Genomic DNA, 57,671 nt, shown 5'->3' on the forward strand with positions numbered 1-57,671 from the left:
GTGAGGCGTTGAGCTAACTGATACTAATGACTCGAGAGGCTTAACCATACAACCCAAAAGGGTTTCTACTGAAAATGTTCCTGACATTTTCTAGTATTTCCTCCATCCATGGAGGTCACTTACTGGTTATAACCTTGAATAGAATTTCAAGACTTGATTGAAGTCGAACTCTGAAGCTTTCCAAATTTAAAGACTTTCTTGACGCAGGATGTTGGGCGGCTGACAAAGCCGTGGCAAACGAAAAGCGGAGCATAGCAGCGCTATGTGAGCATTTGAGTGCAGCAACAATGCCGTCAGACGTTCAAGAGACAAGTCAAAACGAATTTGCTTGGTGACAATAGCGCTGTGGTCCCACCTGATCCCATTCCGAACTCAGAAGTGAAACGCAGCTGCGCCGATGGTAGTGTGGGGCTTCCCCATGTGAGAGTAGGTCATTGCCAAGCGCCCAAATTTGGGAGAAATCCCAAAGGAGCGGTAGTTCAGTTGGTTAGAATACCGGCCTGTCACGCCGGGGGTCGCGGGTTCGAGTCCCGTCCGCTCCGCCAACATTAAGATAAAAGCCTCTGCAGCAATGCAGAGGCTTTTTTCGCTTATACAATATTTTCATTTGGTGTTGTGGCGTCGCGGATAAATCCGCCCCAGCTACGCTAAAGCTTCGTGCTCATAAGCTTGTGGCTGCGCCACACTCGCCCACAAACTTAAGTGAAAAGCCTCATCTTCGGTTGCGTTTTATTTCCCGCGACGGAGCCCTGCGGACTCCAGGTCGCGGCACTGGCCGTGCGCGACTGGGCGTCCCCGATGACTCCCGTCCTGCAAGATCAATACTCCCCCTTACTAACGTGACTAGATGTTGTTTTGCTTGTCGCATTCATACCCCCTCGGATTAACGCAGATTCACTGAATCCTTGTTGCTTACCCGGTAATCTGAATAGCTGTTTATCTCAATACAGCAAGGACTTTACCCATGAGAGTGCTGAACGCGATCTTGGTGGCACCTTTGCTTCTTGCCATCTCAACCCCTGTACTGGCCGAAGGCTTTACCAATGAAGATGCCTGGCAGGCGATGCTGGGTAGCGCAGGACATTGGCAGGGACAGATTAAGTATGCAAATTCCAACCCACAGATAGTGGATCTCAGGCTGAATACTGAGGTGACGCCGGATCAGACGACTTTAATTCGTTATCTGATTTATGCGGATGACGGACAACGTATTTATGCTGTCAGTTTGCTAACCCAGAATCAGGATTCAGGGAGTCTTATTGAATCCTACTTTCGCAATGGAAATGGCTCACTACATAGCTATCAGGTAAGCAATGTGGAGTTTAATGATCCTTTTCACTGGCAGATCAGCTACCAGCGTCGGTCTGATGATGGCAACAACCTGGTAAAGCAGGGTTGGCAACGCCAGGGTAATAAGATGGAGAGTAAAGAGTGGCGCTGTCAGCCAGGCGGTAGTCAATGTCAACTGGTGCGGGAGACCCGACTTAAACATCAGCAGAATGAATAAGGCTGTTATAAAGCTATAGTAGGTAGTTGCAACGGACCGCAGGAGAGCTTGAATGTGGATATAGAGGCTATTAAAGGCGATATTACCAGGCTTAAGGTGGATGCCATTGTTAATGCTGCCAACTCGAGATTACTGGGGGGAGGAGGCGTTGATGGTGCAATTCACAGGGCTGCAGGTCCTGAGCTGTTGGAGGCATGTCGCACTATAGGTGGTTGTCCCACAGGGGAGGTCCGGGTTACCTCAGGGTTTATGCTTCCGGCAAGTTACCTCTTTCATGCTGTTGGACCTGTCTGGCGTGGAGGAGAAAGTGGTGAGCAGGAGTTATTAGCGTCTTGCTATATTCAGGCTTTGGCTGAGGCACAAAGGCTGAATATCAAGAGTATTGCGTTTCCCTGTATCAGTACAGGAGTCTATGGTTTTCCTAAAAAGCTGGCTGCTGAGATTGCAGTGTCGGTTGTACGCAAAAAACTTAGTTCAAACACGTCACTCAAGCAGCTGATATTTGTTTGTTTTGAAGATGAGGACTTGAGGCTTTATCGGGCTTTGTTGCAGTAAAATAAGCCAATTTAGTGGCTTTTTAATCGTTGTGACGGAAAAAGCCGCAGTCGCGCAGTTTCTTATGAAAAAGTGCTTTACCTTTTGAGGGGGTTTTAGCATAATCCATCTCGTCGACAGGGGTGTAGTTCCAATTGGTAGAACAGCGGTCTCCAAAACCGACGGTTGCGGGTTCGAGTCCTGCCACCCCTGCCAGTCTTCAAGAAAAGCCGTTCAGCAATGAACGGCTTTTCGCTATTCTGAATCCGGAAAAATATCACAGCCGCCGGCACATATCCGTAATCCCCATCACGTTGCAGCTTTCCCGTTTCAAAGGAACAATAAAAAAGGCCACATTAGTGACCTTTGAATCTGCTTATCCGCTAACTCAAAGTCAGGAAGAAGGTAACAAATACCGGAACCAATAGGCTTAATATAAAGCCACTGACAATCGCTGTCGGCACCAGGCTATTACCACCACTTTGTTGGATAACCGGCAGAGTAAAGTCCATGGCAGTTGCGCCGGCAAAGCCAACGGAAGTCGCAGGATAACGGGCGATAAGTAATGGGATTAGCATAATAGCGACCATTTCCCGCAACAGCTCGTTAAGGAAGGCGCCCCCACCCAGTACAGGTCCGAGGTAGTCTGTGACCAGAATACCTGTCAGTGAATACCAGCCAAAGCCGGAAGCCATGGCGAGTCCCTGGTTCCAGGGAAGGTCCAGCCACCAGGCCGCCAGCAGTCCCCCGGGCAATGAACTCAATACCACCACCAGTGCCAGCTTCATGCCTTTGGCATTCAGCAGTATCTGCTTAAGCGACATTGCGCTGTTACGAAGGCTGATACCTATGAGTAAAAGCAGTAACAGCAAGATCCACTCACTGGCGTCATCAACCCAGAACAGGGAGCCGGGCCATATGCTGCGAACAATTAACCCAGCTCCCAGGCCCAGCGCTACCGCCAGAATAAGTTTACCTGAGCCGATCAGCATGGCTTTAAAAGGCAGTTTGGCTTTCTGGGTCGCGACCTGAGTATTCCAGTTCTTATCCAGTAATGGCAGTGCCAACAGGTTGCAACCACTGATACAGATAAACAGGATCCCGGCAATTTGCAGCATTTGCGCCAGATTCTGTCCCAGTTGATCCATCTTGGCCAGGCTGAGCCCCATCAGGAACAGAATGACAGACACCAGTTGGCCACAACTGGCGTCGATTCGGGCCAGGTATCGGGTATTTTTCAATTTGACCAAATACCCCAGTACCAGAGGGATGATGACGAATAGCAATCCGCTGAGCACGGTAATTTTCCGTATAGAGATGTTAAGCGGCCACTCTAGCTATTGGCCGTTGAGAAGTAAATTCAGCGCAAAGGAGATTTGCAGATAAGTGAACTCATTCTGCAAGACAATGGATAATTCATGATCTCAATTTGCAAAGTGCGATGCTATTTAGAAATTATCTTTAAAGGCCAAATTGTAACTCTTTGACTTTACGAAACTTAAAAAGTGGCATGCTTCTTGGGTTGTCAGGGTACTTAAGGCAACAGGACGATGACTATGAGCAAACTTACCCTCCCGGCATTAGTGATGGCAGTCTGGTCTGTTCACGCCAATGCGACCCCTTTTGATACCTGCCCCAGCAAGGCCTATCTGTTTCAATCAGCTCCGGTGAAAGTGTACGGCGTTAACCTGGTGACAGGTGCTACCACTTTACTTGAAGATGACACAGGCACTACGGCCAACGTGAATGGTGTCGGCTTTAACTTCACCGATAGATACATTTACGGTTATGACACCACCAACAAAAAGATTGTCCGAATGGGCAAGAATTTTCAGGTGTCGGATGTGAATACCTCAGATCTACCCACTGACCACACCTTCTTTGTAGGTGATGTCTATGACCATACCTATTATCTGTACAGGGCTAATAAAGGCTTGTTCAAAATCGACCTGTCGCCACTCGATAGCGATGCCAATGCAGTCTTGCCAGTGGTAAAAATCTCCAGCAGAGCCGCTGTTAGCCTCACCGACATGGCTTTCCATCCAGGTAATGGCAAGCTTTATGGGATAGATAACAACTCAGGGTTTCTTTACGAGTTTGACCCGACTTCAGGTCAGGAAACTTATATTGCCGATACCGGCCAGAAAGGAACCTTTGGCGCTGGTTATTTCGACGTGAACGGTTACTACTATGTTTCCCGTAACAATGACGTCAGCAGCGGCGGGGTTGTGATTCGTGAAGGCGGTAAAATTTACAGGGTCAACATGAGTCTCGATGAAAGCGGCGACTTTGTTGAGAGTGATTTTACCGCGGTAGAGTTTGCTGATGGTCCTATGTCCAATCAAAACGATGGTGCCCGTTGTGCCAACGCGCCGGTGATAGATGAAGACTCGAATATCGATTTTGGTGATGCCCCTGACAGCTACAAGACGACGTTGGCCAGTAATGGGCCAAGACACCAACTGGATGAGTTGACCTGGCTTGGGCTTAACGGTGTTGATGGCGATGCAGATGGTGCCGTATCGCCTGATTCCGATGACACGACTGGTATAGACGATGAGGATGGTATCGGCTTTGTTACCGCGGTAGAGCCCGGACTGGATACTCTGGTCACCGCTTATGCCTCGACCTCTGGCTATCTGTCTGGGTGGATTGACTGGGATGGTGATGGTGAGTTTGATGAGCCCGGCGACAAGGTGTTTGAAGACCAACTGCTGCAAGCAGGGCAGAATGTGCTGTTTTTCGAGGCTGACCTCAATGCAGTCGCAGGTGATACCTGGAGCCGTTTCCGCTTTAGCCAGCAAACAGGTTTGGACGCTGATGGTGGTTCGACATCAGGTGAGGTAGAAGATCACGGCCTGACCATTACCGCGGCCAACACCCGACAGGAACATTTCCCCTCCAGTACTGGCTTTGTGACTCTGGCTTATGAGGACAATTATCCGTACACCGCAGATTACGACATGAATGATGTGGTGATGTTCCTGCGGGTCACTGAGACACTGAAGGATGATGTGGTCGCTAAAATCAAGGTTACCGGCCAATTGGCTGCACTGGGTGCCAGCTACCACAACGGCTTTGCTATCAGGTTACCCAATGTGGCTCGCACAGACGTTAATACTCAGTTGACCTATCTCAAAGTGAATGGCCAGTTGCAGTCAGACAGTGGCATGGAAACTGACATGCAGGAAGCCAGCTTTGTTATCAGTAACGACTTGAATGAGGCCGCTGATTTCAGCTGTCAGTACTTCAGGACATTGGAGAACTGCCGTGAAGATATCTCCTATGAGTTTGAGCTGACTATCAGCTTTAACCCTGACGCAGATGTCTCTGGCCTGCCTGATATGCCTTACGACCCATTTATCTTTGCAACGCCTGATAAGTATCACGGTGAGGGCATGCCTGAGCATCCCGGCCGCAGCTGGGAGGTACACCTGGCAGATCAGGCACCTACCGAAAAGTTCGACAAGGTGAACATTATGGGCCTGGGTGTGGATGACTCCAACGATGCCACAGGCAAGTACTTCAAGACCAGCAATAACCTGCCATGGGCACTGATGTTGCCGGAGCCGTGGGAGTGGCCTAAAGAGAGAGTCGACCTGCTCAAGGCTTACCCCGATTTTGAAGGCTACGCTACTGAGGGGGATGGTACCAATGCCCTTTGGTACAAATCCGATAACGCCGTTTCGGCTCAGACTTACTGATAGGCGGAGGTCAATATGAACAAGTCAATTATGATACTGACACTATGTGGATTTCTCACCGCCTGTGGTGGCGGAGGTGGAGACGAAGGGGAAGCAAGTCCGGCGCCAGCACCTGCTCCAGCCCCAGCGCCGGATACGTCTACAGACAATACCAGTAATACTGTGACCTCTACGGGTGACCTGGTTGCACCTGCGGGATTTGACTATAACCCGACAGCGACTCAGACAGTGCAGGTTGATATCAGTGGTTACAGTACTGACAGGGCATACCTCTCTGTCTACAGCCAGTATCACCAGCTGTCTGATGGGGATTACCTGCCGGTGTACGACAGCCGTATTTTGTCGTCACCTCTGGCAGGGGGGGAGTTGACCCTGGATTTTACTCTGGTGACTGATGAAGGTCCGGTACTGGCGGAAATCTGGTTTTATGATGGCAGCGCTCCCCTGGTGCAGGTGTTCGAACGTGGAGAGTCAGTCTGGTATTGGTAATCAGCTTGCCACTGTAAAAGCCCGGAGCATTGCTTCGGGCTTTTTTATAACAACGACATTTGCGGCACAGGTTGGGCCGATGCCAGAGTGACCGAGGCCAGCTGGGGCTGATGTTGCTGCAATTGGCTGAGCAGTCGTATGGCCAACTCAGGTGCCAGTGCGTTGTCCGGAGTGTGGACAAACAGGAAGGGGCGACGACCCTCCTCAATCCAGTCGCTCAGTTTGGTCAGCCAGGGGGTAAAGAAAGCGTCATTGGCTTCCAGCTCCGGGTGACCGATAAAGCGGACAACTGGCGAGTCTGAGGTGGCAATAGCGTGTACAGGTACTCTGGGCTTTTTCTGGTGGGCGTCGATAACGGCTTCAGAATCCGGTGGAGCTGCAAATACCGGACGGGTATCTATGATGATACGGTCGGCGTTCTTCTCCATCAGCAGGCGATTCAAGGCTCGCTCGGCGTCTCCTTTGGCAAAGAAAGCAGGGTGTCTGACCTCCACCCCAGAGTGAAAGCCAGCAGGCATTGCATCCAGCAATTGCTCGAGCAAATACAGCGAATCCGGACCAAATGCCGCGGGCAATTGTATCTTCCACACCCCTGTCTTTTCTGCCAGCGGCGACATTATGTGCAGGAACTCATTGAGCTCCTTGCTGCAGTTTTGCAGTTGCATCTGATGAGTAATGGTCTGAGGCAGTTTAAAGGTGAAGCGAAAGTCGTCGGTTACCGCATCTCGCCAGTTAAGCACGCTTTGACTGGAAGGTGTGGCGTAAAACGTGGTATTGCCCTCTACTGTGTTAAATACACGCCCATAGGCTGCCAGTTTGTCGGTTTCTCCGGCAAAGATACTTTGCTGCCAGTTCTTGTGAGACCACATGGCCATGCCCAGATACAGGGGCGTGGGGTTGGTTGATGACATAGATGCTCCTTCACTGCCTGTCCACATTGTGACCGTGTGATTTTGCCTGTCAATCGCTTAATCCTGTTATAGTGTGCGGTAATAATAGGGTTAAACAGAGGATTCACAGTATGGAACTGTTGTTCTCATACGGGACTTTGCAGCAGGATGGGGTTCAACTCAGCACCTTTGGGCGTTTGCTGACAGGAAAGTCAGACAGCTTACCCGGTTATAAAGTAGGGGAGGTAAGGATCACCGACCCCCATGTTCTGGCGGTCAGTGGTAAAGAGATGCATCCGGCATTAATCCCAAGCGGTAATCCCATGGATGCTGTCGCTGGCATGGTGTTCGAGGTGACACCACAAGAGCTGGCCCGGGCCGATGAATATGAAGTCGATGACTATGTGCGGGTGAAACTGGAGTTCGAATCCGGCATACAAGCCTGGGCTTATATCGCGGCAGAGTTTGCCCCATAAACAGACCCTAAGACTCTTTATCAAACAAGCCATGGCCACTGGTCAGCAGCAGAGACACCAGCTTGTCATTGTCCAGTGGCTCGCCGGACAGCACGCTGGCCAGGATCTCGCTGCCAAACAACTGTGGTGATAACACTACATCTGCTTTCACCTGCTTCACCTTGTTCATATTCTTGGCGTCATTTACCGATAGCACGGTTTTGGTCTCCGGGCTGAAGTCCTTTACCGACAGCACGATAAATGCATTGGCGGCATCGTCTTCAGTCAATGCCAGTACGGCCTTACATTGCTCCACTCCCGCCTCTTTCAGCAGGCCGTTATCCGTTGAGTCGCCGGACAGCAGGTCCAGTTTGCAGCCTGCCCTTTGCTCTATCGCAGCAAATTCCTCCTCCGGTGCTGAGGTGAGTACAGTGACCTGCATATCCCTTTGCTTTAACTGATAAATAGTGCTGAGAGCCAGCACAGAAGTACCGCAGACAATAAAGTGATTCTTTCGGTTCATGGGCTTTGGGTTCCCTTTAACAAGCTTATCAAGGCCGCCTTTGATGATGGGGCCAAACACAGTTGTGAGCGAGGTCGCGAACACGGTAATACCGGCAACGATTACCGAGATGGTGAATAGCCGGGCAGGCTCTGACACAGGAATGATGTCGCCATAGCCCACAGTGGTCATGGTCACCATGGAGAAGTAGAAGGCATCCATCAGATTGCCGATAGCCGGATGAAAGCCGCTGCCGAAATACAGGGCACCATAGGTGGAATAAAACAGCAAAACCGCAAAGCTGATAAAGGCCACAATGCCGCCGGCGGCCGCACTTGAACGGTTAAAGTCCGCGCTGAACAGGAACAGCAACAGGAGTGTGCCGCCACACAGACTTAAATGGATTTTCAGCTCGGGATAAAAATGCCAGGTAAAAGCCACAATAATGGCCAGTAACACAATGCTGACAGCCCACGCAATTCTGGCGCGGTACAGGAGTCCTATCGCATTCAGCATTAAAAACAGGCCCAGCAAAAACCAGGGGCCGTTGGCAACCGTGCTCCAGTCAATGGTGGTGAAGCTTTTGATATGAAACAGCTCAATCAGACTTTCTGCTTTGCCTCTGGCGGACAGAAATATCATCAGGCCATTGAGAAAAACCAGTGCGGCAAGCAGAACATGGCGCAGTGACACCCAGGCGTTAAGCCCTGCATGCCAATAGTGGGAAAGGGGTTTCACATCAGGCTCCGCCGGTGAAAACAGACCCCCAGTATAACCAAATAACGCCGGGATAGGACGCTGGAACAGGGGGATGTCCGTGTGGTGAAAGCAAATTAATGTTTCATTACGGGCGTTAACCGAGGACTGAGGCCCTTGTGACCCACCTCATGCTTTGGTCTGTGTCTTGCTGCTCTGCCCGTACCAAGTGTGATCTGTGTCCAGAAGAAAGTTTTTTACTTCAGCAAAAAATCATAATTGAAATCTCAAAATCACCGCTTTTATAAATATCAAATAACTGATTTATAAGCTTTTTATTTTTTCAGGTTTTCATCTGCTTGAAACGCTGGGCGAATGGGGGCAAGTGCCCGTTTTTGTGCTGGCAGATGTGAAGAATAGGCCCTGCTCAAGTGTCGATGTCGTTCAGTGAACTGTCGGGTTTAGTGAATAAAAACGAAGAAAAAATTTAGGAGTGAATGATGAATCAACGGATAAACAAAACAGCGCTGGGCGTGTTGTTTTGTCTTGGCACAGTAGCCAGCGGCGCTGCTTACGCGGCCCCTAAAGCAGGCGACCCAGGTTACGGTACCCACGAAATGGGCAAAACTGCCCAGGGTGTTATTGCCAATCCAGATCTGACTGAAGCAAGCAAGGGTGTAAAAACTCTGCAGGACTACATTGTTCAGGAAAAAGAGCTGTTTGACTTCCTGTTCCAGAACCACCCTGTTTTCAAGTATGAAGAAGAAGGCCGTCTGAAGGGTGTCTACATGGTTTCTGACCGTGGTGGCGAATACCTGGAAGAAGGTAACTCTCAGATGTACTCCAAGCACAAAGGCCGCCCAATGGCGCTGCAGTATCGCTTGGGTGAAAAGTCTATCCTGGATTTCCCTAACAAGTTCGTTGGTCCTGAGAAGTGTGGTGAGTGTCACGCTGCTCAGTACGAAAAGTGGAGCCGCTCCCGTCACGCCAAAACTGTTCGTTTCCCTGGTGAACACCCAGAGGTAAATAACGACATCGAACAGACTATGTACGACACCAAGGATACCTCTATCCTGCCAGACGGTATCACTCCGGACGCTATCTACGCCACCATCGGTACTCCACGTACCAAGTATGGCTACATGGACAGCTGGCTGGTTCGTGGTACTTACCACGTTAAAGACGGTCTGCTGGTAGATGGCACTGGTACTCTGACTGCGGGTGCAAACCAGTTCTCCCGTGGTTGGGCTGAGTGGCTGACCCCTGAGAAAGCAAAAGAGATCCAGAAAGTTATCCCTACTTTCCCAACAACTCTGGAAGAGATTGGTCTGACTGGTTCTCACCAGTGGGGTATGAGCTCTTACGGTTCCAAGTATGAGAAAGAGTTCCTGTTCCAGCCTGCGTCTTCTTACTGCGAAATCTGTCACACCTTCAAGTTTGACTTCCAGAGCAAAGATGAGTTCTTCGCTGCACTGGGTAACCCGGAAGAGCTGCGCAAGCACACTATCTCCAAGGGTATTACCTGTGAAGAGTGTCATGGCGCCGGTGGTCACCTGGACGGCGGTATCGGTGGCGGCATGCCATCCAACTGTGAACGTTGTCACCAGCGTTTCAACTTCGTAGAAGAGTTGGCTGAAACCGATGAAGCCAGCGAGAAGCTGGACTACGCATTCGGCGTGAAGATGAAGTCTTCTTGCCCATCATGCGGTACTGAAGGTTCTCAGATGTACTCTTCCATGCACTACGACAAGGGTATGCGTTGTGCGACCTGTCACGATCCACACGAAGTGACCGGTAACGATTGGAAGTCTAACTTCACCAAACCTGCCATGAAGAAAGACTGTCAGGACTGTCACGAAGCTCAGAAGATCATTGCTGACAATGCCAAGACTCACACCGACCAGACCTGTCAGGCGTGTCACATGCCTAACACTGGTTCCTGTGAAAACTTCACCGGTATGCAGTTCCCTGACATGGCTGGTTTCGACGCAGTACGTCGTAGCCACGTTTGGAAGATTGACGTTCACCCAGAGCGTAAGCACCTGAACCCACCAGCTGGTAAGCCACGTGATGCCGCTGTTAAGGGCTGGGCTGTTGCCAAGGATGAAGCCGGTCACCACTACCTCGACCTGATGTGGTCTTGTGCCCGTACCTCTCCATCTGACGTAGACGTTGTTGAGAACAAAGGCTGTCACAGCCCATTCCAGTCTGAACTGGAAGTTGGCATGCACTTCGAAGACCAGATGGAAATCTACGGTGAAGTTCAGAAGTGGCAGAAGCCTATCAAGGACACCTACGCCCAGGTTGTTGCCTCTATCGAGCGTATCGACCAGCTGATGGAAGTGACCAAGCTGTCTACTCAGCAGAAGTCTGACGTTTACCTGCTGATTGAAAAAGCACAGGAAACTGTAGACCTGCTGGAAGCTGACGGTTCCTGGGGTGTCCACGGCCCACGTTACACCCAGAAGCGTATCGACGCAGCTCTGGCTTACGTAACTCAGGCCCAGGCCATCATCGACGGCAACCTGACTGCCAGCAAGATGTAAGACCGCCCAGTGCTTGCCGGCTCAGTCCGGCAAGCCTGAGCAAAATCAGTCCCGGTCAGCAGGCCGGGACAACAGGGAAACACAATGAAAAAGTTAATCACCCAATTCCTGATGTCTCTGGCAATGCTGCTGAGCGCAGCCACCTGTTTCGCCGGTGGTGGTGAGGAGATGACTCCGGTTATCCACCATGACATCAACCCCAAATATGTCAGCCTGACAGAAGCTGAAATGCTCTTTAACCGCGGCGATGTTTATTTTTTCGACGTAAATACGCTCGAGATCTGGGCTGAAGGTTTCATCCCCGGAGCGGTTTTTTTCAACGTAAGAACGTGGAGAGAGTTACTTCCAAAGAATAAAGACGCTGAGATGGTGTTCTACTGCGCCAACCGTCTGTGTACCGCCAGTGTTGTAGCGGCACGGGAAGTAATGAAGCTGGGCTACACCAATGTGATGCAGATGCCGGACGGCATCTACGGCTGGCGTATGTCCGGTCGACCACACGAGAAGCCTTAACCGACCTGACTGACGAACCGTTTTTCGGCCGGCTCCATCCCCATCCTGTGGAGTCGGCCACCCGAACAAAACATCTTAAAGAATTGGATTGAGAACTGATTATGAAAACCTTCAAACGCACTCTGCTGGCCACTGTCACTACTCTGGTAATGAGCACTACTGCCCTGGCCACCGAATTGAAAACCGACCTGGACCGTGAGTCTTATGCTCTGGGTTCCTCCGTGGGCAAATATATGTCCAACCAGGTGTACAACCAGGTTGAACTGGGCGCCGATGTGAATATGGACGCTGTAGTTGCCGGTTTTGTGGATGCGCTGAAAGATCAGTCCAAAATCTCTGAGGGTGATGTAGTGACCTTGCTGAACCAGCGACTGGAGTTCCTGAACGCCAAGCGCGAAGCACAAACGGCCAAAATTAAAGAACAAAACAAGGCCAACAGCGAAGCATTCCTGATTGAAAACAAATTGAAAGAAGGCGTGACTGTGACCGAATCCGGTCTGCAGTACGAAGTACTGACCATGGGTAATGGCAACAAGCCAAAGCCGGAAGACGTAGTGACTGTGAACTACGCAGGTAAGCTGATGGACGGTACCGAGTTTGAGTCCACCTACGCTCAGAACAAGCCTGCCCGTATGGCGCTGATGACCCTGATCCCGGGTTGGAGTGAAGGCCTGCAGTTGATGCCTGAGGGTTCAACCTTCCGTTTCACCGTACCGGCTGAACTGGCTTACGGCAGCGAGGGCGCGGGTATGATCCCACCTGAATCTGCACTGGTGTTCGAAATCGAACTGGTGAAAGTAGAGGTGCAGAAAGACAAGCCAGCCGGTATGGGCGGAATGGGCATGGGCGGTATGGGTGGAATGGGCGGCATGATGTCCGGCCACGAATAATACTGCATAGCTGGACGTATACGCGTTGAGATAAAGGCGTGGGGAGAAGGGGATGAACCGATTTCCTTAGCCCGGCCTTAATCAACGAGAAATCAAAAGAGTTGAGATAAAAGGGGATCCTGGGATGAACAGTTTGGTAGTGGCAATGGCCGGAGTATTTGTCTGCGTGGGTGGCGCTATGGCGGTGCACCACGCGGGATACCTGCGCAGTGCTCGCCAGACTGCGGATTGCGCCGACACGCAGTCTGCATCCCTGACTCCCGGTTATCAAGGCAAAGGCTGGAGCCTCACCCCTGCTGTAATGAGTCTGTTTGTACTCGTACTCAGCCTGGGGATCTACAGCCAGACCGGTCGCTTCGGCGACTGGGACAAGGGGCAAATCGACGAGAACATCGACTACCTGGTGGCCGCAGAGATCACCAAGGGACGTCAGGCTGTCGATAAAGCCCCGCAAAGCGAGATTGCATTACTGAATCTGGCCCAATCCTATGCCGCCGGTGGCATGTACAAGGATGCGGTAGAGACCTTCGACCAACTGCTGGCCCTGACCGGGGAAGATGCTGAGTTGCTGGGCATGAAAGCCACATCCATGTACTACCGCGATGAGCGCGTTATCGCGCCGGAAACCGGCATAGTGATTGCCCGGGCACTGGCATTGCACCGTGAGGAACTGCAAACCCGATTGCTGCTGGCAACCGATGCTTACCTCAAGGGGCAGTATGCCAAGGCCATTGAACACTGGGAGATTCTGCTCGAGAACCAAACCCAGGGATTCAACCGGGACGCCATCAATAATGCGATCTTGAAAGCGCAGAGCAAACTGAACCCGCAGGGCTGACGAGGACCTGTTGACCGGCATGCTCAGCCGGTCACCTGAGCGCGTTAACCGACGACACACTGAAGCGACTTGAACAAAATTAAAGGTCGGCCCAGGCCGACAGATGGAGGATGTTTGTGAGTGAGATTCTAGAGAGACGGAGGTTTCTGAAAGGAGTCGGAGCTTGTTCTTTACTGATGGCACCCCTGGGCTGCACATCTGTAAAAGAGGAAAGCGACGGCGCCTACAAGCCTCATTACGTCATGGTGTTCGATCAGAACAAATGCGTGGGCTGTGGCGACTGTAAAGGCGCCTGTAACAAAGCCAATGACCTGCCTGAAGGTGTGTCCAAGGTGCTTCTGGAACAGCAGTCCGGTCGTGTGGAAGGTGAGCCTTGCCCACATTGCGGCAAGATGGAGTGTGGCTGTGAGCGTAAGTTTGTACGTGTATCTTGCCAACAGTGCAAGAACGCGCCTTGCGTAGCCGTATGCCCAACCGGTGCTGCCTACAAGGATCCTAAGACTGGCGTGGTCACTATGGATGACTCCAAGTGTGCCGGTTGTAAGTACTGTATCGGTGCCTGTCCATACAATGCCCGCTTTATCAACGCCAACACTGATGTGGCTGATAACTGCGACTTCTGTCTGGAAAACAAGTTGTCCAAGGGTGAGTTGCCGGCCTGTGTGCAGGCATGTCGCTACGACGCTCTGGTATTCGGTGATGCAAACGACCCGAACTCTTTCGTCAGCCGCCTGCTGGCGGTGAAAGATTCCGTACGCATCAAGGCCCATATGGGTACCGAGCCAAGCCTGCGTTATATCCCAATCGTGAAACTGGGGGTTTAAACCATGGACGGAAACATTGAATTCACCATGGGCCTGACCGAAGGCTATGCATGGCCCTGGCCGATTGCGGTTTACCTGTTCTTTGCGGGTATTTCCGGTGGTGCACTGACTATTGCCCTGTGTCTGCGTTTCTTCAAAGGCCAGACCGAGAACACGCCGTTTTTGAAGGCAGCTTCACTGGTATCTCTGGTGACCATCTCTCTGGGGATGATCTGTCTGGTGTTCGACTTAACCAACCCGCTGTTCTTCTGGAAGATGTTGGTGTTCTACAACCTGAACTCCGTGATGAGCATTGGTGTTATTGCACTGTCGGCCTATATCCCGCTGGTGGCTCTGGTTGCATTGTTTGCACTGGAAGAAGAAGTTCGCGCTATCAAGCAACTGCAGTTCCTGATCCCTGTGCTGGATATGCTGCGTAAGTTCCGCAGCCCGGCTGAAAAGGCGACTTTGGTGCTGGCACTGTCTGTATGTGCTTACACTGGCTTCCTGATCTCTGCGCTGATCCGCTTCCCGCTGATCAATACCTCTGTACTGCCTGCGCTGTTCGTCGCGTCTGGTCTGTCAGCCGGTGCGGCTGCGGCCAAAATGCTGGCTGTGGGTATGTTCAAGGAAGATCTGCACAGCGCTGAAATGAGGCTGCTGCACGGCGCTGAATGGCCAATTATGTTCTTCGAAGTCCTGTTCATCTTTATGATCGCTGTATCTCTGATGACAGGTAACGCTGGCGCTCAATATGCGTTTGGCGCCTTCGTTGAAGGTACCTGGGCCACGCTGTTCTGGGTAGGTGTTGTAGGTATCGGCTTTGGCGGCCCACTGCTGCTGAACTTCGCCACTGGCAAGACCTTCAGCCACTCTGCACAGGCCTTCTACATGTCAGGTGTATGCGCGTTGAGCGGTATGATGTGTCTGCGTATGTTCATCCTGTATGCAGGTCAGCACTACGCCATTTAAGTAAGGCAATCCAGGCAAGACCCGAGTCAGCCCGGGTTAAATCCGGACTGACTCAGATTTAAAGGTAGCAGGCCCATTTTCATCATCGGTTGGGCCTGCTTACCGACCGAATTCAGGCAAGAGGGGAGATTGCATGTCATGCCTGTGCAGCCTTCCCGCCACCCCTCCGATTTTTCCCTGTTATCGGCTGGGGTGGTGCTTGCCATTTACATTGTCTCTGTGAGTCGGCAGGAAACCCCATTCACCAGTCCGGCCGGCAGAGCCAATCACTTGATAACCTACTGACGAAAAGGTCCTTTCAAGCCTATGAAAAAGCTGTTTCCTCTGGCAATGTTCCCGCTGTTGTTTGCCTGTAATGAGGGGGATGCCGCCAACGCAGCCGCAGCTCCTGTGGCCATTGATGACCACGACAGGTGCCATATCTGCGGCATGATGATCACCAAGTATCCCGGTCCTAAAGGCCAATTGTTCCTGAAAGGTACCGAATCTGTACCCAAGTTCTGCTCCAGTCGGGATATGTTCAACTTTGCCCTGCAGACAGAGAATCAGCGTCAGATCACCGCCATGTATGTGCATGACGCCGCTGCGACTGATTGGGAATCGCCATCGGACAGTCACTTTATTGATGCTAAAACAGCTTATTATGTTTATGGCACCAGCAAGAAAGCTGTCATGGGCCCGGCGGTTGCACCATTCAGCTCACTGGAAGCGGCCGAGAAGTTCGCCAATGAATACGGCGGTCGGGTGCTGGATTTTGAAGAGATCACCCTGGAGCTGTTGGCTGGCTCCCAATAATGCTGGATTCCACATGCTCCAACAAAGGCCGCGAAAGACGGCCTTTGTGTCATCTGTAATCTCGGGATTGCGGGGTAATCAAGGCACTCCTTATTCATATTCTGCCAAATATCAAATTTTGAGAATGTGATTCCCCGGATTGCTTTGAAACCCTGATGGCAGAGGGTAAACTGCTGCAAAATCAAGCTTGTGGTTTCTGCCGACCCCTTTCACCTTGTTAACCCTGGACAGGTAGTATCTTGAAAGTCACCTCTTATCTTGTTCTGGATGAAGCCGAACATCTGCTGACGGATCTCCGTACTCAGGAACAGGTTGTACTGACCTTTTCCGAAACTGCTGTATTGGCGGCCCTGCTGAAACACCATGAGCAGGTGCTGGATAAAGACACTTTGCTGGCTGCGGGCTGGCCTGACCGCGTTGTCGCTCCCACGTCGCTGACCCAGTGCATCTCCACCCTGCGTAAAAAGCTGTCTGCTTACCCTGAAATCAAACTGCATACCCTGGCGCGTATGGGCTATCAGTTGCAGATTGAGGAGGATGAGCCTGCCACTCAGTCAGATGTCGAGACGGTTGCCCAACCGAAAACCCGGGCCAGACTTTATGTGCTGCTGGCGACGGTGTTGTTGGCGACTATCTGTGTGGGCTACTGGCTGACCCAGAATAAAGGGCTGGAGTGGAAGCACGAAGATGAGATCCCCTTGAATATTGGTGGCGTAGAGGGGGAAGCTGAGCTGTTTTACCCGAAAGGTACCATCCGACCTGCACCCTGGCGCTGGCAGAAGCATATCGCCCCTGAGAGTAATCAGATCCCCAATATGTCTGAATTCAGTGCCTTTGCCCTGGCCGATGACAATGCTTACTCAATGGCTATCTGTCCCACCGGTGATTATCGCAACTGTGATGGCAGTCGACTGATGAATATTGTGGCTGTGGATGATCAGCCCGCCGGTTTGCATATGACTGAGTTTCTCCCTCTGATGCAGAAAATGGAGAAGCGGGTTCGTTATAACCGCATCACTATCCCTGAGGGTATGTGTAAAAAGTCAGACTTTAATGAGCACAACTATCAGGCGGATGTGTACTTCCCTGTGGCCAACAAGCTGTTGGAGCGCTATGACCTGAATATGTCGCTGGTGTACGACGACGATAACTCAGGCAGCTTCTACTTCTCCTCCTGCCTGACGGATCAGGACTGTTTGACAGCACCTATCAAGTACACTTTCCGCGGTGATTTTGTGCAGCACAAGGCTGAAATTGGCCACTGGAATGTGGATGTGTTCAATATCAAGGTGAAGTGTAAAAACCTGTATAACCCTGAGAAGATCAACACCTCTGCGGCCTACTTCTTCCGCAATATCCGCAAAGACGATATTCAGGACGATGAGCTGACCTTCTATCGCCTGTATCAGAACAACGCCAGTGCGATATGGATTGTGCCCCGGATGGGCAACATAGTGGTGTGGAGCCGCTACAAGAAAGTGGGTTTGTAGGCTTTAGCCTGACGCAGATATAAGAAAGGCGGTGATTGTTATCACCGCCTTTGTTGTCTTGGCTATCAGAGGCTGTAGTTAACCGACAGCATCCATTCGCGACCGGCTCTTGGCAGGCCTTCTGATTGGGCGTAGTTTTCATCCAGCAGATTATTGAACTTCAGCTGCCAGGACAGGCCATCAATCGGGAGTTTCTGAGTCAGGCCCAGGTTGACTACCGTGTAATTATCCAGCTCAATGCGTTTCTCCTGCTTACCCTGATACTGAACGCTGTCGCGAGCATGCTCTGCATCGACAAACAGCATAATATCCATTGGCAGGTCGATGCGGACATCAGCCTTATAAGTGTGCTTTGGACGGCCCTGCAGCTGCTCACGCTCGCTGTCGGCACCCAGGTTCTCTGCATCCAGATAGCTATAGGCTACGCCCATTTCCAACCACTCTGTGACCGGGTAACGAACACTGGTATCAATACCGCTGAAACGGTATTTATCAAAGTTCAGGTGCTTATCTACCTCTTCCCCATTAATCTCTACCGCAACTTTCTCAATGTAGTTATCGATATCGCTGGTGTAGGCGGTGAGGTTCAGCTCCAACAGATCTATGTACTGCACCAGGCCAATTTCATAGTGCCAGGAGGTTTCAGGCTGTAGATCTGCATTACCAGAGCCCGCTTCATAGAGCTGGCGCAGGTCAGGATAGCGAACACGCTTGGCTGCGGATGCAAACACCCGGCTGTTGTCGCTGAGCTGCCAGTAGGCGGAGGCCAGTGCTGCTTCATGCAGCTCTGAATCGATATCACTGTAATATAATGCGCCACTCAGCGTCGCACCGTAACCACGGTCGCTCTGATATTGGTATTCAAGAACCAGATCTTGCTGGTTAATGGTTTCATCCAGATAAACCGGACCGGTTTGGTTGCCACCAGTACCACCACCTGAGCCGCCAGTACCACCACCTGAACCACCACCATTACCGCCGGCCTTTGGCTTGGCAAAGCTGATATCCTCGGATTCCCAGCTGTTGCTGCGAGCACCCAGAGAGGTGGTCAGCATATGATTATCGTTGGACAGTACCCATTGCAGATTCGCACCCAGGCCGTCCGTAATAGCGTGCTGCTGGCTGTCGAGAGAGTCGAAGTTTTCATCCTCATAGCTGTTCCACATCCGTTCGTCACGGGTGTAGTACACAAAACCACGCAAGGCGTTATGCTCGTTAAGCTGGTGCGCGGCAGTCCCCTGGACGCTGTAGTTATCCATGTCATCGAGTCGGTCAAACTTGGGGTTACTTGCAGTGGTTCTGTCCGGAACACCCCATTCAGCCTGTCGATAGTTCAGGTTAAGCCCCAGGCGGGTCTCTTCATTGACTTGCCAGCCCAGAGAGCCCAGTACTGAGTGGTCGCGGGCGTCACTGTTGGTGCGTTGTCCGCGCTGCTGGTGACCTTCAGCCATAAAGTCGCTGCTCAGGGCGAAATCATCACGCTGGTTAAAGACATAGTTACCAAAGAAATCAATGTTACCGCTGGCCCCACCGGCAGAAACCGATGCTTTATAGCTGTCATCGTTGCCAAAACCAGCCTGCACAGCTGCGCCTTCCAAGTCCGCGCCCTGCTTGGTAATCACGTTAATCACACCACCATTGGCACCGCTGCCATAGAGCAGAGATGCGCTGCCACCTACAGTGATCTGCACTTCCTGGATCTGTTCTACCGGTACCAGTTGAGGATCAAACTGGCTCTCGTATGGATCATTCATCGGAACGCCATTGAGCAGGAAGGTGACATGGCGGGACTTGTAGCCGCGGATGTCAATTTGCGGAACGCCTTTGCCACCAAAGCGAACATTGATACCAGGAACTTCTTCAAGGGCGTGGGCAAGGTTGTTGAAGCCTTTACGTTCCAGTTCGTCACCGCTCAGGGAGATCATGGAGGCTGAAAGCTGTTGTGCAGTGGGTTTGGTGCCGTGAACCACAATCACTTCCTGAACATCCAGCATGCCGGGCTGGGCTGCCATAACAGGAAAAGTGCTTGCGATTAGGGTACCCAGAAGTGTTTTGCGAAACATTTGGTTCTATCTCTGGCTATGTAAATTCGCGTGAGTGTATAGAGATGAAAAGCGGGATATCGTTGTAAATTTGAGCTTTCCCAGGTTGATCACAGTCAAACCGCTGTAAAATCCAGAAAACTTATAAAGTAACAACGGGGTACGGACAAATTGTCCGTGGTTTTGGTTGCTTTGTCCCTGATTGGACAGAGTGGCCGGATGGTTGCGGTCGGGTGGGGAAGATTGGAAAAAACTGTGATGCTGCGCAGAATTGGCCGCAGCAGCACAGTTCGGCAGAGGTTACCTCAGAGACAGGGGAGAGTCGCTCAGACTGAGTCTGGCCATCTGGCCCTGATCCTTGAGCTCAATCGCTCTGAGTCGGTATGGCGGCTTAAGTCCACTTTTGCGTACCAGGTCTGCATCCAAAGGTAACTCAAGTACCGGCGCGCTGGCAGATACCCAGCCTGCTACTTCAGTTTTCAGGATCTGATATTCGCGACCATTACTGCCAATACCGGTCAGCACAGCTCCCAGCTGGAACCGGCCCTCATCGGCGACTTCGATGGGAAAACTGACCATTTCGGGCAGTTTTTTGTGCCACTGAGTTTTACCCATTGCGCCCAGTCTGGCTGAGTTGACGTAGGACTTAAAGGCGGATTTAACACTGCGTGTTACCGGTTTGCCATCGACCTGTGTCTCGACCTGAATATGCAGCTCGCTCAGGCCTGGTGTCACTTCATCGGATTGCTGAATATTTTTGGCTTGCCAGAAACCTTTTGCCGATGACAGCGCTACCCTGGTTTCCGTGCCATCCCCGTGGCGGATAAACGCAGTTGGTTTCAGTGCTTTTGAAGCCTTGTTCAATTTTAGGGAGAAGTTCATCTGAGAGCCGGTCGCCAGGGAGGTTGGGGTGGTCAGACTCAGAGTATAGGGGGAGCCTTTCTCTTTGACGTTAACCAGATACTGAGCATTGGGATTCAGTCCTGACTTTACCTTGAGTTTATACTGCCCCGGCGGTGCAGAGCGTGACATCAGCAGGGCGCTGGAGTTGTCTGCCAGTCCTGCGGTGGCCAGCGCCTGGCTGTCTGCCTGACTGCGGATCAATCTCTGGGGCTGCAGCTTACTGCCAGGTAACTCCAACTGAATATCTGCCGGGGCAATACTGTCAGCCTGCATTGGTGCACCGTTGCTGTTATCAACTCTGGCCGCAAGCCGGATAAGGCTGCCACTTTGGCTGACGTTTAAATCAATTCCCCGATTGAGCTCTTTACCTGTTACCCGACGCCAATATTCATCACTGACACTGGTGTGCTCAGATGCAATCACAGGGGCTTGATACTGGCCGCTTAACGGGGTCACAAAGCTGACGGTTTCACGGCGTTGGTTAACTCCTTCGCCCGATGGCGCGGTCAGTTCTGCCGGTTTGCTGACGGGCAGCGGTTTCAGGGCGACGGGATCAGCCGTCAGCCTGGCTTCTATGGGATCAAGTGAAATCAGGTTATCGGCGGCCGCAGCAGACAGACTCAGGGTCAGTACCGGCAGCGCCAGAAGTTTTAAGTTTTTCATTGGGCGGCTCCTATAGACGGTCACGGATGAAACGGTCGAGATAGAAGCAATCCCGGCGACTTTGCTGGTGGCTTAAAGGCTCACTGCCACGGGTTTTTTGCTTGTCTACAAACCACACAGAGCCTGCCGCACTTTGAGAGGAGCAGTTGAGGAAACCATCGGAGCAGCTGTCCAGCCAGTTCTGTGTGGTTTCAAGGGCGACCTGATTGGTGTAGCCACCACAATAGCTGTCACCGTCCCAGATTGCTGAGTCCACATCTGAGCCAACAACGGTTTCAAAGTTAACAGCCAGAGCCGGGCGACCTGAGGTACCGTGTAGCCAGGTGCTGTTGTAGTAGCTCATCCAGCTGACCTGCTGCTGCTTTACTGCGTCGCTGGCATAACCAAGCAGCCACCCCAGAATTTGTTCAAATACATTGCCATTGACTACCGCATCGGCCAGCGGTGTGCCGCCACTGGATGGTGCCAGTGCGATAATATTGTCTGTGGTGTTGATGATATTCGGATATCTGGCATCCCAGGTGGGGTTGGACATAATCCAGCGCACCACATTGCCGCCGTTGGAATGGGTCACCAGAGTTAATGAGTCGATGGATTCGTTGGCGATAAACTGCTGCAGCTGACCGGCAAGGCAACCAGCGGCTTGGTCGGTCCACATGTATTGGTCAAAGTCACAGTTGATGACTGTGTACTTACTGGCGTTGGGCAGGCCTTGTCTGACTGAGTTTACAAAGTCTGTGGTCCAGTAATCATGGAGTGCATCCGTCTGATTGCCTGTCCCGTGGACAAAGGCAACGCCGGTTGCTGCTTGGGTCAGGGGAGCGACTGCTAACACTCCCAGAAGCAGGTATTTCTTCATGGTGTGTTCCCTGTTTTTGGTATGGGGTTGTTCCTGACAACGGGCTCTAAGCTAGTGGCGAAAATAACGTGTTACAAGTCCCCGCCTGTGGTTACTGCCTTGATATACCTGAATTCATGCTTACGTTTGTTTTAAACTAAGTTTGAATTTTTCTATCCGTATGAATAGTAGGTTTTTCTTATTTGAATTTCGTGGCTAATACGTTTGTCTAGAAGTTACATTAAATTTGTGCGGCAGGGAGATGACTGACAAGTCTGTGCCGGTCTGGTAGCGTGAGGACAGTTTGCACAAGGAGAAGCAAGATGACAGAGGCGCACCACCCACTGAATGACTTTATCGAATACCCTCAGGATGAGATGTTAAAACGGGCACAGGCAAATTATGCCGAGGTGAAACGCCGCCACTCAATCCGCAAGTTTTCTGACAAGCCGGTCCCAAAAGAGATCATTGAGCAGTGTATTCTGGCTGCCGGGACCGCGCCCAATGGAGCCAACCATCAGCCCTGGCACTTTGTCGCGATTGAAAGTGCCGACATTAAGGCGCAAATCCGTAAAGAAGCTGAAGCCCTGGAACAGGCGTTCTATTCAGGCAGAGCCGGCGAAGAGTGGTTGGATGCGCTTAAGCCTTTAGGCACCAATGCCAATAAGCCTTACCTGGAACATGCTCCCTGGTTGATCGCTATTTTCAGCCAAAAGAGGGGCGGTCAGGAGGAGGATGGTCAGACGACCAACTACTATGTGCATGAGTCTGTAGGCATTGCCACCGGGTTTCTTATTCAGGCACTGCACCATGCCGGCCTGGCGACCCTGACTCATACGCCAAAACCCATGAGTTTTCTTACCGATATTTGTGGTCGTGATAAAGAAACAGAGCGTCCCTTTATGCTGTTGATTGCCGGCTATCCTGCCGATGATGCCACCATCCCTGAGCACGCGGTCAACAAAAAGTCCCTCGAACAGATACTGACGATTCTGTAAAAAAAGCGGCACGCTCCTGCTGCCGGAGTGTGCCGCACATTCAATAGCCTGCTGCAAAATTCCATAAAGGCAAGGGGTACGTCAGACCGGTCCACACTGTGTCTGGGCAGGTGAAGTCAGCCTTCCTCCATGAATGTAAATGATGAACAGATAATCAGACCCGCACAGTGGGGAAAATAGTTCAAAAAAGTTTGATGCTGGCGCCATTTTCTTTGCTGAGAGACAATATCCCAGTGTTTATCAAAGTAAAACAATTATGACCTCCTCGATATTTCCTGACTGGCTTACCTCTCAGCGGCTTAAAGATCATGTCTCTCATCCCAATATTGAAGTGGGAGACTACAGCTATTACTCAGGTTTCTACCATGAGAACTCCTTTGAAGAGCAGTGTGTCCGCTATCTGCTGGGCGACAGGGTGATCGCTGATGTATGGGAGGCCGGGATTTATGGCGAAGTGGATAAGCTGATCATAGGTAAGTTCTGCTCCATCGCATCCGGCGCTACCTTTATGCTGGCTGGTAATCAGGGCCACAGGTTGGATTGGATCTCCACCTTTCCTTTCAATCCGACTGAGTTTGGTGACAAGGTGAAGTCAGGCTTCCAGCGCGCAGGCGATACCGTTATTGGCAATGATGTCTGGATTGGTTCAGAGGCGATGATTATGCCGGGAGTGACTATAGGCGACGGTGCTGTTATCGGCTCGCGGGCAGTGATCAGCAAAGATGTGGAACCCTATTCTATCGTCGTAGCCAATAACAGAGTATTGAGAAAGCGTTTTACAGATGAGCAGATTGCGGCTTTGTTGGCGCTGCGCTGGTGGGATTGGTCCCAGGAAAAACTGGCCAGTCATATGGATATTCTGTGTAGTGGGGATATCGACGCTTTGTGCCGGGTAGCAGAGTAATCGACAGTGTCCGCTGAGAAAAGCCATTGACCGGGTGGCGTCCATGGGGGCAAACAATCTCTGCCGTTGTTTTACCTGATCGAATCGCAAGGTCACGCTATGGAAAAGAGGTCGGTAAAAGCGACTTTGACGGGCTTTGGACGCGCTGCGGGATGCCAAATCTGAGGATTGGGTATAGGCTTTAGATAGTACAGAGGTTTGAGGTATACATGTCCAGCTTGGATACGGGCAGCCAGGGGCTGCGAATTGCCACCATTAACTTGCTGAATTTCATCGAGCCGCCATTGGCTTGCTATGAGTCAGACAACATCTATTCCCATGCTCAGTGGCAGGCGAAATGTGCCTGGTTGGCCTGTTATATCAAGCGTCTCAAGCCCGATGTTATTGCGTTTCAGGAGGTGTTCAGCCCCGGTGCGCTGACTTTGCTGCTTGAGCCTCTGGGTTTTAAATGGGTGAAAGTGGTCGAGGAGCCCGGACTGCTGCAGGATTACATCTATAACCGTCCGGTGAATGCTATCGCCAGCCGTTTTCCCGTGATTGATTGTGGCCCGGCTGCTGCCTCTGGCGATGTGAGCCGGGCGTTGGGTATTGATGCGGGTTTTCAGTTCAGTCGCAGCCCTGTGTGGTGCCGAATCGATATGCCCTTGATGGGACCCTGTGATTTCTACTGTGTGCATCTGAAATCGAAACGTCCGTCTCTGGACACAGACCTGCTGGAATCTGAACTTGATGATGCCACTTTGCACACCCTCTCCAGACAACTGGGACGCGCTTCCTCAGCCTTGATGAGGGGAGCCGAGGCTGCGGTACTTATGCATGAGATTATTGCCCGCCGCAGTCGCGATGGCTTTCCTGTGGCGTTGCTTGGTGACTTTAATGACCTGTTAAGCGCGGCGGTGCTCGATGTGTTGCATGTGGATGATGATATCGATGCCTGGCTGACTCAGGCGGCCGATCGGCGGGATCCCGGCCTGGACAGGTTTGGCCTGCGGGACAGTTTTAATTTGCACCGACTTCATGCCGGAGAGATAGAGCGAACTCCTACTCATTACTGGGGCGGAAGGGGCAGTGTGCTCGACTATATTTTGTTGTCTTCCGAGTTTGACCCCAGGAGCGCTTCCAGCACCATGGATGTGACTGAGTTTCGGGTCTGTGACCGCCATATGTTCGGACCGGAAAGCGTGATGGAGAAAGAGTCCAGCGACCATGCGCCGGTTCAGGTCACACTTATCCCCAGACCCTAATCATTGCTGGACCCAAATGAAGAAGCCCGCGATTGCGGGCTTCTTTCTGTAAACTGGCAGGATTACTCCTGAGGTTTCTTCTGCTCACTGTTTTGAGCTGAGCGACGTGGGCGGCGCTGACCTTGTTTGGCTCCGTCATGTTGACGGCGTGGCTGCCTGGCTTGAGGGTTCTTATCAGCCTGTTGCTTTTGCTGATTGCCCGGCTTGCCCTGAGTACGGCGGTTACCTGAAGTATCGCTGCCATTACCCTGGTTGGCCTTGTTGCCACCGCGTTTGTGCTTGTTTTCACCTGACTTCTGGTTGTTTTCAGTGCGCTTTGGTTGATGGCCTTGACTCGCCCCAGTGCCTTGTGGTGATTTGCCATGGGGCTTTTTATGACCCTTTGGCCGGGCCTGTTCATTGCCCTGACGAGGCTTTTGCGATCTGGGCTTGGAGGACTTGTTTTCGTCCTGCAATTGACTCAGTACTCTGTCGTCGGCCTTTTTATCCTGAGCACGACGATTACGGTTAGCTGGCTTACCCGTATTGGCCTGTCTGTTGCCCTGATTGGACTTCGCATTTTGCGTCAGTTGAGTTTGTGGCAAAGCCTGAGCCGGGACGAAACCATCCACCTCTTTACGGTCGATATGTCGACCAATCAGTTTCTCGATGTCTCTGAGCTGCTTTACTTCCTCGCCACATACCAGTGACACAGCCTGGCCTGAAGCTCCGGCACGACCGGTACGACCAATACGGTGTACATAATCTTCCGGGACATTGGGAAGGTCGAAGTTCACAACCTGTGGCAGCTGGTCAATATCCAGTCCGCGGGCGGCGATGTCAGTGGCGACCATCACTTTAACTGTCCCGGACTTAAAGTTGGCCAGGGCGGCGGTACGGGCGTTCTGACTCTTGTTGCCGTGAATGGCAACAGAGGAGATATCTTTGCTGTCCAGATACTTGGCCAGACGGTTGGCACCATGCTTGGTGCGGGAAAACACCAGCACCTGACGCCAGTCGTTGGACTTAATCAGTTCTGTCAGCAGGGCAGGTTTCTGACTCTTCTCTACCGGGTAGATCCACTGCTCAACGGTTTGTGCTGTGGTGTTCCTCGGGGTGACTGAGATCTCGACCGGATCCTGAATCAGCCCCTTGGCCAGCGCACGGATCTCTTCACTGAAGGTGGCTGAGAACATCAGGTTCTGGCGCTTGGCCGGCAGCACCTTAAGAATGCGGCGAATATCGTGGATAAAGCCCATATCCAGCATACGGTCGGCTTCATCCAGTACCAGCACTTCCAGCGAGTCGAAGGAGACAGCTTTCTGGGCGTGCAGATCCAGCAGGCGTCCCGGTGTCGCCACTAGAATATCGACGCCACGTTTCAGTGCTGTGATCTGTGGGTTGATGGAAACACCACCAAACACCACAGTGTTACGCAGCTTCAGGTATTTGCGATAGGCGGTGACATTGTCATCGATCTGAGCCGCCAGCTCCCGGGTTGGCGTGATAATCAGCGCACGGATCTGACCTGCAGCCGGACGTTTGCCACCACTGAGTTTTTCCAGCAATGGCAGAGTGAAACCTGCGGTTTTACCTGTACCCGTTTGGGCTGCAGCCATCACATCGCGGCCGGTAAGGACGGCGGGAATAGCCTGCGCCTGAATGGGAGACGGGGTTTCATAGCCCTGTTCGGCTACAGCTTTCAGGATTGGAGCCGACAGCCCCAGAGAAGAAAAACTCATGGTGTTCCAATATCGTCGTTGGCGGCGGCCCTGACAGGTTGCTGAATCAACAGCAAAGGGTGCCTGAGGGGGCGCAGCTTACCTTATCCCCGGCGTTTTGGCTAATCAATATCCGTTAACCCGGGGCAGTAACATGGTCGTGGCAGATAATCAGGGTTACACTGAATTCGGGTAAAGAGGGAGCGCAGATGACAGGACTTGAATATATTCATAAGCTTGCTTTGAGCGCCAGGGATGATGCCATGCATGTGATCAACAACATTGCATTAATGTCGTCACTCCCTGCTGCGGCTGTTCGGCAGGCGCAGGATAATCTGATCTCCCGGGGACGTATCGCTCTGCATTTCCATCCTGACCGCCTGGTGCGGGGCAATATCACTGTCATTGATAGCATGCTGAGTGATGGGTGCTACCGCAATCAATTTGAAACCCATATCTCCAATGGCCTGTTGTCGCCGGAAATCGGCGGTCAGAGGGACCACTGGGAGATGGCCTATTTTCATCAGCCCAGCCTTGCCCTTAAGCAGAGGCCAAAATACGGCGCGCTGGATTTGGGCTTGCATGCCAATGGTCCTGCTCCCAGATTTGGTGCGGCTTATCTGCTCAGTAAGTCTGAACTGCTTGAACGCTGCAGCTTTTGTTATTTGGATTCCTACCGTCAACCCAAAGAAAGAGCGACATCCAGCTGCTTTGAGCCGGTATTTGCCGCGCTGATGAGTGAGTGCTTCGAGCGGGACTATGGTCTCGGGTGTGAGGATTTCAGGCCTCCTGCTCTGGTTAACTGGTTATGTAATGAACTTAAACCCCTGGCGGAGCCACAGAGCAAGCCGGTTTCCGCGAATCTGGACCACTATATTGAGGCACAGGTACACGGTGAGGTGTCACTGCTTAAGGATATCGACCTGCTGGTATTGGATGCCAGCTATCGGGGCACAGAGACCGGCGCAGCAGCCAGCTTACTTTGTGAAAAGTATCATTTGAGCCTTAGCTGGTCCCCATCTCTGACACTTAATATTGAAGAGGTTCCCGCTGATTATCGAGGCAAGAGTATGCCGCAATTGGCTCGCCGCGTAGCACCTGGCGGAGTACTGAATGTCAGGTTAATCGGAGCGGCCGCCCGGTCAGTTGCCTGTGGTGATCCTGAGTGGACTCAACTGGGCTCACCCAGCGAGCTGACTCAACAATTGAAATTGCTGTGGCATGTGCTGCTGAGATTTGGCAAAAAAAATCAGCCGGTGCAGAGCACCGACTGATAATTTCTTCATGTTTGTCTCGCTAGGATTGAATTAATTACTGTTGGTAAAGTCGTCCAGCAGAATCACTCCCAGTGGTGTTCCGCCACCGGTATTGTCCACTGCAATAGCGCCATAGATACCTGCACCGGCAAGGCTCAAATCCAGTGGGCCAATGGCCACTGTTTTGGTGTTGGCTGCGGTAACCTGGAGTACATAGTCCCCTGGCATTACTTTCAGTACTGAGGTTGTGGCACCAAATGGTACGTCTTCCAACAGTGGACTTGCTTCGCTGATGTCATTGCTGGCGGTGACATAAATATCCACCATGCCAGCACTGGCCGAAGCATGGGTAATACGAACCTTGGCTTCCGTTGCGACTCTGCGTCTGTCCTCTTCAACATCCAGGATCTGAATGGGGACAGAGAAAGGTGAAGTGTCGTCAGCTGCAATCAGGGAGTAACTCATGCCAAGCATGGTAGAGAAGGCTGCGTTATCCAGCACGACCACACTGTTGTCGGCATCGGCGGCGATGGTCGCTGTGTAGTCTCCGGTGGCCACGCTGACATAATCGGTGAATGACTTGAATGCCATTGCATCAACCGCAGGTGTAGTACTGCCGTTAAGGAACACATCCACTGCCGGTGCATCGGCAACAGCGTGAACTACCCTAATGGCGCTCTGGCTGCCAGCATCCCGGATTTTCACCGCAGGAGTGTCTTCATCTGTCACCGCCAACAGAGCTACCGGTGAACTGCCTGTACCTGTATTGGCGATGGCTGTCAGCAGGTAATCCTCACCGGCACTCAGGGCCACAGTGCCCGAGTCATACACAGGGGTCATGCTATCTTTGGCGGTAATACGAACCTGATAATCACCGGCTGTAATTTCAAGAGGGTCACTGTTCTGACCAAAATCTACCGCACTCAGAGTGGGCGAGGAGAGCTCAGCTCCCGGCGCTGTCACATAGATATCCACCATGCCTGCGTCAGGCGCAGCATGCAGAACCTGTACTCTGGTGTAACCATCGGCGATCTGTGCCATCTCATTGGCAATAAGTTTGAGCGAGACGGTATCAGGCTTGGCAAGGCTACCAATCGCCACCGCTTTATAACTGGTATCACGCATCGCATCGAAAGAGGCTGACAGCGCATCAACCTGGGACGTGCTGCCGTCTGGCAAGCGGGCATCCACTGTGACGCTGTATGACTCAGGGGCGATGTCCAGTTCACCGCTGGCTACCGCGTAGCCTACGTCGGACAAAAGTGCTGCACCATTCACATTGACGTTGACCGCAGGGGCATCGCTGATCGCGTGTACTACCTGCAGATCGGTACTAGGGTTGAAGTCATCCAACAACATCACGCCAAAGGGAGTGCCGCCACCAGTGTTATCCACTGCAATGGCACCGTAGATACCTGATGCTTTCAGGTCGAGTTCCAGTGGGCCAAGAGCCACATCTTTGGAGTTGGCAGGCGTGACCTGCAGAACATACTGCCCAGGAGTGACCTTAAGTACGTCTGTAGTGGCACCGAAAGGAATATCTTCGAGCAAAGGGGAGGCTTCGCTGATATCGTTGGTGGCTGTGACATAGATGTCCACGGTTCCCGCAGTGGGTGAGCCATGGGTAATACGGACTTTCGCTTCTGTCGCAACCCTGCGTCTGTCCTCCTCAACGCCCAGGATCTGGATTGGAACGGAAAAAGGTACTGTGTCGTCGACGGCAATCAACGAGTAACTTTTACCCAGCATGGTAGAGAAATCTGCGTCATCCAATACCACCACACTGTTATCAGCATCGGCTGCGACCTTGGCTGAGTAGTCACCTGCGTCAACACTCACGTAGGGTGTAAAGGATTTAAACTCCAGAGCGTTAACCGCAGGGGTTGTGGCATCGTTAAGGAACACATCCACTGCCGGTGCATCGGCAACAGCATGAATGACACGAATATCGCTTTTGCTGCCAGCGTCGGGAATTAGCGTCGCTGGCGTTTCTTCATCAGTCACAGCGAGCAGGCTGACAGGCGAGTCTCCGGTGCCTGTGTTGGTAATCGCCGTCACCAGATAGTCTTCACCCTCAGCCAATGCAAGGCTTCCTGAGTCATACACGGGAGTTTTGCTGTCTTTGGCAGTTATGCGGATCTGGTAGTTGCCGGCTGCGACTTCCAGTTGTTCACTGTTCTGGCTGAAATCAACACCACTGAGTGTCGGTGTCCCCAATTCTGCTGCAGGGGCGGTGACATAAATATCGACCATGCCGACAGCGGGAGCTGCATGCAGTACCTGAACCCGGGTGTTGCCGTCGGCAATATCCTTGTCTGGGTTGCTAATGAGTTTCAGGGAGACAGAATCTGAATCGGCCAGACTTCCTATCGCCACTGCCAAATAATTAGTTTCGTTCGCTGCAGTGAATGAAGCGCTTAAGGCGTCTACTGTGGACGTTGACCCGTCAGGAAGTATTGCTTCAACGCTGATGTCATAGCTGGCAGCGTCAACTTCTGACTCTGCACTTGCCGCTGTGAAGTCTACGTCAGAGAGCAGCAGGCTACCGTTGGCCTTAACGTTAACCGCAGGCGCATCGGCGATGGCATGGACCACCTGTAGCTCAGGTTTGTCTGGCTGAGGTGGGGGAGGAGGAGTGATGACGGTATCGTTATCGTCGCTGCATGCACTCAACACCAGAGCTGCGGCGGCTATCATAGAAAAGCTGAGTTTCTTCATTGTATGCCTCATGTCTTGGTTGGCGGCGATCAGCAAGCTGGTCGCTGGGTCATGAAAGGCTCCATGGAGGGGTTATTGAATCAGCTTCAGGGTCAACTGGAGGCTGACAACATACCCTGAATTGAAACTTGTAATACCATTGAAACCAGCTTGGATTACGTTTAGTTATATTAGCAAGATCAATAAATTATCTATTGCTGAACCCTGTGAGCTGAACCTGCGTATAACATCTAGTCCCTCCTTGGATTCCAGATCCAAAGAGCATGGTGAACTGTGTTTAATGATGTTTGATCCAAATCAATTTTTGTGAATTCCCTAACATTTCCTATGCCCCAGGTTTATTCCATCAACGAGTGCTGCGATACTGCCTGCCGATGTTGAAGATGTGATGCGGATCCCAATGGATAAATCGCTGGAAAAACAATTAACCACCTGGCTGAGAAAACAGAAGTCAGCCTGTGGCATGTTTTTACACCTGTCGGTGTTGATGGGTGTACTCAATGGTGTAGCCCTGGTAGCTCAGGCCTGGCTGGTGGCGAGTGTGCTGCAGGGCGTGATCATGGATAACCTGCCTGCAGGTGAATTCAGTGAGCAGTATATGTTGCTGGCCGGACTGGTTCTGGTACGTGCAGTATTGGCCTGGAGCCGGGAACGTCTGAGCTTTCAGGCTGGGCTGCGGCTGCGTAAAACCATACGCGCGGCGGTACTGGATAAACTTGAGCGCCTGGGGCCCGCATTTATCAAAGGCAAACCCGCTGGCAGCTGGGCCAGTGTTGTGCTGGAACAGGTAGAAGATCTGCAGGACTTTTACGCCAGATATCTGCCTCAGATGAGTCTGGCTGCTTTTATTCCTCTTATTATCCTGGTGATGGTGTTTCCCCTTAACTGGGCCGGTGGCGTGATCCTGCTGGCAACCGCCCCCCTGATCCCACTATTTATGATTCTTGTTGGTTGGGGAGCGGCTGACGCCAACCGCAGAAACTTTGCCGCGCTGTCACGTCTGTCAGGCCACTTTATGGACAGGCTCAAAGGGCTGTCGACTCTTAAGCTTTTCTATCGGGAGCGGCAGGAGCTCAAGCAGATTGAAGCAGCCTCTGAAGAGTTTCGCAGCCGCACCATGTCAGTGCTGCGCATGGCGTTTTTAAGCTCTGCCGTGTTGGAGTTTTTCGCTGCCGTCTCTATTGCTGTACTGGCCGTCTACTTTGGCTTCAGCTATCTGGGGCACCTGGACTTTGGTCATTATGGCGCCCCAATTACCCTGTTTACCGGCATGTTTGTGCTTATTCTGGCGCCCGAGTTTTATCAGCCATTGCGGGATATGGGCACTCACTATCACGCCAAGGCTCAGGCGATAGGCGCAGCTGAAGCCTTGATGGAGCTGCTGGAGCATCCCGAACCTGATACCCAGGGTAAGCAGAGCGTGACAGGGCCGCTGACACTGGTAGCTAAAGAGCTCAAGGTGATGAGTATTGATGGTCAGTGTTTGCTGGGGCCGGTGAGCTTTATGCTGGCACCGGGTAAACATTTGGCGCTGGTGGGACCGAGTGGTGCAGGTAAAACCTCATTGATTAGCGCACTGTTGGGTTTTTTGCCGATAGAAGGCGAACTTACGGTGAACGGCATTGCCTTCGGGGATTTGGATAAGTCCAGTCTGCGAAAGCAACTGGCCTGGCTGGGTCAGGAGCCTCAGCTGTTCCACACCAGTATTCGCAATAACGTTGCTCTGGGTAACCCTGAGCTGACAGATCAACAGGTGATGAGTCTGCTTGAACGGGCCTGTATTGGTGATTTTGTTTTGGGCCAGAGCGCTGGGCTGGATTACCCCGTGGGAGAGCAGGGGCAGGGACTGTCTGTGGGACAGGCGCAGCGTATCGCCCTGGCAAGGGCATTGGCGCAAAATGCCAGCCTGTATCTGTTGGATGAACCTACCGCCAGCCTGGATAGCCTGAGTGAACAGCTGGTGCAAAAGGCATTGGCCGAAGCCATGGCAAGCAACAGCAGCCTGATGATTACCCACAGATTGGAAGAGCTGCAGCGCAGCGATGAGATTCTGGTGATGGATAAAGGACTTATCGTGCAGCGGGGAGACTTCGAAACTCTGGCTGCAACTCAGGGCCTGTTTGCTGAAATGTTGTCCGAGTCACGTGACAAAGGGATTGAGATCCCGGGAGTTGAGTCATGAAATCGCTGCTGCCCTTTATTCGTCTGTTCCGCCGCCAATGGTTGATGATGCTGGTGGGCGTGGTGCTGACCATTACGACTCTGATGGCGGGTATAGGCCTGCTGTCTCTGTCGGGCTGGTTTCTGTCAGCTACGGCAGTAGCGGGTTTGACTGTTGCCACCGCTCAGGCATTTAACTTCTTTACCCCAGCCGGGGGCGTGCGCTTTTTATCGATAATGCGTACCGCCAGTCGCTATGGTGAACGTCTTTCTACCCATGAAGCCACTTTCAGGCTACTGACGGATCTGCGTATCTGGGTATGGCGCAAGCTAATGCCCTTGTCGGAGAAAAACCTGGCCGGTGTTCGTCGGGGCGATCTGCTCAACCGTCTGGTCGCGGACATAGATACTCTGGATCATATCTACCTGAGGCTGCTGACACCTTTGGGTGGCTCACTGCTGATGATAGGCCTGCTGTATCTGTTCCTCAGCATGTTTGATACCTCGCTGGCCGCAGCGCTTTGTGGTGCATTACTGCTGGCCTGGCTGGCATTGCCGCTGGTGTTTTATATGTTGGGGAAAACGCCGGGCCGCAAACTGGTAGCCAGTAAGCGAAGCTATCGTGTGGAGCTGCTGGAGTTCCTGCAGGGGCAGGGAGAACTGACTCTGTTTGGTGCGCGGGATGCTTATCGTACCAGGCTGGACAGTGCCGAGCAGGCTCTGCTCGAAGCGCAAAAGTCCATGGCCGGTGTGACCTCTTTAAGTCAAAGTGCGCTGGTATTGGCCAGTGGTGGCGTTGTGCTGCTGATGTTGGCACTGGCAGCCAATGGTGTGGGAGACAATATTCCACCCGGGCCTTTGTTTGCCACCATGGTGTTTGCCGCTATGGCCTGTGTTGAGCTGTTGATGCCTCTGGCCGGCTCGTTTCAGCATCTGTCTGCCTGTATCATGGCCGCAGAAAGGGTGACGGAAATTACTTCCCAGAAGCCGGATATTCAGTTCCCTGAAGTGTCGGGTGCCAGTCTGGTGTCCGGGGCATTGCAGATTTCAGACCTGGATTTCAGCTATCACAGCGATGGCTCACAACCAGTACTTAACGGGTTCAACCTGACGGTCAGAGCTGGTCGTAAGGTCGCGCTGCTGGGACAAACCGGCTGTGGTAAATCGACCCTGTTGTCATTAATCACCCGCCAATGGCAGCCCGATACAGGTAGCATTTTGTTGGATGGTCATCAGATTACTGATTTTACTCAGGCAGAATTGCGCCGGGGGATCTCTGTGGTCAGCCAGAGGGTATATCTGTTTGCCGGTACTCTGAGAGACAACCTGGCCATTGCTTTAATGCCGGATGAAAATGGCAAGGCTCCCAGAGTTGATGATGAGCAGCTGTTGCAGGTGCTTAACCGTGTGGGACTGCAAACACTGACTCAGGGCGACAAGCCACTGAATACCTGGTTGGGTGAAGGCGGTCGCCAGCTTTCCGGCGGTGAATTGCGGCGTATCGGTATTGCCCGGGTACTGCTGCGGGATGCTCCTTTGCTGCTGTTGGATGAACCGACTGAAGGTCTGGATAAGCGCACAGAGCGCGAGATCCTGGCCTTGCTGTTTGAGTTCGCCAGAGACAAAACGGTACTGATGATCTCTCATCGTCTGACCGCCATGGCGCAGATGGATGAGATCCACCTGTTGGAGCAGGGGCGCATAACCGACTCAGGCACCCATGAGAGTCTGCTGACGAACAACAGTTACTATCAAAGCCTTTATCAGAGACTCTGATTATCTTCTCGACAATTAAACGGCCTGCGGGCCGTTTTTTTTGTCTGTTCCAACTTGCTTACTTATTGATTTTTGGCGTTCGGTCACTGATTTTGATTTAAACAGATAACAGAATGGTTATTGGCGTATGCCAGAAACTCATCTGAAGATCAGGGAGGCCCAATGGCCAGACCCAAGAAATGCCGGCATCTGAGTGCCCATGTTCCCTGCAGTTTGTTTAAACCCAACGGCATACCCGGCTGCGAGCTGGAAAAGCTAATACTGGATGCAGACGAATTTGAAGCCTTGCACCTGGCCGATGTGATGAAGCTGCAACAGCTGCAGGCTGCCGAGCGTATGGGTATTTCCCGGCAGACCTTTGGCAATCTGATAGCAAGTGCCAGGCATAAGGTGGCCAGCGCCATTATTGAGGGCAAAGCTCTGGTTTTGCCACAACCAACACAGGAACAATAAGCATGATTATCGCCGTACCCGTGAGCCGGGGAAAACTGGCCAAACACTTCACCAAGGCCCCTCAAATTGTGTTTTTCAACGCTGAGCATCAGTTGCTGGAAACGGCAGAAAACCCGGCAATGGCTGGTGGCTGTGCTGCCAAAAAAGCTATGCTGAACCTGATTAAATCCAGGGGTAGTACCATGGTGCTGGTGGACCAGATTGGTGAACGTATGCTGGGTAAATTGTTGGCGACTGGGGCGGTAATCAGTAAAGGCGACAGTGGCCAGCCACTGGATCAGGTATTGGCGACCAGCCAGGATAATGCCAGATTTCTTACTGCAGCCGATCAGGGCCGGCCTTCGTTGAACCATGCCAAAAAGGGCGGTTGTGGTGGTGGCTGTGGTTGCGGCGGTCATAAGTCCAAAGAGGAACCCGTCAGCCTGATGACGCCGGTCACTGCCGTTTCTTCGTTGAGCTTCAGTGGTTTTAAGAAAATCTGATGGGTTAAGCTGATATTTCCCTGAGCCCGTCCCGCCAGGATGGGCTTTCAACCTGATTGCTCTGCTGTTGTTTGCTTGCACGATTTGCTTTTCGAACGGGCAAGGTTGCACGCTTCCTCCAAAGTTGCACACAGAGCTTCCCCACAAAAGAAAATCTATCTCGAGAGGCAATTTATTGTGCCTCGTCATCCCTATATTCCCTGCCTAGACTGTGAAACCAGATACCAAGGTTACTAAGTCGGAGAGCGGGACCATGAGCACCAATCAAACCCAAGATACCAAGAAAACTGCCAGTCAGGCCTGGATAGAGCTGAATGCTGATTTCAACAAGGCTGTGATTATCCCAGCTGGAGAACTGGAGTACTCACCAACGCCAATGCTGGGGGTGCGCCGCATGATGTTTGAACGTGTCGGTGATGAAGTGGCCCGCCGGGCAACCTCATGTGTGACCTATGAAGCGGGCAGTAGTTTTAAGGCTCACAAGCATCCGGGGGGCGAGGAGTATCTGGTGCTGTCAGGGACCTTCTCTGACCAGAGAGGAGACTTCAGCGCAGGTTGGTATGTAAGGAATCCTTTGAACTCCAGCCATGCTCCATTCACCCATGAAGGCTGCGAGATATTCGTCAAACTCTCTCAGGTGCCCGATGAGGAGGCCGAGTATCTGGAGCTGGATACCAACACCGCCGAGTGGCAGCAGGTTTCCGCCAATGAAAGTCGGTTGAACTTGTGGCAGTCGGAGTATGAGCACACCAGCTTGCACAGGGTGACAAAAGGGTATCGTCACAAATTCCAGGCTCAGGATGTACTGGAGCTGTTTGTGGTGGAAGGCGCTGTCCGGGTGGACGGCAAGTTGTTGAAAGATCACTCCTGGTTACGTCTGCCACCTGAGTCCATTGTGCTGGTTGAGGCTGAAGAGTCGGCACAGTTTTACCTCAAAATAGGCCGCGGAGCCGTTCGCTTCTAGGCGATCTAACTTAATACAAACTCAACTTTTAATTGTTAATCAAAAATAAGGGGCGTTTCGGCGTCAGGGGGAAGTTATGTCTGAACAAATAATACAGGTTTACGAAACAACAGGTTTTCCAAATCCAGCCAGAGTCAGAGCGGCGCTGGCCTACAAGGGAGTATTGGAACAGGTGGAATTCACTGAGGTGGATGTGATGGCCAAGGCCCACAGAACCCCTGAATTCTACCGAATCAACCCGCTGGGCACAGTGCCTGTACTGAGAACCTCAGAGGGAGAGTATCTGTCGGAAAGTACCGCTATTACCGAGTATCTGGATGCCAGATTTCCGCAGAAAAACCTGACCGGAGAAAGCCCCCTTGAACGGGGACAAATCCACATGATGCAACGTCGCGCGGAAGCCATGGTGATGGATGCTGTAGGCGCCTATTTTCATCACGCTACTGCAGGTTTGGGCCCGGAGTTGGAAACCAATCAGTGCCAGGAGTGGGGACGGATACAAGAGGCTACTGCCTCGAGAGGTTTTGCTTACTTTAATGACGTGCTTGCAAAGCACGACTATGTGGCGGCAGACAGATTCTCCATGGCGGATATCACATTGTATTTTGGTCTGGAATTTGCTGATTTTGCAGGAATAGACATACCTTTGACACTGTCCGCACTGGCGGCATGGCGTGAGCGGGTTAAGGCGATACTCCAATCCAACGGGTGATAGAAGGGGGAAATGAATATGGACGTACAGGCTTTTTATCATGAAACCAGTGGCACCTTCACCTATGTGGTATCGCAGAATGGTGAAGCTATGATTATCGACCCGGTACTGGATATCGATGGTAATGACTTTGACACCCACTTTGCCGATAAGCTGATAGATTATCTGGCAAAAGTAGGCGCCAGGCTCAAGTATCTGCTGGAAACCCATATTCATGCCGACCACTTATCCGCAGCACCTTACCTGAGAAGTAAGCTGGGGGGCCTGATTGGAATAGGGAAAGGGGTAGAGGCTGTGTATTCAAAATGGGAACAGTCACTGGAAGGCAAGCCATTAGCTGGATATGACCTGTTGCTCGACAATCACAGCCAGTTGATGTTGGGAGGTGACAGGATCGGCGTCATTGCTACCCCGGGTCATACCGAGTCATGTGTTTCTTATCTGATCAAGGATGCTCTGTTTGTCGGCGACCTGTTGATGAGTCCGTCCAAAGGAACGGGCAGGGCAGACTTTCCAGGCGGTAGCGTCGATGAGATGTTCGCGTCAGTTAAGTGCCTGTATCAATTGCCGGATCAAACCCGGGTCTATCTTTGTCATGATTATCCCGGGGAGGGCAATGATGCGGTCAGTGATAAGCCTTTGTCTGAGCACAAGCGGTGCAATGTGATGCTCAATGCACAAACAACTGCGGAAGGGTTTAAGGGCGTTAGAACAAAAAGAGATGCAGGATTAGCTGCACCTCGCATGCTGGATTTGGCCGTTCCCTTTAATCTGACTTACTGTGCGCCTCGCAGTATTTAGGGGTCAACTGTGCTTGTTCAATCAGCCACTCCTTTAATAACTCTACTACTCTGGTGATGGGCTTGTTTTCAGGCCACACCAGATAGTAGGCCATCTCTGAGGTCATCCAGAAGCTGTCGGTACCAAAGGGACAAACCAAGTTACCTGACTGGATATCCTCTGACACCAGCACCTCACGTCCCAATGCCACGCCCTGGCCGCGAATGGCGGCATCTATTAAGTCTGCAGAGCTGTTAATTTTAAGGCCGTTGAGCTTTGGCTGAGCAAGCTGCTGGCTTTGGTGCCAGGATTGCCAGCTGGGGTAGGCCGGGTTGTTGGCAACAGACATATCGTAAAGTATCGGATAATCGGCGAGTTGAGCCGGGTCGCTAAGTCCCTGATGTTGCAGCTCGGGAGCACATACTGGGAAAACCCTTTCTTTCATCAGCAGACAGGAGTCCAGAGCTGGCCAATCTCCCTGACCATAACGTATGCCTATATCTATGCCCGCCGCCTGATAGTCCATCAGTTGAATACTGGTGTCGATATTCAGGCTGGTGTCCGGATAGCGTTGCTGGAACTCGGCCAGTTTGGGCATCAACCACTTACTGGCGATAGAGGGACTCAGGGCGAGGGTTACCTGCTCGCTGCCGGGACTCTTCAGCAGATCCAATCCCTGAGTGAGATGCGCCAGTCCCTGCTGGAATTCAGGCAGTGCCGTTTCTGCTTCCGGTGTTAAGGTTAACCGGCTTTGACCAGATTGGCTGCGAACAAACAACTTGATGCCCAACCAATCTTCCAATTGTCTGACTTGCTGGCCGACGGCGGCCGGGGTGACATTTAACTCCTGGGCGGCAAGCGCAAAACTTTTGTGTCTGGCGGCGGCCTCAAAGGCTCTGATGCCGTTGAGGTGGGTCAGTCTGTGCATCCCTGAATTGGCTCCAATTAATGATTTTCCGTGAAAGAGAGGATTGGTATCAGTAATAAAGAAGTTAAGGCAGATAGTGCTGCTAGTCGAGTGATTCCCCGAATGTTTTGTCTGTCAGTCTGGAAATGTAGGTAACAAAAAGGCGCCACATGGGCGCCTTAACATTGATATCGAGGGTTAGTCGTTGTCCTGCTCTACGGAGCAGTTATCCAGCTTGTTGTCAGGAGTGCGATCGCACTCTGCTTCAACCTGTTTACCAATATACTGGGCCAACTGATTGTTGATGACCTGATAACCCAGCAGAGTTGCGGAGAAGCCAACACCATCGACAACTTTGCCTTCCAGCTCTACACGGGAGGTGTCAATTTCGTCACTTTCAACTTCCTGAACCAGGTAGTCGTTACCCTGTTGGTAGCCAGAGAATTCAACCCACTCGTTGGTAAAGCTACGATCTTTATTCAGGCCATCTTCAAACTGAGTGCGGGGTGATACAAAGAATGGAATATCATTCATAGTCATCACGCCGGTATCGGCGTTGTAATCAGCATAGCCCTGAGCTTCAAATTCAGGCAGCTCGATGCTGACATCGTTATCACCATCAAATTCAATTTCATCGGCGTTCAGGCGCATGGCATTCAGATCCCAGCTACCTTCAACTTCAACCATCACACCTGGCTTGAGCATGGCTTTGCTGCCATCTTCAAACTGGGTACTTTGCTGGATGCCCACGGCCAGGTTCTGATTCACTACCATATGGCTTAGATCCTGAGCTACCCAGCTGATGCGGCCTGCCACTTCAACATCACCGTCTACATGGTCGAAATCCGGCGTATCGATTTCTACAGTGGCGCTGTTAATTGTCAAGTTCGTGAGTTCACCAGCAACTTCCTGGCTGCTCATCAGGCCTTCGGCTTCAACCCAGGTGCCGTTTTTAAGGGCTGTATTGGCTTGGCTCAGATTGATGGTCACTTGACCCAGCATAAAGCTGGTTTTGGCGTCATTCAGTTTGGTAACCGCGCCTTCCAGAGAGCTTTCAGTGTCATCATCGGCTGCGATGTAAGTGGCCTGAATACGACTGCTGTCCAGAGCGTACCCACTCACTTCCACCATCTGCTTCAGTTTAAACTGGCTGATATTGTTGACGCCCAGAATTTCAAAGCCAGCCACTTTCAGTGTTTTGCCATCATTGAATGACACAGGGGCGGTCAGCAGATCATCAAACTGAACGGTATCCACTTTACCATCTACACCTGTCTGCACAGTCAGCAGCATACCCACATGCAGTTGTTCCAGCAGGTTGGCACTGCGGCCTAAAGCTGCACCTTTGAAATCCAGCTGGTGGTTGCCAATAGTTGCTGCACCTGTGTCTTTGTTCAGGGCGGTCAACTCACCTGAGATCAGGCCAGGCACTGCTTCCGGTACCGGTGGATTAACCGGACCTTCATCGTGACCGCCACTGCAGGCGCCGAGGGAAGCAACCAAAGGGAGCAACAACAACTTGGATTTCATAGTGGGACTCTCTGTATATGGGGTTAAAAACCCGCGCAGTGTAGTCCTCAATGGGCGTGTTGGCGATACCCCGTCCTGGGGTGATACATATGATACAGAAAGGGTTTTCAGCGGTTTATAGGGTAAGTTATTGAAAATTGCTTTGTGAGTTCTGTTGCTGTTCACAAATTGATGTCTGATTGTGATTTTAATCTCTTTATTAATATTTAATGAAAGTCAGTTTGCAAACGCGACTGTTACATATGTAAAAAAAAGAGCCCGTAAAAGGGCTCTTTAATCAGTGTTAACGGATTAGCCGAGGCGTTTGGAAAACTCCAGATAACGCATAACTTCCGGCTCAGGAAATTTTAGTTCGTCACCGTCCTGCACGCTGCTGAGCAGATTCTCTCTGGCATAGCGTTTAATCGTGGTTGGTGACTGACCCAGAATTTCACAGACTTCGTCAAGAGATAGCAGTTTGTCACTCATACAGGGTGTCCTCGTTGTCCTTATTGCCAATCTGATTAGAGTATAGACAAGGATATTTAGCCTGTTGCGAAACTATCGGCATAAAAAACGGATACTGATTTACCTTGGGTATAAGACCTGCTCCAGAAGCAAGGCAGGGCTGGTAAATATATAGTTGGCTGGATAACTAGAAGCTGAGGTACTGATAGCTGGCATCAGTTTTATCTCGCTTGCCCCGGTATTTATCTTCGAAGCTATCAGCCCAGATGGCGCTGGCGGTGAGATTCTGGTTCCAGTCGAAAACCGTATTGCGATGGATAATTTTCCACTCGCCTTGTCGACGCTCAAAACGGAAGTGGTGACGACCGCCCAGAATCCCCTCTTTATCAACACCGTTTTCTTCATGTACATGGTAAGCCCAGACATAAGCCTCAGCATTTGCTGTATCGCCTTTCACTTCAATCAGAGGGTTACTGATCCTGTGCTGGGTCGCCTTCAAGGCTTTAAATCCTTCCATCGCCGGAGCAACGAAAGCGTGGGCATTGTCATTGTAGAAAAACAGATCAGGGAATATAGGGTCCTGATGTTCCTCAATGGCATCTTCCCAATAGGTAGACTTCATCAGCTCGCCATCGACGCGATCCAGTGCCCGGGCGAATTTATACATGACTTCAGTAATGGCTTGCTTGTCGAGCAAAATTTGCAGTTGTTGTTGCAGAACCATGGTGTGCCTCTTTGGTTGCGAATTGAAACTGAGGCCAGTCTACTCCCGTGAATAAGTAATAGAACCCAGCCCAAATGCATAGCATCTATTCCTGCTGGGAATATAATTCTGGTGTTGAAGTTAAGGTGAAGCAGGACGTTATGGATAAGATTACGGCGATTCGGACCTTTGTACGTGTGGTGCAAAGCCACAGTTTTTCCGCGGTAGCCAGAGAGCTGGGTAGCTCGCAGGGGACGGTCAGTAAACGGGTGGCGGCGTTGGAGGAGCTGTTGGGCATTCGTCTGCTCAGTCGCTCCAGTCGGGAGCTGCAACTTACCCCTGCCGGAGAGGAGTATTACCACCATGCGCTGGCGATGCTGGAAGAGTTGGATGAGTTGGAGTCGAGGTTAAAAGGGGATATCAGCAGGCCAAGAGGTATGCTCAGGGTGGCCGCTCCTGTGGCTATCGGAAGAATATTACTGGCACCTGTCGTTAAAGAGTTTCTGGAGACCCACCCCGACATCCAGCTGAGCCTGTCCCTCAGTGATGCTCATGTCGACCTCTTGAGTGATGGTATTGATGTCGCCATTCGTGCCAGTCAATTGGAAGACTCAAGTTTGGTGGCCAGGCCATTGCTGGCCAATCCAATGGTGGCGGTAGCGTCTCCCGGTTATCTGCAACAGGCCGGTGCCCCGGAGCATCCCTCAGAGCTGACTGCACATGCCTGTATCAGTTACTCCCGATTCAGGTCGAGTCATCTATGGCAATTTCATCGGGGGGAAGAGCAGGTTTCGGTGCAGGTGGGTGGGCGGTTGCAGTGTGACAATGGTGACACTTTGCTGGAGTTGGCGCTTGCCGATAACGGCATTGCACTGTTGCCCGAGTGGATGCTGACGGCGGCGCTGCAAAGTGGACAGCTGGTGAGAGTGCTGTCAGCTTATCAGGCAAGGGAGCTACCTATTAATGCTGTGTATCTGAACCGTCGCTATGTGCCGCTTAAAGTGAAGTGCTTTATCGACTTTGTGAAGCAAAGGCTGGAGATATGATGGATTGCCACGACCCAGGGTTTCAGGGGCGTGGCATCTGCTCATACGGATTGGTATTAGTTATCGAGGTTGATCCCCTGATTTTTAGCCATGACTCTGGCCATTTTGGGCGCGTTCCATAATGAAGGCAGCAGTATCAGTGAGACCGGCACCGCCGTAATCACGATAAAGGATTGCAGCGCCTGAATGCCTCCCGACCCCAGGGAGATCAAAATCAGTGCGGTAGCACCCATCATGATGCCCCAAAAGCTGCGGATAATCGCATTGGGTTCAGTCTCTCCGCTGATCACTACGCTGATGGTATAGGTCATGGAGTCACCTGTGGTGACGATGAAAACCGTGGTCAGTATAAGAAACAGAATAGAGATCAGCATAGGCAAAGGCAGTTGCTGAGTGATCGCCAACAGAGCTGCCGGCAGGTTAAAGCCTTCAAATGCGCTGCTCACTGAACCCGGTGAAGCAATTTCAAATGCCAGACCTGAGCCGCCCACAACAGTGAACCAAAAGCAGGTAATAACAGGGGCGATAAAGCTGATGGCCAGCACCAGTTCCCGTATGGTTCTGCCCCGTGAAATGCGGGCGATAAATATCGCCATCATAGGACCATAACCCATAAACCAACCCCAGAAAAACACAGTCCACCAACTGAGCCAGCCCTCATCGGCACGATAGGTCGCCATAGGCACAAAGTTATCTATCATGCTGCCCATGCCATGCAGGTAGCCGTTGATAATAAAACTTGTTGGGCCAAAAATCAGAATATAGGCGAGCAGGGCAACAGCCAGAATCACGTTATATCGACTGAGTATTTGAATGCCCCGGTTTACGCCACTCAGAGCGGAAATGGTGTAGATCACAATCGCCATCAGGATCACAATAAACTGGGTAGTGAAGCCGTCCGGAATCTCAAACAGAGCGTTAAGAGCATAGCTGATCTGCAGTCCCAAAAAGCCGATGGGGCCAATGGTTCCCGCTGCCACAGCGACAATACAGCAGGCATCAATGGCGGCACCCAGAGGTCCCTTGAGTACACGTTCGCCAAAAACCGGATACAGCAAAGTTCGCGGTTGCAGTGGCAGGCCTTTGTCGTAATGCAAATGCATCAACACAATTGATGTGAGACTGCCCAGAATAGTCCAGGCGAGAAAGCCCCAGTGCATAAAGGCTTGAGACAGAGCATTGAAGGCCATCAGGGTGTTGTTATCTTCAGTGCCAAATACCGGCGGAGGAGTGACATAGTGGGCGATAGGCTCGGCGGCTGCCCAGAATACGCCGCCTCCGGCCAGCAGGGTACAGAGTAATATCGCCATCCAGCGGAAACTGTCTATCTCAGGCCTGGCCAGACCGCCGAGACGCACGGCTCCGGTGCGGGCTACTGCCAGGCCAATGGCGATAATAAAAGTCATCAGCATCAGCAATTGCCAATAGGGGCCGAATACGCTTTCAGACCAGGCAAAGCCTGTGTTGACCAGTTGGGACAGCAGAGCCTTGTCATACAGGGCGAGTGCCACAAACAGAGTGAGAAACCCACCACTGAGCCAAAAGGCGGGGTTATTGAGGCCCAGTTTCTCCACCAGAGTTTTCGGCGGGGTAACGGACGCGGCTTTTATAGTATTGCTTGCAGTCGACATGATGCTTTCTCCCAGCATTGTTGGCTTAGTCGCACATACCTGGGCCTGCATCTTTCTTGAAAAAACATAAACAGACAGTAACGATCAGCTCTTTAATGAGTATTGGTGATGACTCCCGGCCCTTACGCCGATAATCCCGAATGAATTAATCGACATGGTACAGAAATTTTTCTTGAATCTCAGTTAAATAGTTTGCGGTCTTGTTTGTATTTTGGTGTGAGTTTGTAGTGATTGCTTGACGGGGGAAGGGAGAGCAGAGTATTGAGCAAGTTAGAATATAAAAACAAGAAGGGCATAGCCGATCGGCTATGCCCTTGTGATTATTAATATCAGCTTTGATTAGAAGGCCATAAACAGACCGACAATAGTGGCAGACATCAGGTTAGCCAGCGTCGCTGCCAGCAGTACCTTCATACCCACAGACGCGATATAGCCTGATTGACGCGGGATCATGGTGCTCAGCGCTGCAACCACCATGGAAACTGAACCTATGTTGGCAAAACCACACAAGGCTACCGTCAGTACAGCAACAGTTTTTGGAGACATGGCTTCACCTGTGGCAGCAACCAGAGTCTCACCGTCGATGTAAGGCGCGAAACCTGCGAATGCCACGAACTCGTTAAGTACCAGCTTCTGGGCAATAAAGTTACCGGCAACGGTGGCCTCAGCCCATGGGATACCAATCAACCAGGCCACTGGTGCAAACAGGTAACCCAGGATCAGTTCCAAAGTAAGGTTTTCCTGACCAAACAGACCACCAAACCAACCGATAATACCGTTCAGCATCTCCATCAAGCCGATACAGGCAATCAGGATGGCACCAACCACAACGGCAATCTTCAGACCATTGATAGCGCCTTTGGCGATAGCATCGATAAAGTTGGTTGGCTTTTCATCGTCCGGCAGTTCAGGCACGTCATTGACCGGGGTTTCGGTTTCCGGAATCAACAGCTTGGCGAACAGCAGGCCAGCAGGCGCTGACATAAAGCAGGCCATAACCAGGTATTCGATATCTACGCCCATACCGGCCAGACCGGCCAGGATAGAACCTGCGATAGACGCCAGACCACCTACCATGATGGCGAAGATCTCTGACTTGGTCAGGTATGGGTGAAATGGTTTGATAAACAGTGGCGACTCGGTCTGACCACACACAGTGTTGGCGATGGAGTTCATGGATTCGGCCTTGGATGAGCCGATAATCTTTTGCAGACCGCCACCCAGGATTTTAACGAACAGCTGCATGATGCCCATATAGTGCAGCAGGCTGATCAGGGCCGAGGTAAAGATAATGGCCGGCAGTACCTGGAAGGCAAAGATAAAGCCCAGGTTTTCTACCTGGAAGGTCACCAGGTTACCAAATACAAAGCCGATACCTTTAGAGGCATAGCCCAATACGTTAGACACACCGTTAGAGATAGACAGCAGTACGCTGGCACCAAAGTCGGTGGCCAGTACAAAACCGGCGACAGCTAGCTGGATAACCAGAGCGCCACCCACGGTGCGCCAGTTAATACGGGTTCTGGCGTTGGAGCAAGCGAAGCCCAGCGCCAACAGGGCGATAATGCCAAGTAGGGATTGCAGCATGGTGAAGATACCTGTGAATGCTTATTGATTAATTTGGTTGATTGCCTGAAGCAGTTGCTCAGTATGCTGACGGACCAGTTGCATAACCTGATCTCTGTTGCCGCCTTCACTTTCAGTAGAGTTCATCTCGAAAGTGATCACCTCATCGACAATGGCCATTTGTGCAGCCTTGATGGGGTGAATTGCAGCTTGCAGATACTGAGGCAGAGGAAGGAAGTTAAACTCTCCTTCGCTGTAAGAATTGGCTGTCGCACCACAGGTGATGGACAGAATAACCCGCTTGCCTTTGAGCTTGTCGCCCTCTGGACCAAATGCGAAGTTGTAGGTAAAGACTTCGTCGAACCAGATTTTCATTATTGCCGGGTAGGTCGACCAGTACAGTGGAAACTGGAATACTATGGTATCGGCGCTCAGCAAGGCGGCCTGTTCGGCAGCGATATCGATACAATAATCCGGATACAGTTTATCCAGCTTACGGACTGTAATGTTGGACTCGTCGACCAACAGATCCAGAATGCCTTGGTTGGCAACGGACCGCTCAAGGTTTGGATGACCAGAGATCAGCAGGGTGTTATTCACATTTGCTCCTGAAGGCCGGGTGGCCGAACAGTATTTAATCTAAATTGCTGGTTTTATCGGCGGGTTTGGTAATTCAATTTCACTTTTAAGAATCAACTTATTTAGAAGCCAGGTTTATCAGGCTTAATTCAGTTTTTATTCTATTTGGTGTTGTTTGATTACCTATCCAGAAATAATTGCGTCATCCATTGAACAGGCCCGATAAAATCGGGCGCTAATATTACATAAGAGATAATTAGTGTGGATACGAATTAGTAAATTATGGAATTAACGTCACAATTAAATTTCTATTTTTATTTCTTAATATGGCGCGACTGGTCATATCTATTTGTTTTTATTGTGATTTGCTGGTTTATTTGTTGGCGAGTGATTCGGTTGGTCGCCTGGGGGTTTAGCTTTTTTATTAATGTTTCATTTGCTGGTGGTAATTCACTCTGAAAATGAAACTGGCTTTCATATTTACACGCTGCCCATACTAATTAAGGTCAAAAATGGTAACTTCAATACATAATCTCTTGTTTGCTTACACGGCTATATCTTTCGGGGGAAAGTGTGTTTTAGAGGTTAACTTTAGCTCTGGCAGAGGCTTCTGCTGTTGCTGCCTGGCTGGAGAGTGGTATGCTTGCTGCGATTTTGAATTTCCAGAGGTAGAAAATGAAACTGGACAAAGTAGATAACAAGTCCCGCCGCCTGCGTAAGAAGCTTTATCTGGGTGAGTTTGCCGTGTACGGTTTTCAGCTGCAAAGTCAGCTGACCTGCGATACTGAGCAGGAATATGACGAATTCACAGATGAGTTGATGGCGCTGCTGGAATCCCGCGAATTGTGCTGTGTTTGTGGTGCATCAAACGGCGTATGTGACGCCATTATCATGCCGGAAACCCGCTATGGTTCTCCTTCCGAAGAAGACCGTCAGGTATTGAATGATTGGTTGAAAGGGCACGCTAAAGTGACTGAGTTTCAACTGGGCGAGCTGCTTGATCTGACCTACGGCGAATTTGCTGATTTCAGTTAATGGCTGAACCGCTTAGGTTAATGACAGGGCTCCTCAGGGAGCCCTTTTTGTTAGCGCTGACAATTTGCTCTGCTTCTTCAGGTCACTCAGGCTGAGGGGGCGGAAGGCCTGAGCCGTGGGGCGAGCTTTTGACTGTGAAGGGTTGAAACAGGGTTACTCCCTGGGTTCGCCAAATCGGAACTTCTCAATCATTTCCAGCAGATCCGTAGATTGCTGTTTTACCTCTTCGAAGTTCGCATTTACCCGCTGCAGCATAGCAGCACTTTGCTGATTGGTTGTCTCGACACTGCCCATGGCGTTATCGACAAACTGCACCTGCTGCTTCTGCTCCTGCATCGCCTGCATCACTTCCTGAACATTATCCCTGACATTGCTGCTGGATACAGTAATCTGCTTCAGCAGCTCTCCTGACTCTGTAACCAGCCTGGTACCTGATTCCACCTTTTCCAATGAATCCTCAATCAGCTCTGAGATCTCTCTGGCAGCTCCGGAGCTTCGCTGAGCCAGCCCCCGAACCTCACCGGCGACGACACCGAAGCCCCGCCCCTGCTCACCGGCTCTGGCAGCTTCAACTGCCGCGTTTAACGCCAGCAGGTTGGTGGTGAAGGCAATTTCATCAATAACACCAATAATATTGGACATTCGGTCACTGGCTGCGGAGATCTCCCTCATTGCCTCAATAACATCTTCAACTACCTGCTCACCGCTGGCGGCAAATTCATGAGCCTGTTGGGACAGCTCGCCGGACATCCGGGTTTTGTCCAGGGTGTTTTCAATGGAGGAGTGCATTTGTGACGTAGCGGCAGAGACGTTTTCTACCTGACTGAGCTGGGCATTGATCTTGTTGTCCAGCACTGACGTTTGCTTGGCTGCAGACAGGCTGGCCTGGTCCAGCTTTCCTGTGACAGCAGAAACTTTAATGATGGCGGCTTCTATAGTGGCGACAAACTGGTTGAAGTTGTTGCTGATGTCCGACAGCTCTTTGACCTTGGGAGCACTCAGTCGAACAGTTAGATCGCCTTCCCCTCTGGCTATGTTTTCAAGTGCCTGAGACAGGCCATTGAGGCAGTTGGTGATATAGCTGGCCACCACAAAACCCATCACCAGGACAAACAGTATGACCCCAGTACTGATAGATAGCAGTAAGGATCTGCTTTCCTGTGAGTCTTCCAGAGTGGAGCTGTTGATCTGCTGGCGGGAGTCAAGCACCTGAGCTTCAACCTTACCAAACACTGTGTCCAGCTGTTGACTGGATGCTGAGGCCTCGAAGATAAGGTTGACTATCTGCTCGTCTATGGTCAACAAAGCCAGCTTTCTTTGGTAGATGGAGTCCTCATCACCGAAAGCAATGGCCACAATCTCCTGAAGTCGTTTGTCTATATCCGCCAACAGTGCGCTGTGCTTGGTTGAGCTGCTCATGTCTTTGTTGACCAGTTTCAGCAGGGAGTTCAGTTCGTCGATGGCCTGCACTGCCTGGTTGTTCTTGATGCTGAGTAATTCATCGATACTGCTGGTACTGAACAACTCCCAGGTGATGGAGATAAGGTATTGAGAGGTAAAGCTTAGCTTTTCGATATTGGCGATAGATGCAGATTGCTTGCTTCCCAGATAGTTATTGGTGGATTCAAACAACTTTCTGGCACTGTCAGGATCATTTTCATCAAAACCCGCAGCTGCCAGCCTCTTCAATCTACGTTGCTGCAAACCGATAGAGAGTTTCATTTTTCCCTGGAGCTTGGACAGGGCCTTTTCCAGTTCTGCAGCGCCTGAATTAAAGTTGGTTTGCAGCGTACCTAACTGCTGTTTCTGTGCCAGATACTCCCCCTGCCTGATGGCGATATTTTCAGTATCGGCAAACAGCTTGTTGAAGGATGAGCTCAATCTGGACATCTGTTGTTTGTCTTCAAGGGCTTTTCCCAGCTTCGATGAAGCTGAGTCAAATTGCTGTTTCAAAGGTTTCGCCGGTGGCAGGCTTTCAAGCTCTGCCATTTGTTTAGTTGAGGTGATGTTACTGATGCGGGTGAATAGCCCATTGACCGACTTGTTAGCCGCAATAATGGCTTCTTGTGCACTGGAGATGGTTGAGATCTGATGTATCCCCTGCACGTTTTTTTCGGACATCATCATAGAGAATGCCAGCAAAACGCCTGTTGCTCCTAAACTGGTAAGCACCAGAAACAGCATCAGACCTTTAATGGAGATGAATCTTGCTTTGCCGGCAGTCTTCATAAGTGAGCTCATTCAGCGTGACTAAGGCTAAATATCAGACCAGTCCAGTACCACGTACTCGCCGTTTTTGATCCTGGTGGGCCATACCTGATCGCTGGCCTGATGTTTGTCTTCGCTGAGGGACAGTGGGACGCCTATACCCATATCAAACTGATTCAGATTATTCAGTCCGTCGACAATGTTCTCTGGAGAGCTGACGCCATTGGCATTCTGAATCCCCATCACCAGCATTTTGGCTGCAAGATAGCCTTCAAGAGAGAGGAAGCCGGGCGCGACCCCATTGCCATACTTCTGCAGATCGCTGCGAAACTCCTTCACGGTATTGAGTGATGAATTAAAGTGAGGAACCACCTGAGTAACGATAATGCCCTCAGATTTATCTCCCAGTTCCTGCTTCAGAGGAATGCTGCCTACAAAGGATACGTTTAAAAACAGGGCGTTGGGTAACTCGTCTTTCGCCAGCTTAATGAACTCAGCGCATGGCTTATAAGCCCCAACCATAATGATGGCTCTTGGCTCCACATCGGCACTCAATACGGTTAACAGACCTTCTTCCACATTGGTGGTGTTTCTTTGATAACGCCCGTGGGCCAGAGAGTCTGTATTACTGAAGCCGTTACGTTTCAGCGCACTAACGCCACCGCTGTAGCCTGCATCCCCATAGCCATCTTTTTGGGTAAAAAAGGCGATCTCTTCCGGTTTAATCCCCTGAGCCAGCAGGCCATCAATCATGGCTGCGGTTTCCTGGGCGTAGCTGGCGCGATAATTGATAACGTAGCGGTCCGGCGGGTCTTTGCGCAGCAGGCCTGCACCAGTAATGGCGCCAACTAATGGCGTTTTCATTTTGTTGGCAATAGGAACTGTCACCACTGCTGTTGGGGTACCGACATTCCCCAGCACCGCGAACACTTTTTCCTTTTCTATCAGGTGCTGCATATTATCGGCGGCTTTATCAGGCTCGTATCCGTCGTTCAGTGCAACCAATTGCAGGGATTTACCATTAATCCCTCCGGCAGCGTTAACCTTCCCGAAATAGCTTTCGACCCCGGCCTTTACATTGGTCCCCAAACCCTGAGCCGGGCCTTCCAATGCCGTCGACATACCAATCTTTATGGTGTCAGCCTTTGACTGAGGGAGGTTGACAGCGATCAGGGTGAATACTGATAACAGCAGAAATGATACCTTGGGTTTCATGCTGTTCAGTGCACTCAGAAGTCCTGGGTTCATACCGAGTAAGCCTTATGTTGGATAAAGTACTGTAAATATAGAACATGGTTCTGGAAGTGTGAGGCGGACTGGTGGCAGCAGGGTATAAGCGCAGAATTGTTTGTCCGCATTGCCGCGATCAGTTTGTTGTTAACTGGCTGATTTTTAGCTGATTGAAGAGTTTGCTGATATTGGGGCTGACTGAACACAAGATTAATCTTGACTGTCGACACCTGTGATTAACTTAATAATGTTAGCGACTTCTAATTTTTATCATTTGTCAGTGGTGTCAAAGGGCAACGGCGGCTATTGTGCCGCCCAATTCCTGCTGTTGATGAGAAAACACAATGAAAGAACTGATTGCTGTGTCTGCTTTGGCACTGGCAGCGCTGAGTGCTGCAGCCCCTGCAATGGCTGATGGTCATATCACTTTGGGCCGTACTATTTTGTTGGAAGACGGTCGTCATGGCGCCAAGATCCCACTGCTGGTTTGCCGCAACACCGATGCCATCAAGATCAAGGCTGAGCGTAAAGCACGTCTGCGTAAGGCGGTATTTACTTTCCGCAATGGCGAAACCCGTACCATCAACTTCTATCGTGACCTGAAGAAGAACGAGTCTACCGACTGGCGCAAGTTCGCTTACAAGCGCTGCGTGAAGAGCATCGAAGTGTTCGGTGAGGCTAAAGATGGCAGCGCCGGTATCAAGGTACTGGGCCGCGATTAATCGTGAATTCAGGACGGATAAAAACCTGCGTTGTACGCAGGTTTTTTTATGCCTGAGTGCAGGCGATTTTGCTGAACCCGCATAATAAAAAAACCGGAGCAAGGCTCCGGCTTTTGGACACAGGTCAGGGGATCAAACCTTGTACTTTTCAATGACCTCTTGATCCAGTTCTATGCCCAGACCTGGAGTGTCCGGCACAGTCACATAGCCATTTTCAAACTTAATCTGATTGGCAACCAGGTTTCTGAATAGTGGGCTGTTGCTCTGAGAGAACTCCATCAAAGTGCCGTGTTCTGTGGCAGCCAGGAAGTGCACTGAGGCGGACAGCAAAATGCCTGTGCTGAAACCGTGTGGGATCAGCTGAGTACCGTGCATCTGGGCCAGATCGTAGATCTTCTTCATCTCGGTAATACCACCACTGCGGGTGATATCCGGCTGTACGATATCGACCTTGGATTTCTCCAGGAACTCGGCAAATTCGAAGCGGGTCGTCAGTGACTCACCACCGGCAACCTTTTGTGGGATACGGCCGGACAGCTTGGCATAGCTGTTGAGACAGTCCGCCAGTACAGGCTCTTCCACCCAGTTCAGGTTGAACTTCTCCAGACGACGACACATCTCCATTGAATGACCACATGTCTTCCACTGAGAGGCCAGGTCAATCTGAACTTCAATCTCATCCCCGACAGCTTCACGCACGTTACGGACAATTTCATAGTCAGTGTCAGGATCGTGACCGAAGATGCCACCACCGAATTTGATGCTGGTAAAGCCCTGAGCCACCAGGTCCTGGGCAATTTTACGGTTGTCTTCCGGCTTGTCGGCAGGAATAAAGGTACCGTAGCAACGGATACGGTCGCGGTATTTGCCACCCAGTAGAGTGTGAGTCGGCACACCATAGTACTGACCTGCGATATCCCACAGGGCGATATCAATGGCGCTGATGGCATGAATACCGGCGCCGCGGCGACCCACATAGTTGGACGCCCAGTACATTTTGTTCCACAGGCGTTCAATTTCCAGTGGGTTTTCGCCAATCAGCAGACGCTTGAGACCATTACAGTAGAAGTTGGTCTGTGGCGCTTCGATGCAGGCCTGAACCACCAGAGGGCTGGAGTCAGCTTCACCCACACCCACAATACCTTTGTCGGTATGTACTTTAACGATGACTGCGTCTTCACCCCACTCGCAGTCTGCTTCCATGGCAGGGACACGCAGGTGGATAACTTCGATATCAGTAATTTTCATCAATTATTTCTCAAACTTATGGTTTGCCAGGAATTTCTTCAGGCCGAACAGACACAGCACCAGAACCAGAATAAACGGCGCAGCGGTCAGGGTTACGGCAGTTTTCAGGGTGTCCAGACTGGCGTCGATGTACAGCATGGCCAGTGGCAGCAAGCTGAGCATCACACACCAGAAGATACGCAGTGGACGGGCAGGGTCTTCACCTTGCTTCATGTTTTTGGTGCTTACGGCGGCTACTGTGTAGGCGATTGCGTCCAGATGGGATGCCAGGAACACCATCATCAACAGGAAGTAGAACACAGACAGCAGAGTTCCGAAGGGCAGGTTAGCAAGCAGTTGGGCTACAGCCAGGTCACCGGTCGCAGTGTTCAGCAGATCCGGGGCATTAATAATGCCTGAGTTGAACATGTCGACTGAGTAACCGGTCAATGCGCCGAAGAAGAACCAGCAACCCGCACAGCCACCTGCGATCAGGCCAAATACTACCTGACGGATTGAACGGCCCTTGGAGATTCGGGTAACAAAGATAGCTACGCCGGGACAGTAGGTCAGCCAGTACAGCCAGTAGAATACGGTCCAGTCTTTATTGAAGGTGCCATTATTGGTCACATCGGTGAACAGGCTCATTTCTACGAAATTACTCAGGGTCAGTCCCAGAGAGTTCACCACATAATCAATGATGAAAGTGGTGTCACCCAGCAGCAGAACCACCATGGCGAACACAAAACACATACCACAGGCAGCGTGGGCAATCTTCTGCAAACCTTCGCTGATACCTATGTATGAACTCAGGGTGAAGGTCAGGGTGATCAAAGCCAGAAGTACGACTTCAAACAGGAAGGAATTCTGGAAATCAAACAGTTCAGAGAAGCCGGTGGACACAGTGTTAACTGTTACCGTGGTGGTCAGGATCAGGCCGCCGAAGGTGGCGAACAGGAACACCAGATCCAAAGCGCGGCCCAATACTTTGCTGGCGGTGCTGTCTTCTTTCATGTTCAGAACAGACACCATCAGAGAGGACAGGTTCAGACCTTTGGCACGGTTAACGTGGAAATGGTAAGCCATGGCCACTGATGCCAGTGCATAGATAGCCCAGGGAGTAATACCCCAGTGGAACATTACATAGGAGAGACTGGTACGCAGGGCTTCATTGGTCTGGGCATCAATGTTAAGACCCAGGCCGTTGTAGTAGTAAGCCCATTCCATAAAGGCCCAGTACATAGTGGCACTGCCCAGACCGGCGCAGATAAACATAAACAGCCAACTGCTGTTGGTGTATTCAGGGGCACCGTCGCCCAGCTTGATATCGCCATATTTGCTCATTGCTACATAGACAATGGAACATACGATAACAAAAGCGAATAGCTGAACCAGAGAGCCAATGTTATTGGTCAAGCCCTGGAACATGTTTTTAGCCACTTCCTGAGAAGACTCAGGAAATGCCATCAGCATGGCGATCGTAGCAAAAACAAATATCAAGCTGATAGATATCAGTGTTTTGTCAAACTTGGCGTCGTGCTCGTTGTTGCACGGCATGGAATCTACTTCAGTTAGCATGATTCACCTTTGGGAGTGATTATTTTTTATCTGATTTGGTTACAGCAAAGGGGCGATTTCTCCGGCGGAAGTTTTTGTTTGCGCCGGGTCATCTCCCTAAAAAAAGCCGTGTAGATTTTCATGATTCCCTTAAGTATCATCCAACAATATTGTCTTATTTATCTATAACAAAACCTTATGCAAGATGCCTCCAATCCTGCGAATTATTCGCGAATGCCTCATCTGGCGTGGTTTTTGGCATTCAAGGCTGTTGCCGAACGTCAAAGTTTTACCCTTGCAAGTCGTGATCTTCATCTCACTCAGCCAGCGGTCAGTCAGCAAATCGCCAAGTTGGAGGCTTTGCTGAAAACCAAACTGTTTTTCAGAAATCCGAGAAAGGTAGAGTTAACTGAGGATGGACAGCGTTTGTACCGCAAAATTGAGCTGCCATTTAATGCACTGCTCAACATAGTCGATGACTTCCATGAGCATTCTGCAGGCTACATTCTCAACATAGAGTCTGAGCCGGTATTCAGCCGTATTGTAATTACCAAGCAATTACCTCATTACCTGAAGAACCATCAGCATGTGAGAGTGCGCCAGGTGTTGACCACTCATCATCTGGATTTCCTGCCGGAGACAGAGCTGGCGATTAAATGGGGGCAGGGACACTGGCCGGGATTCGATGCCAAGTTTTTGTACGGCTTATATTATGTGCCTGTGTGCTCGCCCAAATACCGGGAGGAGACAGGATTGGATGACCCTGAAGATCTGACCCGGGCGACCTTTATTCATGAACGTGACAACAGTGATTGGCAGTATTGGCTCAAGCACTATCCTGTTATTGGACTGGATTCCCATGGTGGTCATGTGGCCGGTGAGTCTGATGTAGTCACCGCCATGGCGATGGAGGGGTTGGGTGTCGCTTTATGTGGTTATGAACTGGTGAAGGAGCATTTGGATAATGGCACCCTGGTGATGCCATTTCCCGAACTTAAAGTGCTGCATCATAAGGCTTATTACATACTAACCCGACAGGAGCAACCCATGTCACGTGAGGCGCTGGATTTTATTCGCTCCCTCGATGAAGTAATACTGCAGATGCACAGTGAGTTGATTTTGGAGCGCTAGTCGACTGCTGCATCAGACTTGATATCCATACAAAAACGCCGGAGTCAGACTCCGGCGTTTTGATTCTAAGCAGTTTTCACTATCTCAAGTTAGTCCGCATCACCCAAAGACAGCAGGGTGGCATTACCGCCAATGGCGGTGATGTTGTTGGTGCGGGTTTTCTCTGTCACGAAGCGGAACAGATAGTGTGGACCTCCGGCTTTTGGACCGGTACCGGACAGTCCGCGACCACCAAATGGCTGCACACCGACCACAGCACCTACCTGATTACGGTTGATGTAGACATTACCCACATTCAGGCGATCAGCCAGCTCCCGGGCAAAGGATTCATTGCGGCTGTGAATACCGAACGTCAGGCCATAGCCGGTGGAGTTGATCTCCTCGACCACTTTGTCGATATCTTTGGCTTTGTAGCGCACCACGTGCAGGATTGGACCAAAGTGTTCCTTTTCCAACTGAGTGATGGAGTTAATTTCAACCGCAGTAGGCGCAACAAAGTGACCATGCTGGCACTCTTCAGTCAGATTAACGCTGTGGATCAGCTTACCTGTGGAAGAGATCTTGTCGATATGCGCGTTCAGATTAGTTTGCGCCGTGGTGTCGATTACCGGGCCAACGTCTGTTTTGAAGGCGCCAGGGTAACCCAACTGCAGCTCATCCATGGCACCTTTCAGCTGCTCAATAATGCCTTCTGCGATATCGTCCTGCACATACAGTACTCTCAGCGCCGAGCAGCGCTGACCTGCACTGGTAAAGGCGGAGTCTTTGATATCCTGGACCAGCTGCTCAGGCAGGGCAGTTGAGTCGACAATCATGGCATTCTGGCCACCGGTTTCAGCGATAAATGGAACAATGCCGCATTTACGCTGAGCCAGGGTGATATTGATACGCTGAGAGGTCTCAGTGGAGCCGGTAAATACCACCCCGGCGATACGCTCATCTGCTGTCAGTTTTGCGCCTACAGTGGCACCGGTTCCCGGCAGGAACTGCAGTACTGACTTGGGAATACCGGCTTCGTGGGCCAGCTGTACTGCACGATATCCAACCAGGCTGGTTTGCTCAGCAGGCTTGGCTATCACAGTGTTACCTGTAGCCAGCGCCGCTGTGATCTGACCCAGGAAGATAGCCAGCGGGAAGTTCCATGGACTGATACTGACATAGACACCGCGGCCCTGAAGGAACAGTTCGTTCAACTCTCCGGTGGGGCCTGGCATCAGGGTTGGCTCAGCCATCAGCTTCTTGGCCTGAATGGCATAGTAACGACAGAAGTCTACCGCCTCGCGCACTTCATCAATGCCATCCTGCAGGGTCTTGCCAGCTTCGCGGGTACACAGAGCGATCAGTTCTTCGCGATTTTCCTCCAGCAAATCCGCCAGTTTTTGCAGTGCATTGGCACGCTCTTCAACCGAAGTGCGACACCAGCTCGGATAGGCTCGTTGGGCAGAATAGATCGCCTGCTCAATTGCCGCTTCATCGGCGAACGCAATGGTACCGACCTTTTGGCGGGTATCGTAGGGGCTGAGTACATCATGCACTGTGCCGGAGACTGTCTCGCCATCGATTAATGGGCCAGCATGCCACTGCTGCTGTTCATATTTCTCAAGTGCTTTGAAAAAGGGTTTGGCTTCAGATTGGATATTCATATTCAGTCCCTTGGAATTTTTACGTCCTGCGCCAAAGATATCCGCTGGCACTGGGATCCGGTTGTTGGCCAGAGTTTTATAGGTCTTAAGTTTGGTCACCGGGTGCTCCACCAAACTGTCGATTGGGGTTTTGGGGTCGACCAGTTTATGGACAAATGAGGTATTGGCGCCATTTTCCAACAGGCGTCGTACCAGGTATGGCAACAGCTCTTTATGGGCACCAACCGGCGCATAGATACGTACCTGGGCGTTATGGCTCTCTTTCAGGTAGGTGTCATACAGCTCCTGGCCC

The 57,671-nt window shown here is 51.3% G+C and carries 48 protein-coding genes, 2 tRNA genes and 1 rRNA gene (1 of these 51 running past the window's edge); 31 read left to right on the top strand and 20 right to left on the bottom strand.

Annotation, left to right across the window (positions count from 1 at the left end; genetic code table 11):
* Positions 1 to 327: 327 nt before the first annotated feature.
* From rrf to ACFOE0_RS03030, 5 genes are all read left to right on the top strand, one after another.
* Positions 328 to 443 (top strand): 5S ribosomal RNA (gene rrf, locus ACFOE0_RS03010).
* Between the two features lie 25 nt (positions 444 to 468).
* Positions 469 to 545: transfer RNA gene (locus ACFOE0_RS03015), tRNA-Asp, on the top strand.
* Positions 546 to 964: 419 nt separating this feature from the next.
* Entirely contained in the window at positions 965 to 1,507 is a 543-nt protein-coding gene (locus ACFOE0_RS03020) for a hypothetical protein (protein WP_248935519.1), read from the top strand.
* Positions 1,508 to 1,561: 54 nt separating this feature from the next.
* On the top strand, positions 1,562 to 2,062 hold the full coding sequence (locus ACFOE0_RS03025) for an O-acetyl-ADP-ribose deacetylase (RefSeq protein ID WP_248935518.1): 501 nt from the start codon (positions 1,562 to 1,564) through the stop codon (positions 2,060 to 2,062).
* A 118-nt stretch (positions 2,063 to 2,180) separates the two neighbouring features.
* A tRNA-Trp gene (locus tag ACFOE0_RS03030) sits at positions 2,181 to 2,257 on the top strand.
* A 167-nt stretch (positions 2,258 to 2,424) separates the two neighbouring features.
* Here the strand turns inward: ACFOE0_RS03030 and ACFOE0_RS03035 are convergent.
* On the bottom strand, positions 2,425 to 3,339 hold the full coding sequence (locus ACFOE0_RS03035) for a lysine exporter LysO family protein (RefSeq protein WP_248935517.1): 915 nt from the start codon (positions 3,337 to 3,339) through the stop codon (positions 2,425 to 2,427).
* Positions 3,340 to 3,597: 258 nt separating this feature from the next.
* On the opposite strand from ACFOE0_RS03035, the gene ACFOE0_RS03040 reads away from it, so the two are divergent.
* Both ACFOE0_RS03040 and ACFOE0_RS03045 read left to right on the top strand, forming a co-directional pair.
* On the top strand, positions 3,598 to 5,745 hold the full coding sequence (locus ACFOE0_RS03040) for an LruC domain-containing protein (protein ID WP_248935516.1): 2,148 nt from the start codon (positions 3,598 to 3,600) through the stop codon (positions 5,743 to 5,745).
* Between the two features lie 15 nt (positions 5,746 to 5,760).
* Positions 5,761 to 6,234 carry a hypothetical protein gene (locus ACFOE0_RS03045; RefSeq protein WP_248935559.1) on the top strand — a complete coding sequence of 158 codons (474 nt, stop codon included), beginning with the start codon at positions 5,761 to 5,763 and terminating at the stop codon, positions 6,232 to 6,234.
* Between the two features lie 44 nt (positions 6,235 to 6,278).
* Here ACFOE0_RS03045 and ACFOE0_RS03050 read toward each other — a convergent pair whose 3' ends face one another.
* Positions 6,279 to 7,145: a DUF72 domain-containing protein gene (locus ACFOE0_RS03050; protein ID WP_248935515.1), complete on the bottom strand. Its 867-nt coding sequence runs from the start codon at positions 7,143 to 7,145 to the stop codon at positions 6,279 to 6,281.
* Positions 7,146 to 7,255: 110 nt separating this feature from the next.
* Between ACFOE0_RS03050 and ACFOE0_RS03055 the strand changes: the two genes are divergently transcribed.
* The gene (locus ACFOE0_RS03055) at positions 7,256 to 7,600 is read left to right on the top strand and encodes a gamma-glutamylcyclotransferase family protein (RefSeq protein WP_248935514.1); all 345 of its coding nucleotides are present in this window, start codon (positions 7,256 to 7,258) and stop codon (positions 7,598 to 7,600) included.
* A gap of 7 nt (positions 7,601 to 7,607) precedes the next feature.
* On the opposite strand, the gene kch is transcribed toward ACFOE0_RS03055, so the two are convergent.
* The gene (gene kch / locus ACFOE0_RS03060) at positions 7,608 to 8,819 is read right to left on the bottom strand and encodes a voltage-gated potassium channel protein (protein WP_248935513.1); all 1,212 of its coding nucleotides are present in this window, start codon (positions 8,817 to 8,819) and stop codon (positions 7,608 to 7,610) included.
* A 458-nt stretch (positions 8,820 to 9,277) separates the two neighbouring features.
* Here kch and ACFOE0_RS03065 point away from each other — a divergent pair, with 458 nt between their 5' ends.
* From ACFOE0_RS03065 to ACFOE0_RS03100, 8 genes are all read left to right on the top strand, one after another.
* Complete coding sequence (locus ACFOE0_RS03065) at positions 9,278 to 11,323, top strand: multiheme c-type cytochrome (RefSeq protein ID WP_248935512.1); 2,046 nt, start codon at positions 9,278 to 9,280, stop codon at positions 11,321 to 11,323.
* Between the two features lie 84 nt (positions 11,324 to 11,407).
* Positions 11,408 to 11,836, top strand: a complete 429-nt coding sequence (locus ACFOE0_RS03070) for a rhodanese-like domain-containing protein (RefSeq protein ID WP_248935511.1) — start codon at positions 11,408 to 11,410, stop codon at positions 11,834 to 11,836.
* Between the two features lie 101 nt (positions 11,837 to 11,937).
* Positions 11,938 to 12,726 (top strand): FKBP-type peptidyl-prolyl cis-trans isomerase, encoded by a 789-nt coding sequence (locus ACFOE0_RS03075; protein WP_248935510.1) that lies wholly within the window; start codon positions 11,938 to 11,940, stop codon positions 12,724 to 12,726.
* A 124-nt stretch (positions 12,727 to 12,850) separates the two neighbouring features.
* Positions 12,851 to 13,564, top strand: a complete 714-nt coding sequence (locus ACFOE0_RS03080; RefSeq protein WP_248935509.1) for a tetratricopeptide repeat protein — start codon at positions 12,851 to 12,853, stop codon at positions 13,562 to 13,564.
* Between the two features lie 116 nt (positions 13,565 to 13,680).
* Positions 13,681 to 14,388, top strand: a complete 708-nt coding sequence (locus tag ACFOE0_RS03085; protein WP_248935508.1) for a 4Fe-4S dicluster domain-containing protein — start codon at positions 13,681 to 13,683, stop codon at positions 14,386 to 14,388.
* Positions 14,389 to 14,391: 3 nt separating this feature from the next.
* On the top strand, positions 14,392 to 15,339 hold the full coding sequence (gene nrfD / locus ACFOE0_RS03090; RefSeq protein ID WP_248935507.1) for an NrfD/PsrC family molybdoenzyme membrane anchor subunit: 948 nt from the start codon (positions 14,392 to 14,394) through the stop codon (positions 15,337 to 15,339).
* Positions 15,340 to 15,645: 306 nt separating this feature from the next.
* Entirely contained in the window at positions 15,646 to 16,134 is a 489-nt protein-coding gene (locus tag ACFOE0_RS03095; RefSeq protein WP_115136336.1) for a nitrous oxide reductase accessory protein NosL, read from the top strand.
* Between the two features lie 239 nt (positions 16,135 to 16,373).
* On the top strand, positions 16,374 to 17,624 hold the full coding sequence (locus tag ACFOE0_RS03100) for a winged helix-turn-helix domain-containing protein (RefSeq protein WP_248935506.1): 1,251 nt from the start codon (positions 16,374 to 16,376) through the stop codon (positions 17,622 to 17,624).
* Positions 17,625 to 17,689: 65 nt separating this feature from the next.
* Here the strand turns inward: ACFOE0_RS03100 and ACFOE0_RS03105 are convergent, their stop codons facing one another.
* The 3 genes from ACFOE0_RS03105 to ACFOE0_RS03115 form a co-directional block, all read right to left on the bottom strand.
* Positions 17,690 to 19,636 carry a TonB-dependent receptor plug domain-containing protein gene (locus ACFOE0_RS03105; protein WP_248935505.1) on the bottom strand — a complete coding sequence of 649 codons (1,947 nt, stop codon included), beginning with the start codon at positions 19,634 to 19,636 and terminating at the stop codon, positions 17,690 to 17,692.
* 330 nt (positions 19,637 to 19,966) lie between these two features.
* Positions 19,967 to 21,232 (bottom strand): DUF4785 domain-containing protein, encoded by a 1,266-nt coding sequence (locus ACFOE0_RS03110; protein ID WP_248935504.1) that lies wholly within the window; start codon positions 21,230 to 21,232, stop codon positions 19,967 to 19,969.
* Between the two features lie 10 nt (positions 21,233 to 21,242).
* Positions 21,243 to 22,091 carry a hypothetical protein gene (locus ACFOE0_RS03115; RefSeq protein WP_248935503.1) on the bottom strand — a complete coding sequence of 283 codons (849 nt, stop codon included), beginning with the start codon at positions 22,089 to 22,091 and terminating at the stop codon, positions 21,243 to 21,245.
* A 302-nt stretch (positions 22,092 to 22,393) separates the two neighbouring features.
* Here ACFOE0_RS03115 and ACFOE0_RS03120 point away from each other — a divergent pair, with 302 nt between their 5' ends.
* The 3 genes from ACFOE0_RS03120 (at position 22,394) to ACFOE0_RS03130 (ending at position 25,216) form a co-directional block, all read left to right on the top strand.
* Positions 22,394 to 23,068, top strand: coding sequence for a nitroreductase family protein (locus tag ACFOE0_RS03120; RefSeq protein ID WP_248935502.1), 675 nt, complete (start codon positions 22,394 to 22,396; stop codon positions 23,066 to 23,068).
* 256 nt (positions 23,069 to 23,324) lie between these two features.
* On the top strand, positions 23,325 to 23,972 hold the full coding sequence (locus tag ACFOE0_RS03125) for a CatB-related O-acetyltransferase (protein ID WP_248935501.1): 648 nt from the start codon (positions 23,325 to 23,327) through the stop codon (positions 23,970 to 23,972).
* A 209-nt stretch (positions 23,973 to 24,181) separates the two neighbouring features.
* Positions 24,182 to 25,216 carry an endonuclease/exonuclease/phosphatase family protein gene (locus tag ACFOE0_RS03130; protein WP_248935500.1) on the top strand — a complete coding sequence of 345 codons (1,035 nt, stop codon included), beginning with the start codon at positions 24,182 to 24,184 and terminating at the stop codon, positions 25,214 to 25,216.
* Between the two features lie 62 nt (positions 25,217 to 25,278).
* Here the strand turns inward: ACFOE0_RS03130 and ACFOE0_RS03135 are convergent, their stop codons facing one another.
* The gene (locus ACFOE0_RS03135; RefSeq protein ID WP_248935499.1) at positions 25,279 to 26,937 is read right to left on the bottom strand and encodes a DEAD/DEAH box helicase; all 1,659 of its coding nucleotides are present in this window, start codon (positions 26,935 to 26,937) and stop codon (positions 25,279 to 25,281) included.
* Between the two features lie 188 nt (positions 26,938 to 27,125).
* On the opposite strand from ACFOE0_RS03135, the gene ACFOE0_RS03140 reads away from it, so the two are divergent.
* Positions 27,126 to 28,190: a DUF3626 domain-containing protein gene (locus ACFOE0_RS03140; RefSeq protein WP_248935498.1), complete on the top strand. Its 1,065-nt coding sequence runs from the start codon at positions 27,126 to 27,128 to the stop codon at positions 28,188 to 28,190.
* 33 nt (positions 28,191 to 28,223) lie between these two features.
* Here ACFOE0_RS03140 and ACFOE0_RS03145 read toward each other — a convergent pair whose 3' ends face one another.
* On the bottom strand, positions 28,224 to 30,890 hold the full coding sequence (locus tag ACFOE0_RS03145; protein ID WP_248935497.1) for a DUF4397 domain-containing protein: 2,667 nt from the start codon (positions 30,888 to 30,890) through the stop codon (positions 28,224 to 28,226).
* Positions 30,891 to 31,290: 400 nt separating this feature from the next.
* Between ACFOE0_RS03145 and cydD the strand changes: the two genes are divergently transcribed.
* The 7 genes from cydD (at position 31,291) to ACFOE0_RS03180 (ending at position 38,238) form a co-directional block, all read left to right on the top strand.
* Positions 31,291 to 33,072 carry a heme ABC transporter permease/ATP-binding protein CydD gene (gene cydD / locus ACFOE0_RS03150; RefSeq protein ID WP_248935496.1) on the top strand — a complete coding sequence of 594 codons (1,782 nt, stop codon included), beginning with the start codon at positions 31,291 to 31,293 and terminating at the stop codon, positions 33,070 to 33,072.
* Positions 33,069 to 34,826, top strand: a complete 1,758-nt coding sequence (cydC, locus tag ACFOE0_RS03155) for a heme ABC transporter ATP-binding protein/permease CydC (protein ID WP_248935495.1) — start codon at positions 33,069 to 33,071, stop codon at positions 34,824 to 34,826. Before cydD ends, cydC begins: the two co-directional genes overlap by 4 nt.
* Before the next feature lie 162 nt (positions 34,827 to 34,988).
* On the top strand, positions 34,989 to 35,279 hold the full coding sequence (locus tag ACFOE0_RS03160; protein WP_248935494.1) for a DUF134 domain-containing protein: 291 nt from the start codon (positions 34,989 to 34,991) through the stop codon (positions 35,277 to 35,279).
* 2 nt (positions 35,280 to 35,281) lie between these two features.
* Complete coding sequence (locus ACFOE0_RS03165; RefSeq protein WP_248935493.1) at positions 35,282 to 35,761, top strand: NifB/NifX family molybdenum-iron cluster-binding protein; 480 nt, start codon at positions 35,282 to 35,284, stop codon at positions 35,759 to 35,761.
* 253 nt (positions 35,762 to 36,014) lie between these two features.
* Positions 36,015 to 36,725 (top strand): cupin domain-containing protein, encoded by a 711-nt coding sequence (locus ACFOE0_RS03170; RefSeq protein ID WP_248935492.1) that lies wholly within the window; start codon positions 36,015 to 36,017, stop codon positions 36,723 to 36,725.
* A gap of 91 nt (positions 36,726 to 36,816) precedes the next feature.
* Positions 36,817 to 37,437: a glutathione S-transferase family protein gene (locus ACFOE0_RS03175; RefSeq protein ID WP_248935558.1), complete on the top strand. Its 621-nt coding sequence runs from the start codon at positions 36,817 to 36,819 to the stop codon at positions 37,435 to 37,437.
* An 18-nt stretch (positions 37,438 to 37,455) separates the two neighbouring features.
* A complete protein-coding gene (locus ACFOE0_RS03180; RefSeq protein ID WP_248935491.1) occupies positions 37,456 to 38,238 on the top strand; it encodes an MBL fold metallo-hydrolase in 783 nt (260 codons plus the stop codon).
* Here ACFOE0_RS03180 and ACFOE0_RS03185 read toward each other — a convergent pair.
* From ACFOE0_RS03185 to ACFOE0_RS03200, 4 genes are all read right to left on the bottom strand, one after another.
* Positions 38,204 to 39,145: a LysR substrate-binding domain-containing protein gene (locus ACFOE0_RS03185; RefSeq protein ID WP_248935490.1), complete on the bottom strand. Its 942-nt coding sequence runs from the start codon at positions 39,143 to 39,145 to the stop codon at positions 38,204 to 38,206. The two genes, ACFOE0_RS03180 and ACFOE0_RS03185, sit on opposite strands and share 35 nt — an antisense overlap.
* Positions 39,146 to 39,322: 177 nt before the next feature.
* Positions 39,323 to 40,654, bottom strand: a complete 1,332-nt coding sequence (locus ACFOE0_RS03190; RefSeq protein ID WP_248935489.1) for a DUF5666 domain-containing protein — start codon at positions 40,652 to 40,654, stop codon at positions 39,323 to 39,325.
* A gap of 291 nt (positions 40,655 to 40,945) precedes the next feature.
* Complete coding sequence (locus ACFOE0_RS03195) at positions 40,946 to 41,122, bottom strand: helix-turn-helix domain-containing protein (protein WP_115136276.1); 177 nt, start codon at positions 41,120 to 41,122, stop codon at positions 40,946 to 40,948.
* A gap of 166 nt (positions 41,123 to 41,288) precedes the next feature.
* The gene (locus ACFOE0_RS03200; protein WP_248935488.1) at positions 41,289 to 41,825 is read right to left on the bottom strand and encodes a nuclear transport factor 2 family protein; all 537 of its coding nucleotides are present in this window, start codon (positions 41,823 to 41,825) and stop codon (positions 41,289 to 41,291) included.
* 140 nt (positions 41,826 to 41,965) lie between these two features.
* Between ACFOE0_RS03200 and ACFOE0_RS03205 the strand changes: the two genes are divergently transcribed.
* Positions 41,966 to 42,850 (top strand): LysR family transcriptional regulator, encoded by an 885-nt coding sequence (locus tag ACFOE0_RS03205; protein ID WP_248935487.1) that lies wholly within the window; start codon positions 41,966 to 41,968, stop codon positions 42,848 to 42,850.
* A 56-nt stretch (positions 42,851 to 42,906) separates the two neighbouring features.
* Here the strand turns inward: ACFOE0_RS03205 and ACFOE0_RS03210 are convergent, their stop codons facing one another.
* The 3 genes from ACFOE0_RS03210 to ACFOE0_RS03220 form a co-directional block, all read right to left on the bottom strand.
* A complete protein-coding gene (locus tag ACFOE0_RS03210) occupies positions 42,907 to 44,481 on the bottom strand; it encodes a BCCT family transporter (RefSeq protein WP_248935486.1) in 1,575 nt (524 codons plus the stop codon).
* Between the two features lie 339 nt (positions 44,482 to 44,820).
* Complete coding sequence (locus ACFOE0_RS03215) at positions 44,821 to 46,068, bottom strand: NupC/NupG family nucleoside CNT transporter (RefSeq protein WP_248935485.1); 1,248 nt, start codon at positions 46,066 to 46,068, stop codon at positions 44,821 to 44,823.
* Positions 46,069 to 46,089: 21 nt separating this feature from the next.
* Positions 46,090 to 46,647 carry an NAD(P)H-dependent oxidoreductase gene (locus ACFOE0_RS03220; protein WP_248935484.1) on the bottom strand — a complete coding sequence of 186 codons (558 nt, stop codon included), beginning with the start codon at positions 46,645 to 46,647 and terminating at the stop codon, positions 46,090 to 46,092.
* Between the two features lie 654 nt (positions 46,648 to 47,301).
* Between ACFOE0_RS03220 and ACFOE0_RS03225 the strand changes: the two genes are divergently transcribed.
* Complete coding sequence (locus ACFOE0_RS03225; protein WP_248935483.1) at positions 47,302 to 47,661, top strand: 50S ribosome-binding protein YggL; 360 nt, start codon at positions 47,302 to 47,304, stop codon at positions 47,659 to 47,661.
* Positions 47,662 to 47,814: 153 nt separating this feature from the next.
* On the opposite strand, the gene ACFOE0_RS03230 is transcribed toward ACFOE0_RS03225, so the two are convergent.
* Both ACFOE0_RS03230 and ACFOE0_RS03235 read right to left on the bottom strand, forming a co-directional pair.
* Entirely contained in the window at positions 47,815 to 49,890 is a 2,076-nt protein-coding gene (locus ACFOE0_RS03230) for a methyl-accepting chemotaxis protein (protein ID WP_248935482.1), read from the bottom strand.
* A gap of 27 nt (positions 49,891 to 49,917) precedes the next feature.
* Positions 49,918 to 51,117, bottom strand: a complete 1,200-nt coding sequence (locus ACFOE0_RS03235) for an ABC transporter substrate-binding protein (protein ID WP_248935481.1) — start codon at positions 51,115 to 51,117, stop codon at positions 49,918 to 49,920.
* 326 nt (positions 51,118 to 51,443) lie between these two features.
* Here ACFOE0_RS03235 and ACFOE0_RS03240 point away from each other — a divergent pair, with 326 nt between their 5' ends.
* Positions 51,444 to 51,821, top strand: a complete 378-nt coding sequence (locus ACFOE0_RS03240; RefSeq protein ID WP_248935480.1) for a DUF2541 family protein — start codon at positions 51,444 to 51,446, stop codon at positions 51,819 to 51,821.
* Between the two features lie 132 nt (positions 51,822 to 51,953).
* Here ACFOE0_RS03240 and ACFOE0_RS03245 read toward each other — a convergent pair whose 3' ends face one another.
* Both ACFOE0_RS03245 and ACFOE0_RS03250 read right to left on the bottom strand, forming a co-directional pair.
* Positions 51,954 to 53,069: a mandelate racemase/muconate lactonizing enzyme family protein gene (locus tag ACFOE0_RS03245; RefSeq protein ID WP_248935479.1), complete on the bottom strand. Its 1,116-nt coding sequence runs from the start codon at positions 53,067 to 53,069 to the stop codon at positions 51,954 to 51,956.
* Between the two features lie 3 nt (positions 53,070 to 53,072).
* Complete coding sequence (locus ACFOE0_RS03250; protein ID WP_248935478.1) at positions 53,073 to 54,605, bottom strand: BCCT family transporter; 1,533 nt, start codon at positions 54,603 to 54,605, stop codon at positions 53,073 to 53,075.
* Between the two features lie 255 nt (positions 54,606 to 54,860).
* Between ACFOE0_RS03250 and ACFOE0_RS03255 the strand changes: the two genes are divergently transcribed.
* On the top strand, positions 54,861 to 55,736 hold the full coding sequence (locus ACFOE0_RS03255) for a LysR family transcriptional regulator (RefSeq protein ID WP_248935477.1): 876 nt from the start codon (positions 54,861 to 54,863) through the stop codon (positions 55,734 to 55,736).
* Positions 55,737 to 55,825: 89 nt separating this feature from the next.
* Here ACFOE0_RS03255 and putA read toward each other — a convergent pair whose 3' ends face one another.
* Positions 55,826 to 57,671, bottom strand: the 3' portion of a protein-coding gene (gene putA / locus ACFOE0_RS03260; RefSeq protein ID WP_248935476.1) for a bifunctional proline dehydrogenase/L-glutamate gamma-semialdehyde dehydrogenase PutA. Its footprint extends 1,331 nt past the window's final position; 1,846 of the gene's 3,177 nt are visible here — the last part of the coding sequence; its start codon lies off the right edge, out of view — the gene reads right to left on this strand; it ends in the stop codon at positions 55,826 to 55,828.

The sequence above is a fragment of the Shewanella submarina genome (assembly GCF_042646185.1).
Lineage (GTDB): Bacteria > Pseudomonadota > Gammaproteobacteria > Enterobacterales > Shewanellaceae > Shewanella > Shewanella corallii.

Bases quoted from the DNA above. Each gene is read 5' to 3' on its own strand.
- ACFOE0_RS03020 (WP_248935519.1), top strand. From the start codon at position 965: ATGAGAGTGCTGAACGCGATCTTGGTGGCACCTTTGCTTCTTGCCATC.
- ACFOE0_RS03040 (WP_248935516.1), top strand. From the start codon at position 3,598: ATGAGCAAACTTACCCTCCCGGCATTAGTGATGGCAGTCTGGTCTGTT.
- ACFOE0_RS03045 (WP_248935559.1), top strand. From the start codon at position 5,761: ATGAACAAGTCAATTATGATACTGACACTATGTGGATTTCTCACCGCC.
- ACFOE0_RS03050 (WP_248935515.1), bottom strand. From the start codon at position 7,145: ATGTCATCAACCAACCCCACGCCCCTGTATCTGGGCATGGCCATGTGG.
- ACFOE0_RS03055 (WP_248935514.1), top strand. From the start codon at position 7,256: ATGGAACTGTTGTTCTCATACGGGACTTTGCAGCAGGATGGGGTTCAA.
- ACFOE0_RS03065 (WP_248935512.1), top strand. From the start codon at position 9,278: ATGAATCAACGGATAAACAAAACAGCGCTGGGCGTGTTGTTTTGTCTT.
- ACFOE0_RS03070 (WP_248935511.1), top strand. From the start codon at position 11,408: ATGAAAAAGTTAATCACCCAATTCCTGATGTCTCTGGCAATGCTGCTG.
- ACFOE0_RS03075 (WP_248935510.1), top strand. From the start codon at position 11,938: ATGAAAACCTTCAAACGCACTCTGCTGGCCACTGTCACTACTCTGGTA.
- ACFOE0_RS03080 (WP_248935509.1), top strand. From the start codon at position 12,851: ATGAACAGTTTGGTAGTGGCAATGGCCGGAGTATTTGTCTGCGTGGGT.
- nrfD (WP_248935507.1), top strand. From the start codon at position 14,392: ATGGACGGAAACATTGAATTCACCATGGGCCTGACCGAAGGCTATGCA.
- ACFOE0_RS03095 (WP_115136336.1), top strand. From the start codon at position 15,646: ATGAAAAAGCTGTTTCCTCTGGCAATGTTCCCGCTGTTGTTTGCCTGT.
- ACFOE0_RS03105 (WP_248935505.1), bottom strand. From the start codon at position 19,636: ATGGCAGCCCAGCCCGGCATGCTGGATGTTCAGGAAGTGATTGTGGTT.
- ACFOE0_RS03110 (WP_248935504.1), bottom strand. From the start codon at position 21,232: ATGAAAAACTTAAAACTTCTGGCGCTGCCGGTACTGACCCTGAGTCTG.
- ACFOE0_RS03115 (WP_248935503.1), bottom strand. From the start codon at position 22,091: ATGAAGAAATACCTGCTTCTGGGAGTGTTAGCAGTCGCTCCCCTGACC.
- ACFOE0_RS03120 (WP_248935502.1), top strand. From the start codon at position 22,394: ATGACAGAGGCGCACCACCCACTGAATGACTTTATCGAATACCCTCAG.
- ACFOE0_RS03125 (WP_248935501.1), top strand. From the start codon at position 23,325: ATGACCTCCTCGATATTTCCTGACTGGCTTACCTCTCAGCGGCTTAAA.
- ACFOE0_RS03130 (WP_248935500.1), top strand. From the start codon at position 24,182: ATGTCCAGCTTGGATACGGGCAGCCAGGGGCTGCGAATTGCCACCATT.
- ACFOE0_RS03135 (WP_248935499.1), bottom strand. From the start codon at position 26,937: ATGAGTTTTTCTTCTCTGGGGCTGTCGGCTCCAATCCTGAAAGCTGTA.
- ACFOE0_RS03140 (WP_248935498.1), top strand. From the start codon at position 27,126: ATGACAGGACTTGAATATATTCATAAGCTTGCTTTGAGCGCCAGGGAT.
- ACFOE0_RS03145 (WP_248935497.1), bottom strand. From the start codon at position 30,890: ATGAAGAAACTCAGCTTTTCTATGATAGCCGCCGCAGCTCTGGTGTTG.
- cydD (WP_248935496.1), top strand. From the start codon at position 31,291: ATGGATAAATCGCTGGAAAAACAATTAACCACCTGGCTGAGAAAACAG.
- cydC (WP_248935495.1), top strand. From the start codon at position 33,069: ATGAAATCGCTGCTGCCCTTTATTCGTCTGTTCCGCCGCCAATGGTTG.
- ACFOE0_RS03160 (WP_248935494.1), top strand. From the start codon at position 34,989: ATGGCCAGACCCAAGAAATGCCGGCATCTGAGTGCCCATGTTCCCTGC.
- ACFOE0_RS03165 (WP_248935493.1), top strand. From the start codon at position 35,282: ATGATTATCGCCGTACCCGTGAGCCGGGGAAAACTGGCCAAACACTTC.
- ACFOE0_RS03170 (WP_248935492.1), top strand. From the start codon at position 36,015: ATGAGCACCAATCAAACCCAAGATACCAAGAAAACTGCCAGTCAGGCC.
- ACFOE0_RS03180 (WP_248935491.1), top strand. From the start codon at position 37,456: ATGGACGTACAGGCTTTTTATCATGAAACCAGTGGCACCTTCACCTAT.
- ACFOE0_RS03185 (WP_248935490.1), bottom strand. From the start codon at position 39,145: ATGCACAGACTGACCCACCTCAACGGCATCAGAGCCTTTGAGGCCGCC.
- ACFOE0_RS03190 (WP_248935489.1), bottom strand. From the start codon at position 40,654: ATGAAATCCAAGTTGTTGTTGCTCCCTTTGGTTGCTTCCCTCGGCGCC.
- ACFOE0_RS03195 (WP_115136276.1), bottom strand. From the start codon at position 41,122: ATGAGTGACAAACTGCTATCTCTTGACGAAGTCTGTGAAATTCTGGGT.
- ACFOE0_RS03200 (WP_248935488.1), bottom strand. From the start codon at position 41,825: ATGGTTCTGCAACAACAACTGCAAATTTTGCTCGACAAGCAAGCCATT.
- ACFOE0_RS03205 (WP_248935487.1), top strand. From the start codon at position 41,966: ATGGATAAGATTACGGCGATTCGGACCTTTGTACGTGTGGTGCAAAGC.
- ACFOE0_RS03210 (WP_248935486.1), bottom strand. From the start codon at position 44,481: ATGTCGACTGCAAGCAATACTATAAAAGCCGCGTCCGTTACCCCGCCG.
- ACFOE0_RS03215 (WP_248935485.1), bottom strand. From the start codon at position 46,068: ATGCTGCAATCCCTACTTGGCATTATCGCCCTGTTGGCGCTGGGCTTC.
- ACFOE0_RS03225 (WP_248935483.1), top strand. From the start codon at position 47,302: ATGAAACTGGACAAAGTAGATAACAAGTCCCGCCGCCTGCGTAAGAAG.
- ACFOE0_RS03230 (WP_248935482.1), bottom strand. From the start codon at position 49,890: ATGAAGACTGCCGGCAAAGCAAGATTCATCTCCATTAAAGGTCTGATG.
- ACFOE0_RS03235 (WP_248935481.1), bottom strand. From the start codon at position 51,117: ATGAACCCAGGACTTCTGAGTGCACTGAACAGCATGAAACCCAAGGTA.
- ACFOE0_RS03240 (WP_248935480.1), top strand. From the start codon at position 51,444: ATGAAAGAACTGATTGCTGTGTCTGCTTTGGCACTGGCAGCGCTGAGT.
- ACFOE0_RS03245 (WP_248935479.1), bottom strand. From the start codon at position 53,069: ATGAAAATTACTGATATCGAAGTTATCCACCTGCGTGTCCCTGCCATG.
- ACFOE0_RS03250 (WP_248935478.1), bottom strand. From the start codon at position 54,605: ATGCCGTGCAACAACGAGCACGACGCCAAGTTTGACAAAACACTGATA.